This is a genomic window from Vibrio syngnathi (assembly GCF_002119525.1).
GTDB classification, from domain to species: Bacteria; Pseudomonadota; Gammaproteobacteria; order Enterobacterales; family Vibrionaceae; genus Vibrio; species Vibrio syngnathi.
On the sequence record NZ_CP017917.1, the window covers coordinates 1,498,408 to 1,556,078 of the forward strand.

Here is a 57,671-nt window from a genome sequence, read left to right on the forward strand (position 1 = left end):
CAATCAACTGCATCGCACGCAAGAAAGTGGTTTCAACCCCTTTCCAAGCCGGAGAGAAAGGAGCGCTGTCGGGTCGGCAGCGTAAACAAGGGCGATATCCCGCTTTTAAGGCTTGAGCTTGATGAGAAAAATACTCGACATTTTCTTCTTTAGGCGGGTTTGCTGGGCAAATTGGACGACAAAAAATCCCGGTGGTTTTCACCGCTGTGAAGAACATTCCATCAAAGCGAGCATCTCGCGCATATCGAGCCAAGTGGCACTGCTCGCTCGTTAACGCGCTGTTGTGATGAATATTCTTAGACATACCGTATCCTTCCCGTTAGCCATACTGTGATCCAATAACTAAAAGTTTACCGTGAACTGGTATTGTCGCTAGCCATTTTCGGAACTGAAGGTTAGATAAATCACAAAAAAGGGTTTTCTTTTCGCTCAATTCGACTAAATTTAACCTTGAGAAAGGATTATTCTCACAACGTCAACGAACGGTACTCAGCACATTAAGATGCAGAGACCTATCGAATAATAAGGAAAAGGCTATGGTTCTTCACACATGTCGTATTGTTTTATCAAACCAACAGGTTCTCACCAGTCAATCAGTCGAGCAGTCTCTCAGCTTTCTTGAAGACAAAGCAGACAACGGAATTTCTATGATTGAGATTGACGCAACGGATGGCAATCAAATCCATTCGTACATGTCTCGATCTCTTGAAGAGTCAATTGAAAATCTAATGAACTTATAGTGCCTTTAAACAAGGTAACACATACCAGGCTTACCCTATTTTATTTGGTTTAGAGCTTATTTTTGACTTGGAGACTATTTCTGATTTTAAAAAATGGGATTGTCTCGGATTTAAAATACAGTTATCTCTGGTTTCAAAACAAAAATGGCTCCTTAATAAGGAGCCATTTTTTTATATTGTGTGAAACATCATGAACTTGAAACTAAGCCTCTGGAGCTTGTTCTGCCGCTTGTTGCAGCGTATACGCCGTCGATGGATCAATCTCGTTAACCAATTGCTCAACCTGCATGATAGCGTCAACTGAGGTACTGCTTTTACGATAGCTCAAGTAAATTGGGCGATACCAGTCTTCAACCCCTTTCACTTTATGTAACTGACCCGAAACGATAAAAGGTTCAACCATAGAAACAGGTAAATACGCACTGCCACCTTTCTCTAAAATGAAATCGAGAGCAATACGAGCCGTAGAGGTACGTAAATACGGTGCTGGAACTTTAGGGTGACGTTCTGCGTGTTCTGAGCCGAAGCGCGTTCCCCAATCGACATACACATACTTATGTTGGAACACAGATTCCAGATCATCTGGTTGCGTTGATACCAACACCAAAACCAAATCAGCGACTTTTTTACAATTCAGCTCTTCCGCTTTAATCTGATCGAAGGCGAAAGCCATATCTAATGTTCGCTCTAGCAAATTACGGTTCAGTTGCTCGCGCCCCATTACCTCAGCCATGAAGCCATAACCACCAAAAGAATCGGTCACTGCGCTTAAACAGTTTTGCAGATACGCATCCCAAATATTTGGAGTGCCACCCAGTGTTAACTGCAACGCTTTTCCACTCTCCAACGACAACTCAAATTTGGCCTGCTGTAAGGTAGAAACCATCACTTTAGCATAACCAATCAAACGCTCACCGGAAGAGGTAAGCTTGATGTTATTGCGGTCACGAATGAAGAGTTGAGTATCAAAATAGCCTTCAAGCTGTTTGATCCGCGCACTCACTGCCGCTTGTGTTAAATACAAATTTTCAGCAGCACGCCCAAAGTGGCGCACCCTTGCAACCTCAAGAAAGGTTCTAAATACTTTCACATCCATCAAATACATCTCTGTAATAAATCTGCTAACTAGCCGATCTAGGATTGTTTATCGTAAAGGCAAAAATATTTTGTTTTCTATTTTAGCCTTTTAACAATATGTTCACGTTAGCGATAAACACTAATTTCTATCTAACCACATTACTGAGGCTGATATGTCTGAGACCGAATTCCGACACGGAAAAAAACGTTTTTATGACACCATTAAATTCCCACGAGGGTTCGCTAAGTCGGGTGATTTTACTCTGTCAGAAGAGGAAATCCTAACCTTGTTTGGTGACACTATGCTTGCACTTGAAACTGGTGAACTAGCACCAATCAATGCAGAAGAAAAACACTTCATTAAAGTGTTGTCTCACCCTCATAAGGCAAAGTCCAAGTTAGAGCGTGTTTGGTTGAAGTACATTCAACTAGCTCGTGGACGCCGTCGCTTTCATACCCTAAACGGCTGCAAACGCGGCGAAGTGCCTAGGGAAGAATACGAAAGTGAGTTAGTGTTAGAAGATTAGTAAAATTGCTCAAGGTGATACCTCATCACTTTGGGCTTTTTTTTTCCTTCAATGTTTACACTTCAAGCTCGCTTTTTCTTCTTAGTTGGTAAGTTTAGCTAACCTGTTCGGATTTACCAATATTTATAGATAATTCATAGCGATAGCGTGAATCAACATCTATTCTAGTCACCCTAAGTGTGTCTAACCCGACTAAATTCTTCGAACCTCGCTCAACAACTTCCTTTTATCACGATAGTGGCACATTGCCATCATTATTTTTCACGCCTCAACTATACTCTCAAAGCCAGTGAGTACGCTGCAGCTCTTTAATACGCCAAAGCTTATAAATCTGCAGAAACGCACAGACCCTTTCAGGCACTGAATCAAATCAACATTCCTGTATATGACAAGCGTATTAATCTTGTTTAACGCCACCAAATATCCATACAATAACTGTGCGATTTTGAGTGTTCTAGTCACAGATATGACGAAAAAGCAAAAACTTGACCTAAAACAATAGCGCAATCTGACAACTTATTTTATAATGCGAATTAATGTTTAAGAACACTATAAATTCTAATATCTAGGGGCAAATTAATGAGACTTATCCCGTTAAATCAAGCAGCGCAAGTAGGTAAATGGGCAGCAGCACACATCGTTAAACGCATTAACGATTTTAAACCAACTGCAGAGCGTCCTTTTGTACTTGGCCTACCAACTGGTGGTACGCCACTAGCTACTTACAAAGCACTTATCGAGCTACACAAAGCTGGTGAAGTTAGCTTCAAAAACGTAGTTACATTTAACATGGATGAGTACATTGGCATCCCTGCTGATCACCCAGAATCATACCGTACGTTCATGTACACTAACTTCTTCAACCACATCGACATTCAAGATGAGAACATCAATCTTCTAGATGGCAACGCGGAAAACAACGAAGTTGAGTGCAAGCGTTACGAAGACAAAATCAAGTCTTACGGTAAAATCAACCTATTCATGGGTGGCGTAGGCAACGACGGTCACATCGCTTTCAACGAGCCAGCTTCTTCTCTGTCTTCACGTACTCGCATCAAGACTCTGACAGAAGACACTCGCATCGCGAACTCTCGTTTCTTCGACGGTGACATCAACCAAGTTCCTAAGTACGCACTAACAATCGGTGTTGGTACTCTACTTGACTCTGAAGAAATCATGGTTCTAGTAACAGGCCACAACAAAGCGCTTGCTCTAGAAGCAGCTGTTGAAGGTTCTGTTAACCACCTATGGACGGTATCAGCTCTGCAACTTCACCCTAAATCAGTGATTGTTTGTGATGAGCCAGCAACTCAAGAACTTAAAGTGAAAACAGTTAAGTACTTCTCTGAGTTAGAAGCTGAGAACATCAAAAACGTATAGTTCTTAGTTCTTAAATAAAGAAAGCCACTTAATGTGGCTTTTTTGTGCTTGCTACTTTTTGACGCGCAGAAAGCCAAAATCCATCACAAATATTCTTACAAATCATGCCCATATAAGAGCTCACCAAGTGAGCGGTGTTTGGTGCAAACTGTTTTACCTTCAACTCAGCCCCATCTCCCACAAGCTCAAAGTGAGACTCCACAAAAAACATAGACCAGCGAACTGCAGTTGGCATTAGTAGATGTGATATGGTACTCGCCTGTGCTATCACATCATGTATCTCACCAAAACCCATCAGCGGATCACTCTGCTATTTGAGAAAAGACTATGTCAGACAAAATTTCCACATCCGCACTCGCTAAACAAAAAGGCATAGAAGCTAAAACTTTATTTAGCGATCTAAAAACAGCGGGTTATATCGTGCGTTCACAGGAGCGTTGGGTACTCACAGAACGAGGAGAAAGCTTTGGTGGGGAATATGTCGAACATAAGAAGTTCGGTGTCTTTATTGTCTGGCCAGAGAAACTGCTTATCGATTTGGATTCATTCTCAGGAAATACATTGACCGCCACTCAGCTCGGCGGTGCCTTTCAACTCAGCGCAAAGAAAATCAACTTATTGCTCAATGAGCTTGGCTGGATAACAAAAGAAGACGACGGCTGGCATGTCACCTCTACAGGCTTAAAAGCCGGTGGTGAACAAAGAGAAGATAAAGCGACTCAAAACTTATTCGTGGTATGGCACGACTCACTGGTTCGCAATAAACGTTTAAAGCAGTCCGTTGTTGAATTCTTAGGGCACGATGCTGAAAGCCACTCTACTGATGTGTCATTTTCGAGTTTTCGTCAGAAATTCGAAGCGAAGCACCGAAGCTTAGATGGGCATTATGTTCGTTCAAAGGGAGAGCTGATCATCGATAACTGGCTTTATATGGCGGGAGTGGTTCATGCCTATGAACGTCCGCTCCCGATATCAAAAGAAGTAATGAGCGATTTCTACCTGCCAAGCGGCAAGGTATACATTCAGTTCTGGGGAACAGATTCAGGCCCTATAGAAGAAGACAAACGAAATGCGACCAAAAAAGTTTACCAAGAGCACGGTTTTAGCTTGATTGAACTTAACCCTGAAGATATCCCAAACCTCGACAGTGTACTTCCCTCTTTATTACGCCAATATGGAATCAAAGCGTACTAACTGGCTGATTTTCGAAAACCAACACACATCCAGATCACACTAATCAAATCATTATGGATATTTTTCACCATAGTGATTTGATGTGTTCGCTATTTTTCCCAAGCCAATCTTCTATTATCTTACACCCATCGACTTGAGCTACCGCAGATACTCGATTTATTGGGGCATGTTCGATAGCCATTTAAGCGTTCAGTCTTTTAGAGGCTGACTGTTCTAGAAACGACTTCTATAGAGATATAGCCTAAATGCGTTATCCGTTTATTGTTGACGTTACCGAACATAAAACCCTACAACATTTATATTGATAGATATTAGGATTCAACATGACTCATCCAATCATTTCAGATCTAAACACTCGCTACACAGCTAAAAAATACGATGCAGAAAAGCGCATCTCTGCGGAAGACATGGAAGTAATCAAAGAAGCACTTCGTTTGTCAGCTTCTTCTATCAACTCTCAGCCTTGGAAATTCATCATCATTGAGAGTGACGCAGCAAAACAACGCTTCCACAATACTTTCGAGAACATGTTCCAGTTTAACCAACCGCATGCGAAAGAAGCGTCACACACGATCCTGTTTGCTCACGATCCTAAGTACACTAAAGAGAAATTCGCGAAGCGTGCTGACACAGAAGTAAGCTCTGGTCACCTACCCGCTGAAATGTACGAGCAGTTCTTAGGGGCTTACGCATTCGCAGAAATGAACACAGACGAAACAGGTTTCAACGGAAACTGGACTAAGTCTCAAGTGTACATCGCGCTAGGTAACACAATGCACACACTGGCTCGTCTTGGTATTGCTTCAACACCGATGGAAGGCGTAGATGCCGCTATGATCGGTGAAGAGTTTGCTGACGAACTAGACGGTCACGTTGTTGATGTAGCGCTAGCAATCGGCTACCACAAAGACGGCGAAGACTATAACCACGGTAAACCAAAAGCACGTCTAGCTCTTGATGAAATCGTGACGACGCTTTAACGCGTTAATTAAGATGACGAATGAATCAACAGCTATAACACGTTAAACAGTTACAACGCTTAACTGCTACAACGCTTTAATTTTTAAAACGCTTTTTCGTTTTACAAAATATAGTTTCAACAGCACTTCAGACTGTTAAATTACACTGCCTTGTTTTGGCCAGACACTCGTCTGGCCTTTTTTATTCCTGCAATTTAAGACCTTAATTCACTTTAAAATAACTGTTAGTCATAAAGACTCTTTGGATTCGTTTTGATTACACGAAATGCATAGTCAAAAAGACACGATAGAAAATCAAAACTAAAATAAAACCATTTAAACCAAACACTTAAAAACATGGCACAACTAGTGCAATGATGACCTTAGATATTTAAATAAGGTATTATCATTATGACTATTCACGTTAAATCAAATGTTCACTGGGTTGGCGTCCACGATTGGGAAACAGAACACTTCCATGGTAAGGAATACCACATGAACAAAGGTACCAGCTATAACTCGTACCTGATTCGTGAAGAGAAAACGGTGCTTGTTGATACCGTTGATCATCGCTTTACTGAACAATTCCTTGCAAACCTTGAGATGGAAATCGACATCAACGAGATCGACTACATCATTTGTCAGCATGCTGAAGAAGACCACTCAGGTGCCCTTTCAGCACTATTAGCCAAAATTCCAAACACACCCGTCTACTGCACAGAAGCTGGCGTTAACTCGATTGTTGGCCATCACCATCAGCCTGACTGGAACTTCCGAACCGTTAAAACAGGCGACACGCTCGATGTGGGTAACGGTAAGCAACTCATCTTTGTTGAGATGAAAATGCTGCACTGGCCAGACTCAATGGCAACATACCTCACAGGTGACGAGATCCTGTTCAGTAACGATGCGTTCGGTCAGCACTACTGTGATGAAAACCTATTTAACGATCAGCTAGACCAAGTAGAGCTGCACGACCAATGCCTGCGTTACTTCTCGAACATCCTGACGCCTTTCGCGCCTTTGGTGAAAGCGAAGATAGAAGAAGTGCTCAGCTTAGGCGTGCCAATCGATGTTATTGCTACTTCTCATGGCTGTATTTGGCGCGACAATGCGACGCAAATCGTTGAGCAATACTACGAGTGGTCTAAAGCCTACAAAGAAGATCGTATCACCATTGTCTACGACACCATGTCGAACAACACTCGCATGATGGCTGACGCAATCGCAAAAGGTATCCGTAAAGGCAGCCCAGAAACGGCAATCAAGGTCTTCAACATTTCAAAGCACGACAAGAATGACATCCTTGCCAATATCTTCCGTTCAAAAGGGGTTCTAGTCGGCTCATCGACCATGAACAATGTGATGATGCCACAAATCGCTGCACTACTAGAAGAGATCCACGGCCTGCGCTTTGCTGGTAAAAGAGCCGCAGCATTTGGCTCTTCAGGGTGGACTGGCGGCGCAGTAAAACGCATCGATGCTCGCTTACGTGAAGCCAACTTCGAAGTGAGCGCACCTCAGCATATTCACTGGAAACCAGATACAGACGCACTTCGCCAGTGTATTGATTACGGCATGACACTGGCCGAGGTTTGGCGTGTAGAAGCAGATGAAGTGAGCACACCGAAACAAGTATCACGTAATGTAACACCGCTTGAAGCCACACTAGCACCGGTAAACACCACAGCCGAGCTCAAAGACACAGCAGAGCTGAAGCCAGAAGAAGAGCAAGCTAAGCCAGTGCACAGTGCAGACTGCACTTGCTGGCGTTGCACAGTGTGTGAATGGGTGTACGACCCACAATTGGGCGAACCCTACCAAGGCGTCGAACCTGGAACTCCTTGGGCGCAAGTACCTGATGATTTCCTTTGCCCTGAATGCCATTTAGGCAAAGAAGTGTTTGTGGAGAAGTAGCATGTCGAACATTGTTATTGTGGGTGGCGGTTTCGCTGCCCTACAAACCATCAAGATGGTACGTAAGCTTGACCAAAATATTGCGATTACTATGATCACCGCCGATGCCGGGGTTGAGTACAGTAAGCCGAATCTTTCGCACGCGTTCAGTCAGGAACAAACGCCGGAAACACTGGCAGTACATAACGCTCAACAATTGGCAGAGCAGTACAACGTGGTCATCAAAACCAAAGCACTTGTGAGCGAGATAGATACTGAGCAGCAGTGTGTTTATGTTGATGGCCAAATCATCCACTATTCAAAGTTGGTATTAGCGACGGGCGCGACGCCTTTTATACCACCAGCGGAAGGGCTTAAACGCAGCGCAACCATTACGTTAAATAGTTTGGAAGAGTTCGATAAACACAAAGCTCAGATCGATGGCGCTCAACGCATCACTGTGATAGGTGGAGGCTTGATTGGGGTCGAGCTCGCATTCGACCTTCAAACTGCGGGTAAAGATGTCACGATTATCGAACCCGCAAGTTATCTATTGAATAACCTAGTGCCACCTTTCGTGTCCCTAGAGTTAGAAAGAGAGTTAAGAAAAGCAGGCGTCACCGTTGAAACTGATTCTGCGATTTGTCGAGCGACTTACCTCCACGATGGAGTCAGGCTACAAACTACCGCCTCTCGATTAATACGAGCAGATACCGTGATTGCCGCAGCAGGATTAAGGCCAAATACGGCTTTAGCCACGCAAGCGGGATTAGAGGTCAACAGAGGCATTGTGGTTGATGACACCCTGAAAACCAGCTCCAACAATGTGTATGCGATTGGTGACTGCGCCGAAATAGAGGGGCGCATGATGGCTTATCTTCAGCCCGCCATTTTGTCTGCAAATGTGTTGGCTAAGCAGCTGACTTTAGATAAAGGAGAGATCAAAGTGGGCGAAGGAAAGCTCAACTTGCCTCACATCATCACTAAGGTGAAAACACCGAGCTACCCGATTCAACTCGCAGGGCGCGATATTCAAACCGCTCAAAGTTGGGAAACGCGATTCGACCCGAAAGGCATTATCGCTAAAGGCTTCAATGAAGATGATCAGTTGGTTGGATTCATTGTCACGGGAGAACACACCAAAGCCGCGTTCCCTCTGCTTAAAGAACTACAAACCAGCTCACCGACATAAGATAAAATCTATAAGTTCGGTATACGTTAGACAATAAAAAAGCCAGTCAACAGACTGGCTTTCTTGTATTCATCTTAGTGCAATGAGTTCATCACATTTATGCAAAGTCGAACATTAACCGATAAACGAGATGTAACCTTGTAGGATAATCAAGTTCACGATATCAATGAAGAAGGCCCCCACGATTGGCACTACCATGAAAGCTTGTGGCGAAGGACCGAATCGGTTCACCAAAGAGCCCATATTCATTACCGCTGTTGGTGTTGCACCTAGGCCGAAACCACAGTGACCACCCGCCATAACCGCTGCGTCGTAGTTAGATCCCATTACTTTAAAAGTCACAAAGTAAGAGAAGATTCCCAACACCACAGCCTGAACCGCAAGGATAGCCAAGAACGGAATCGCAAGATCGAAGATGTTCCAAAGCTTAAGGCTCATTAGCGCCATCGCTAAGAACAGTGACAATGACACCGTACCAAGAATATCGACCGTTTCGCTGTCCGTCTTGTGCAGCTTAGTCACTTCGAACACGTTAGTGATGAACACACCGATAAACAACGCGTAAACGAAGTCAGGAATCATCAACCAAGAAATTTCAAAAGTCGCTACCCACTGCTCTAAATATTTCGCACCCGTAATACAGATAAGAAGAATGAACAATACTTCAATCACCTTCTTCGCCGTCACTTTGTCTTCTTCATACTCGTTGTAAGTAACAAGTTCAGGAAAACGTTCGTGGGTTTGCGTGCCCGTGCCGTACTCAGATTCAAGTTGATTTTTATCAATCAACTTTTGAGCGACTGGGCTACCGATAATACCACCGATAATCAAACCAAAGGTCGCTGAAGCCATCGCGATTTCTAGCGTATTCGCAATGCCAAACGTGTCTGCAAAGGTTTGAGACCAAGCTGCACCCGTACCGTGACCACCAGAAAGCGTGATAGAGCCAGCAATCAAACCCATTAAGGGTTCAAGGCCTAGAGCCGTCGCAAGTGTTACGCCCACACCGTTTTGAATAATGATGTAAACCGAAGCCACCCCTAAAAATAGGAATACTTTGGCACCACCTTTCATCAGCTGTGTGTAGTTCGCCGCAAGGCCAACCGTTGCAAAGAACATCAACATGAAAGTGTTCTGCAAGGGCAAAGAAAATTCAAGATCAAGGCCGTTAAAGTGCAGGGCTGTAATAGCAAAAGCGACAATCAAGCCGCCGACAATGGGCTCTGGGATATTGTACTTTTTGAGAACAGGAAGCTTTGCATTGACGAAATGACCTAGAAACAAAACACTAATCGCGATTAGGAAGGATTCTAGTGGTCCAATTGAAATTAATTGATTCATATAACCTCTATTTTTTACGTTCTCATCTTCCTTAACGAGTCTAGTTTTATCTGTAATTATCTGTGCTGCTCTACCTATATTTATACAAACTGGAGAGAAATTGTAGATTCGAAAAGCGAACACATTACTGCGTTCACTTGGTGCCATGTTAGTGGCACGTTAACTTTTACAGGAGATCAAAGGATTTGTGACAACAATCACCTCTAAAAAGTTGAAAACGGCGTGAGTATTCTTGCCGCTGACTCCGCTTTTTTAATACCTAAAAAAGCAAAAAGGAGCTATTGCTAGCTCCTCTTTCATCACCATCGCTGGTAATTAGAATTTTTTCGGTGCGTAACCAGTCATAACCTCAATACGAAGCTCTTTACCGATCTTGGTCATTGGGTGAACAATCACGAGTCCTTTAACAGACTTCTTAAGTTTACCCATATCCGCTTGCTCAGCCTTAGTAATCTCACGCTTAAATGGCATATCAACCAGAGACTTACGCTCTTGGTTTACATCAAAGCTTTCTTTATGTTTCAGCTGAGCGATTTTCTTGGTTAGCTTCTTAATCTCATCTTCAAATTGACGAACAACAGGACGATCATTACGAGTTTTAGCAGCCGCTAACTTGTTGCGACACTTGTCTAGACGGTTGTTAATTTGTTGAAGTTCGTTTTTAACACTCATAATAATTTCCTAAGATTTAACAAGCCAATTCGGATTGGGGCGCGGAGTATAGCACAAGGGTTCACTTGAACCGAAATTTATCTTAAACATCGCTACCTAAACAAATCATTTAAGACCAACACAATAGCTCCAAACACAGAAACGCCCTTATTCTTTCGTGTAAACAATAAGGGCGAATGAGCATTTCCTACGGAGCTGATTGACCCCATATTTTTTCGCGAAATTGAGGAATAAGTTGGCTAGCACCAAATTCATTCAGGTGATCGTCATCAACGTATGTTGGGTGATTGTTGATATCCCCTTGGCACTGCTGATCATCACAAAATATCGGTTCAGGGTCTATAAGAGTAACTCGACAGTTTTGGCTGATTTTTTCATAAGATTTCGTAATCAATGCGGTTCTTTGTCGGTACTCTTCAAGAGGAATAGAAACCGAAATATCAGATTGATTTAGAATCGAATACTTATACATAGTTTTAGGTACATCTTTCTTAAGCTCAGGGATTGGCTTGACCAAATAAACAGGGTTAGATTGACTAAGCTCGCACATGGTCTTTTCAAAACTGGATAAGATTGAGTTCAGGTACTCTTCAGATCTGGTCTGAAACCTTTTATCCCCTGCGATTAAACTGATCTTTTCTTGCTCGTTTTGCCATCCATCTTCATTCGAACCATATAGATAGCCACCCATTCTGTTAATAACAACCACAGGAACATTAGGGTAGTTGGTTTTCGCTTTTATTAGCGATGCTGAGACAAAATCCCCACACTCTTCTGATAACTCACCACTTGAAAGCACTCTTTTGATACCTGAAATCGTCGGACATGCGCTTCTCGTCCAGTCGATGACCGATGTATCGTTAGGTGCTGACGCTTCAACACTTCTCACTATCGATGCGCCATGACTATCGCCTAAAACAATAGCGGATACGGGTCCTGATCCATAGTGACACTCAGGAGATGCTCCAAATTCGACGTGGCACTCTCCGCTTCGTGGATTCCGTTCATAGACACTTTGTGCAATGACTAGCTGTGTTTTATCCAGGCGCCAAAGTAACCCTTCACTTTCATAAACAACCTGTCCGATCAGGGCAACAGGGATAGCAAGAACTACGGGATAATAAGCCACAAAAAAACTAGCGCCTTTACGTGCTTTTTTAGGTCGGTAACTTTCAATGAACTTAAAAGAAAGGATCCCCATCAATACCGATATCATTACTCCAACTATATTGTGAGTAATAGTGTTGCTCGTAAGGTTCTTAATGAAAACATTAATAGGCCAATGCCAGAGATAAATTGAGTAGGAACACAACCCAACCCCTTGTATCAGTCGTGATTTATGAAAGGTAAAATTGAGGTCCAAATTCAAAAGCAGAATTATCGCGGTAGCAATGACCGGAATAAGCGTCACATGACTCGGCCACAGTGTGCTGCTGTCTATCAAGACAGGTGAAATAAACAGTGAGGCAATAGCAACTAACAGCAATAACTGAACATTGGACTTTTTTAATTCAATGGGCTCTCTTTTCAAAGCAACCACCGAACCTACGAGCAGTTCCCATGCGCGGGACGGTAATGTGTAATAAGAAGCCGAGCTCCCTAAATACGCATAGTTATAAGCTAGACTTCCGATTAGAGTCGTTCCAATAGCAACGGCTGCACCTTTAGCTCCGAATAACTTGTAGGTCGCCATTAAAACAAGAGGATATAATACATAGAATTGCCATTCTACGGATAAAGACCAAGTGTGAAGTAACCACTTGCTTTGCGCGGCCACATCAAAGTATCCCGACTCTTTTAAATAGGTATGGTTAGAAACAAACCCGACACTGGTGAGAATATGCTTACCTAATTTTCTTAACGCCCAAGGGTCTAGGTAAATAATGCCAACGAGTAACACAACAAGGCACATAACCGCTAAGGCAGGAATAATGCGTTTTGCTCTCGCTAAATAAAAGTCCTTTAATGAGAAGGTATTAGTTTCCAAACTCGACATGATAATTTTTGTCATCAGGAAACCTGAAATGACAAAAAACACATCCACACCTAAAAAGCCGCCAATGATAAAACCCGGAAAAAAATGGAAAATGACGACGATTGAGACAGCTAATGCACGTAATGCATTGATGTCATACCTGAAATTTTTATTCATTATTTGTTCGTTATAACCTTAAATCAATAAACGCACTAAAACTACCCACAATGAAATTAGCGTAATACGCTGGTTTCATTACGCTTCTTTTCTCACTTGCAGTTTTAGTAGTACTCCAATAAACACAAAGTACATGACAGCTAAATCACCATTCCTGAAAGGTGAATCGAATAGACACATGAAAGAAAAATAAACGACCGGTAACAATACAATGGGCGATAGCTTGTAGCTTGAATTAAACAAAGGGTACATCAAGCTAAGCATGAGAAGGGCAATGCCTACCAAGCCAGATGACGCTGCTTTATCAATATAATTGTTATGAAGATGCGCATTAACGATAAATCTCTTACCCGAATTTGTTGGCGTGAATGAGAGTTTATCTAATTGCGCTTCTTTATCACCTCCAATGCCGAGCAAGGGGCTATCCACAAAGAAATCGAACCCTGCTTGATACATTTGTAATCTTAAGCCTATGGAAGTATCCATGTTGCCTTGTGATATCTCATGGTACTCATGCAAGCTATAGTCAATACGTTCACTTACCACGTCATATTTCGACATCAAAAACACAGAAAAAACGACCATGGCACTAATACCAAGCAGCGCCTTGTACTGACGATGCTGCATCATCATTTTGAATAGGACAACTAAACCAATAAAAATAACGGCTAGTAGAGGCCCTCTTGACCCCACCAAAAACATTGATAGAAAGCCTATAAATGCCAAGATAGCAATTGCTTTGGGTTTTTTCCCTTCATACGAAACACACCCAAGTGCGAGCAATAAAATGACAGAGAAGCCTTGAATTGAAGCTATAACAAGAGCATTAGACGGCAAGCTCCCCCGATCCCCAGAGAGAAAAAAGATATAGTAAGCAACAAGGACGGTTGTACTGACAACAGAAGTGAAACATAAGTTCTGTATACCTGATAACTTAACAAAGCCATTTCGATAAAAAAGGAAAAATACCAGAGCAATCAACGTTGCCCTCAATTCTTGACTACTGAAACCATGCAACTCGTAAGATATAGTGGAAAAAATAGAGAGCAAGAGCAGTATCCACACCCAGCCATCTTCAAACCAGTCATGCTTCTCCTTGTTTTTTCGGTACAAAAGAGCACAACAGGCCGCAATCAATAAAGTGATACCCGCAAGAGGCTTACTCCCCTGACCTAACCACACCTGAACGGTAACAATCCAAAACAAAGGCAGTGTAATGAGTATCTTTTGAATTAAATTCGTGTTGATTCTAACCATAACTAATCTAAAAATGCTGAGAAGAGTTGCACTCTAAAACAAACTTGCCACTGTCGCAAACGAACTGTCGTGACATACAGCGGAAAACAAAGAAACGCCCCCTCCCATGAACCATTTATCCCACGGTTTATATCTCCTAACTAAGCCAATCAAGCGGCTTTAGCATTTACAAAAAGAGCCACACCGAATTGATCGAACACCACCGACTCCGCGTATATGTTCTCAAATTACATTTGAACTAAGGAGTGCTATGTGCCGAATTCAGCTGAGAAGATCACACGGATAGAAACCGAATCAGAATCACCCGTACAGACTTCTCAAGAGCTTGCGGTGTTTCCTCTCCCGTTATTCATTTTGCCAAGGGGCAGACAAAGACTGCGTATTTTCGAACCCAAGTATTTGAAAATGGTCGCTCATGCTGCGCAAGGAGACGGCTTCATCATCGCGACTCAGGACGACACCAACTCCGAACGTCTGAGTTCTTGGGGGACAAAAGTGTCTATTGTCGATTTCAATATGTCCGATGATCAAATCTTGGAAATCGATGTTGAAGGCGAACAGTTGGTGCAGCTTCACTCGTCCTTCCGCGACACAGATGATTTAATAAAAAGTGATTTCCGCCCGTTGCCTCACTGGCCACAACACAGCTATAAGGTGCCGAACGTGGTGACTGCGTTTCTCGTCGAGTTGTTTAGAGAACACGATTCAATCAGAGCACTTTACCCCACTCCTGACTTTGAAAGCCCTCAATGGATCTGTGCTCGACTCCTCGAAATGATGCCTATCCCATTGGAAAAGAAAACCAAATTCACAGAACCCGCTAGTTTTCCGTCTTTAGTTCCCTTTTTGAATCAAATCATTACAGGGCAATAAGCACTTTATTCACTATAATTTTGTATAGTAGAAGTTAATTTAAATTAAAGTGATCCCTACTCTCACTCTCCACGTAGTGTCTATCAAATTCGCATGATGGTTAATTACTATGCAAGTGGAAAGCAGAAGAACAGGGAACGGCAAGGAGCATGTCATTATCCCCGACAACAAACTACCTACCGAAAGTAAGGTACCTACAGAGCTCTCAAGCTGGCTGATTTTGGTTGGTTCAGACAGAGATAAGCAAGCATTTACGTGTTTGTTTAAATTCTTTGCTCCCAAAATCAAGCGTTTTGGCATCAGTAAGTTGGGCGGTGAAGCCGCTGCCAACGAGCTAGTCCAAGACACCATGACCAACGTTTGGAAGAAAGCGCATCTCTACAATGAAGAGAAAGGCGCAGCGACTACTTGGGTTTATACCGTGATGCGAAATGCGGCCTTCGACATGTTACGAAAGGTGAAAGCAAAAGCAGAACAAACCATCGCTGACGACATTTGGCCAATAGATGCAATGGTCGCGGAATCTCAAAGCGATGAATTACCGTTTGGTGATCATTTGATGAGCCGCCATGTAATGACTCAAATAGAGAAGTTGCCTTTGGCTCAGAAAACGATTGTTAAAGGTGTCTATTTCCAGGAGCTATCTCAAGAGCAACTCGCTCAACAACTTGGCGTCCCACTTGGAACCGTGAAATCACGTCTAAGACTCGCTTTAGCCAAACTTAAGGTTCACATGGGGGAACAAGATCATGATTAAACATCACCCAAATACCGCAATTTTGAAAGATTTTGTCGATGGCACACTAGCAGACTCAGTTTCTTTGATTGTCTCTAGCCATGTTGAACTGTGTGAACACTGCCAACAACAAGTAAGCATGCTGACGGCGCAAGCTGCTGACTCAGTCTTTGAAAGTGATACCTCAGGGCTTCAACTTTCTGACAGCGAAATGGATGCGTTCCTATCCGATGATGGGGAGTTTGATTTTGATGCGATTGCTCAAATCACTGCTGATTCATCTCAAGCTATCGAAGTGACACCCGAAGTTCAGCAAGTTACGGTTGCAGACACCACATTCACTATTCCTCGCGCGTTGAACTCAGTGGCGAGAAAAGACTGGATGAACTTAGGCAAAATTTCACGCGCAAGACTCGATTTTGACGACGAAGCACACCACACCAGCTTGCTGCACATCGACAAAGATGGACAAGTGCCTTGCCACACCCACAAAGGCTTTGAGATTACGCTTCTCTTGGAAGGCAGTTTCGAAGACGAAATGGGCGTCTACAACAAAGGCGACTTCATCTGGTTAGACGGAAAACATACGCATCAACCCGTAACCAAAGAAGGTTGTGTCTGTCTCACCGTTTCTAGTGATGCGCTTTACTTCACAAAAGGTGTGAGTCAGTTATTCAATCCGCTAGGTAAGTATATCTATTAACTCAGTTGCACGCTATAAATATACAGGATGGCATGAAGCTATCCTGTATAATCGTCCGTAGATCTGGCTTAAAACATCAATGGTGTTGAGATTTCAAACACACCCGGCTCTGTAAGTACGATTAGCAATGTTGAAATATAATAAATAGCTCAAAGCAAGAGCAAAGGAGTTGGCCAATGGAAAAGAAAATTAAAATAGGTATCAGCGCTTGTGTTGCAGGACACAAAGTACGCTTCGATACAGGTCACAAACGCTCTCGTTTTTGTACAGATGACCTTGCAGATTATGTTGAACTGGAACCAGTATGCCCAGAGATGGCAGTGGGTCTTCCAACACCTCGCCCAACCATTCGCCAAGTTCGGCAGCTAGACAATATCATTCACGTTTCCCGACCTGACGGTTCTGGTGACGTGACCAATGATCTGATCGAGTTTGGGCAAAACTATTCAAAGAATAACCAACACATCGCAGGGTTCATTGTGTGTCAGAAAAGCCCAACCTGTGGCATGGAGCGAGTAAAGGTTTACCACCACCACGGGCGTGGTTCTGAATCGACAGGCGTTGGCTTGTTTACTCAACAAGTTATGCAAGGCAATCCTCTACTTCCAGTAGAAGAAAATGGTCGCCTCAACGATCCAATTCTGCGTGAAAACTTTATGACTCGTGTTTTCACTTACCAAAAATGGCTCGATCTTGTTGATGAAGGTGTCACCAAACACAAACTGATTCAATTCCACAGCGCTCACAAATACCTAGTGATGTGCCACCACATAGAAGGCTACAAGAGCTTAGGTAAACTTTTAGCGAGTAACGATTTAGAGATCGATGAGCTGGCAGAAAAGTACATAGAAGGTCTGATGACGGCGCTAATGCATCATGCAAATCGCGGCAGTCATGCTAATACTCTGCATCATTTGCAAGGTTACTTTAAGAAACAACTGAGCAGCGCTCACAAACAAGAGCTCACGAATCAGATTTCATCATTCAGAGAAGGGCTAGTTCCGCTGTTAGTGCCACTGACGCTGATTAACCACTATCTGATGGAATACCCAAACGAGTACCTAGAATCACAAGTTTATCTAAACCCGCACCCACAAGAACTTAAGCTGAGATACGGATATTGAGCGACATTCTATGGATAAGACGAGACCTGAGGATTCACGATAACCCAGCGCTCGTCTCTGCAGTTGAAAACGGCGTCTCTATCGCCGTTTTTATTTCAACCCCGCAGCAATGGCAACAACATCACCTGGCACCGATAAAAGCGGACTTCATTTATCGCCACCTGAAACAGTTCGAGTCACAACTCGCTGAATTCGGTATCACTCTGCTGCACCTCAAAGCCACAGACTTTAACGATCAAGCTATTCAACTCATCAACTTGTGCAAACAGGTCGATGCGACATGTGTGTATGCCAATTCAGAGCCGGAAGTGGATGAGCAGTTAAGAGACAAACGCTTAATCGCTACTGGTATAAAGCTGAAAATAACCGACTGCGATACGATTCTGCCATTAGGTAGCGTACTGAATAAACAAGGTGAGATGTTCAAGGTTTTCACACCTTTCAAAAACGCATGGTTAAAAGAAGTGCAAGCGAAAGGCATTATTTGCAGCCCAACTCCAGTGCATTCAACAGGATCAGCGCAAGCAGGTTCATCTGAAACGGATTCGCTTCAGAATCCATCACAACTGAAACAATCGTTAAGTGGTTTTTCTGGCGAGTACGATTTCGACTTTCCGCGTACCGATTCAGAGCGTTGGCCACTAAGCCAAGACGTCCTTGAGAGCGTGATCCCCAATTTCTTAGCCAATAAAGTTAATGACTATTCTCGCCTTAGGGATATTCCATCAGTAAAGGGGACATCAGGCCTATCTCCTTACCTGGCTATTGGTGCAGTCAGCCCTCGTTGGTTAGCGATTCAATTGATTCAACAACAGCCGGACTTGTTATTTGATACTCAGTTGCCAGCCTTTTCTTGGCTTAATGAATTGATTTGGCGAGATTTTTATAAGCATTTGATGTTCCATCATCCTATACTGGTTAAAGGTGCGAACTTTCAGCAGAAATACAACGGCTTAGATTGGTATCACGACAACCCTAGCTTCAAGGCGTGGTGCGAAGGAAGAACCGGATATCCATTGGTTGATGCAGCAATGCGTCAATTAGTTGAGACAGGCTGGATGCACAACAGGCTAAGAATGGTGGTGGCAAGCTTCCTAACCAAGCACCTGCTGATCGATTGGCGCTGGGGAGAGCGGTTTTTTATGTCGCACCTCATCGATGGCGATTTTAGTGCCAACAACGGTGGCTGGCAGTGGGCTTCGAGCACTGGTTGTGATGCTCAACCCTACTTTCGAATTTTCAATCCGATCACACAGAGTGAAAAGTTTGATCCAAAAGGAATTTTTATTCGTAAGTACATACCAGAGCTGCAAAATATTCCTGACAAGCATGTGCATTTTCCACATGATTACATTGCAAAAAACGGAATTAACAGCAAATACTGGCAACCCATCGTTGAACACAAAGAAGCACGATTGAGAGCCTTAGCCTTTTTCAAATAATTAGAGTAAATATTATGGATAACTCTCTATGGCTTGATAACTTTCTCAACATGTATCGAGAACTCGGAACCGACAATTTCGACGTGCTAAAGACGGTTTATCACCCTGATATCGAATTCCAAGACCCACTGCATCATGTCAGTGGGATTGTCGCGTTAACTCATTACTTCGAGAACCTCTACGCACAAGTGACTAGCTGTTACTTTCATATAGAACACACTTTCGAAGCGAACGACGAAGCTTCTGTTTACTGGACGATGCAGTTTGCTCACAAACAACTCAATGGGCAAAAGCCGATTGAAGTTCAAGGGCATAGCCATATCAAAATGTTGGACAATCAAGTGGTTTATCATCGCGATTATCTGGATGTGGGTTCTATGCTGTACGAGCACATCCCAGTATTAGGTTGCGCGATCAAATCCATAAAAAAAAGAGCGAGCCGATAATGCGTATTATGATCACAGGCGCGACCTCAGGCATCGGCCAATCACTCGCTATCGATTACGCTCAACAAGGGCATCAGGTGATTGCTTGCGGCCGTAATCAAGACAAACTGCAAGCCTTAGTTGATTCTCACGAGACAGACTTATCGCACTCGTCAATTGACCCACTCTGTTTTGATTTGACCGATTACCACAATTTCCCAGCACTCGACCAAGATAAGCCGCTCGACCTACTGATCTTGAACGCGGGTGATTGTGAGTACATCGATGATCCTGTCAATTTCGACGCAGAGTTATTCGAGCGCGTCATCAACATCAACCTAATTTCAATTGGCTACGCCCTTAAAGCTTGGCTAAAAAGCATCAAGCCCGGCGGCCGCTTGGTTTTGGTGAGTTCAAGCGCGAGCTTTCTACCACTGCCAAGAGCCGAAGCTTACGGCGCTTCAAAGGCCGCTCTCACCTACTTAGGTAGAACGCTCTCAGTTGATCTCGCCGAGTACAATATTCATGTCTCAATTGTGCACCCAGGCTTTGTTGAAACACCATTAACCGAGCGAAACTCCTTCGCTATGCCTATGATTATTAGTAGCGAGGCAGCCACTCAACGAATCGTAAATGGTATTGCTCAAGGAAAGAGCGAGATCGATTTCCCAAGACGATTCATATTAATAATGAAATTACTAAGAATGCTACCGACTCCAGTTTGGAAAAAACTCGCTTCAAGGATGGTATAACAATGAAAAAAATCGCCATTATAGGTTCAGGTATCTCTGGACTGACTTGCGCACATGTATTAGATAAGCACCACGACGTTACGGTATTCGAGAAAAATGACTACGTCGGCGGGCACACTGCTACGGTTGATATTGAACACCGAGGCAAGGCGTTTTCAATTGATACTGGCTTCATCGTATTCAACGACAGAACCTACCCAAACTTCAACCAACTGCTTGAGCAACTCGGTGTCGAAAGGCAACCGACCGAAATGAGCTTCAGCGTACACAACACCACAACTAAATTCGAATACAACGGCCATAGCATCAATTCGTTATTCGCTCAGAGGAGGAATATTTTCAAACCTCAGTTCTGGTCATTAGTGTCTGACATCCTCAAGTTCAACAAACTGTGTAAGGCTCAGTTTGAAAGCAATGAATTCACACCAGACGTTACCCTTGGCAGTTTCCTACGCGATAATCAATTTTCCGATTTTTTCAGCCAGCACTATATCCTTCCGATGGGCGCAGCAATTTGGTCGACAAGCTTAGAGGAAATGGAAGAATTTGAGCTTAAATTCTTCATTCAATTCTTCTACAACCACGGGCTACTCGACATCGCGAACCGTCCACAATGGTATGTAATTCCTAAAGGGTCGCGCTCTTACGTTGAAATCATCCTTTCACGCTTGAACAAATCCGTCGCTTTGAACACATCGATCAAACAAGTCACTCGCAATGAAGCGGGCGTCACGATTGAATTTGAAGATGGCGCTACACAAGACTTCGACGAAGTGATATTTGCTTGTCACTCAGACCAAGCGTTACGTCTGCTTGGCGATGCGACAGAGCAAGAGCAACAGGTACTGGGCGAGATCCCATACAGTCGTAATGAAGTGGTTCTGCACACTGATACCCGATTGTTACCAGACAGAAAGCTGGCATGGGCAAGTTGGAACTACATGTTGGATGGCGACAGTAAACGACCTGCCTGTGTGACTTACAACATGAACATTCTGCAAGGCATCGAAAGCCAAGACACCTTCTGTGTCACCTTGAATCAGAGCGAAGCCATCGACCCAGAAAAAATCATTCGCAGCTTTGTTTATCATCACCCGGTACTTAACTCGAACACGGTAGAAGCTCAGCACAAGCGCGAACAGATCTGTGGCAAAAAACAGACGCACTTCGCCGGCGCATACTGGTACAACGGCTTCCATGAAGACGGTGTCCACAGTGCACTCGATGTGACCAAACGCTTCGGTTTAGATTTGAGTAAGAATTCAGCGCTATGAACAGTCAAACCCTAACATCCGAAATGGAGATCGCATCCGAAAAGAGTGAAGAGCTCAGCGGGATCTATTGGGGCAACGTCAGACACCGCCGCTTTGGCGACATCACTCATGAGTTCAGCTATCAGCTGTATATGATGGGGTTAGATCTCGATGAACTGCACCAAACCACAGCTCGTAGTGTGCTGTTCGGAACTCGATGGTACAACCCGATTCGCTTCGTCGAATCGGATTATCTCGCTGAAAAAAAAGAAAATGCCACCACGGATGAACCAAAATCACTTAAACAACGTATAGCTTCCAAAGTGCAAAAACTTGGTGGGGTTTGGTCTGATTCAAACCGTGTGACGATGCTGGCTCAGTGCCGCTGTTTAGGTATCTATTTCAGCCCAATCAACTGTTTCTTCTGTTACGACGAAACAGGAGATTGTAAGTACATGTTGGCTGAAGTGAGTAACACGCCTTGGCGAGAAAGACACTACTATCTCATCGACATGCACCAAGAATTAAAGGTTAAGAAAGAGTTTCACGTTTCGCCGTTCATGGATTTGAATATGACTTATTTTTGGAAGATTAAGCCACCAGCGAAACGCACCTTGGTCCACATTGAAAGCCGCCGAGACGACAAGCTTTTCGATGCGACACTGGCCTTGACGAAACAGTCAGTAACCAAGACAAACATTAGACGAACGGTATTCAAGATTCCGACGATGACGATAAAAGTCGTGATGGGAATTTATTATCAGGCTCTCAAATTATTCCTGAAGAAAGTACCGTTTGTGGGGCACCCAGACTCAACATCTTAAGTGTCTTCACAGCAACTAAATAATAGAACTCGACCCAAGCTTGGGTTCGCTCCAACTAAGGGGCGCAACCCAGCTTAGTTGGCACAAAATATTAGAATGAGTTATCAGCGAGGTTTACATGGAACAGCTTGCCAAACAAAACAACAACATTGAACAACAAGCTAAAGCCGTTGCTGTTTCAAGCAACTGTAAATATCGAGCTTTAATCTTTAAGGTTCTAGAAAGCCTGCAATTCGCGACGCTTGAGATCATTGAGCGCGACCAACATTCGGTGTTCGGCGATCGAGAAGCAGACTTGAAAGGTAGAATCGTGATTCACGATGCAACATTTTTTAGAGATGTCGTGATTGACGGCAGTATTGGCGCATCTGAGGCCTACATTGATGGAAAATGGACAAGCCCAGATCTCACCAAAGTGATTCAAATCATGGCTCGAAATCAATCTCAACTCGACGAGCTTGATGACAAGACACAATGGATTTCTCGCATCAAAAACCTATTGCTGCGTCGTAAGAATGCCAACACAGAGCAAGGCTCTAAACGTAATATTCTTGCGCACTACGATATTGGCAATGAGTTGTATGAACGCTTCTTAGACAGCTCGATGCAATACTCTTCCGCTATCTACAGCGAAGAAGCAGAAACCCTATCCAAAGCTCAACAAAACAAAATGAAAACCATCTGTGAGCGATTAGAGTTGTCAGAGAACGATAACGTGGTCGAGATAGGCACAGGCTGGGGTGGCTTAGCTATATTCATGGCGCAACACTACGGATGCCATGTCACCACAACCACAATCTCAGATGCCCAACACGCGCTTGCAGAACAAAGAGTAAAAGCGCTTGGCTTAACCGACAAAATCACCCTGCTTAAAGAGGATTATCGTAACCTCACTGGTGAATATGACAAGTTGGTCTCTATCGAGATGATTGAGGCGGTCGGCCATGAATATCTACAGACCTTCTTTGAGAAATGTTCTTCACTGTTGAAACCATCAGGCAAAATGCTGATTCAAGCAATCACCATTGCCGACAGTCGTTATGACAAATACCGCAAAGGCGTCGACTTTATTCAGAAGTACATTTTCCCAGGCGGTTGCCTACCTTCGGTCTCAGTGATGACCCAACACCTTGCGACCAGTACAGACCTTGTTGTACAAGAAATTGATGACATTGGCCTGCACTACGCTCGAACGCTAAATGATTGGAACAACGCCTTTGAAAATAGTTGGGAAGAGTTAGAGTCTCTCGGCTATTCCGAAGAGTTTAAGCGCTTGTGGATCTTCTACTTCTGCTACTGTGAAGGTGCATTCAAAGAGCGCGTGATCAGTACTCATCACTTAGTTGCTAGAAAACCTCGTTACTTTGGAGCAAAAGATGAAACGGTTTTGGATTATTAATCTCGTTCTGTTTCAAGCGACCTGGGTTTGCAGCGCGTTCTTTACCGCGCAAGCCCCGTTCGTGGCGCCACTGATTGTGGCCGTTCACTTCCTTCTCTCCCCTACCCGCAGTAGCGATCTGAAAATACTCATTTTATTACCATTGGGGCTGTTGCTTGATAGCCTCTTACTTCACTTCGGCGTGTTTGCCGTCGACTCTGAAATTGCTAATCAATCGTGGTTCCCAGTGTGGCTCGTTTGCCTGTGGATCATGTTTTTAATCAGTTTTAACCACAGCCTAAATTGGCTTTTAAAATGCTCGAAAGTGATCTTGTTTGTCATAGGGTTCGTAGCAGGTACTAGTAGTTATTGGGGAGGCATCAAAGCAGGCGCCCTTCTTACTACTTGGCCAGACGCATCGGTGTTAGCTGCCCTTGCAATAAGTTGGGGGATTTTGTTGCCCTTACTGGTGGCCGCTTACTCCAACTTAATACAACCCAAAATGGCAACAACGAGGTGACTTATGGCTTTTCCACGCAACCCTACGCAAGCGTTCAAATCTGAGAGAGATGTTAGTCGCGTTCGTACTCAAACAAGCGAGCAATCAAGAAACCGACTATTTAGCTTAGTCACCCTAACCCTCATTTTCGCAGCACTCCTATTTACTGGGAATTCCAAAGCTTCTGCTGTCGATGATCTAAATAAACGCGGTCAAGGTGAAATGAGTTACCTGTTTTGGACTCTCTATTCAGCCGAATTCTACACCACACCTTCAAACTCTGAGCGAGCATTAAAGATTGAGTACTTTCGTTCGATTGATAGTAAAGATCTGGTAGACGCAACCAAAGATCAGTGGAGTAAGCTTGGTTACTCAAATAACAACATTCAACGTTGGTTGAAACCGTTGTACGCGATGTGGCCTAACGTGAAAGAAGGAAGCACACTCACGATTCGTGTCGCTGAAGATAACGTGAGTAGTTTTTATTTCGATGAGCAACCCATAGGCACCATCCAAGACAAGCAATTTGGTGAAGCCTTTCTCGCGATTTGGTTATCTGAGAACACATCTGAGCCCGGTCTACGCAAACAACTATTAGGTCTGAACAAATGAATCCAAAAACAACAATAATAAAATTTGCTTTGGCACTGTTTTCACTCACTTGGCTAGCGGGTTGTGGCTCTGCAAGTTTAGAAAACCACGTAGACACTACGCCAGAGCTTAAGCTTGAAACCTTTTTCAACGGTGAACTTAAAGCCTATGGCATGGTTCTCGACCGTTCGGGCGATTTACTGCGACGCTTTGATGTCAAGCTCGTCGCGACTTGGGACGGTGACAAAGGAGAAATCAAAGAGTGGTTCTCTTTTGCTGATGGCGAGCGTTCAACACGCGTTTGGAACCTGGTAAAAACCGGCGAAAACACCTATTCAGGCACCGCTAATGATGTAGTCGGTACCGCTTATGGTGAGACCCAAGGTTCTGCTCTGTATTGGAAATATGATCTCGAAATTGAAGTAGACGGCAGTACCTATGAAGTGGTACTTGATGACTGGATGTTCTTGATGGACGACAAACGCTTGTTCAACAAAACCGAGATGTCTAAGTTCGGTTTTAAAGTGGGCGAAGTGATCTTGTATATCGAGAAGATTTAATTTAATCGCTCTTTCTTGTTCCCATTGTCATTAACGGTAGCCGTTACCCCAAAAGACACTTTCAGCCCACCATATAATCTCAGCCCACAAACAATCTCGGCCCACAATGCAATCTCAACCCACAACAAAAAATTGTGGGTTGTTCTGTTTAATCCCTCGAATAGCATACCTGTATGCTCAAGCCTTTGTGCTAAGATGCGCCACCAGCATACAAATGGGCTAAACTCAGTTGAGCGGATGTGATACACAGTTCCACCAATTAAGAGCACTTCCCCATTGTTTCGCTAAGCGTAGATTCCCTACCATGAATAATTGAAAAGGCTTTAAAGCATGAGCAAGTTGACCTCAGCGGAGCGTAAAGCTCGCGACAATGAACGTTTCTCACAACGCGTAAACGACCGCAGAGAAAAAGGCGAAGACGTAGTTGCTTACGCATTGACCAACAAAAAAGCTGTAAAATTCCTGACTAAGTCAGAGAAAAAACGTTTCAACGAAACGAGAGCAACACTTCAAGAAGAGAAACGAGTTAAAGAACAAGAAGAACTGAACCGAATCGAAGACGCGTTCACGACCAAGCAGTTCGACGACGAATAATCACTTCCGCTCACTCAATAACTCTGGCTCTGCTTAGCAAACCTAAGTAAACGTGATTGTAAATTATTATGTCCGTGTGAGCACGAAAGTGTGCGACAATGCTCGGCGTAAATTCATATTCAAGGTTTATTATGAAACTTCTAGTTCGTAACCTATCGCGCTCTACTGCAGAGCAAGACATCCGTGTTCTATTTTCTGAGTTCGGCTCAGTAAAAGAGTGCAGCCTAGTTTTAGACCAAGAAACTGGCGAATCTAAAGGCTTTGCTTTTGTTGAAATGCCAGAGCACGAAGAAGCTAAAGCAGCACTAAACAAGCTGAACTTGTCAAAGCTTGGCAAAAACACGATTCGTGTAAAAGTAGCTAACTCTTAATAAGAACTAGCGCTATACAAGAACAGGCAATTGAACTGCCTCGTGATCTAGCTTCACAGTAAGCACAGATGATAAAGCCCGTAACGATATGACGTTTTTCAGCGTAATATCGTTACGGGCTTTTTGCTGCTCGCAATTCTCTTTTCACACGATTCGAATACGCCTACAGCCCTTCATATTCATCAATGGCACGCCTTGCTTCTGCCATTGAGCATCCAGATTCCATCACCAGCTGAGCCACCGTTATTGAGGGTGTCGCGGCCAACAGCGAAGCCAAACACACCACAGGTTTAGGCAGCACTTTGTCGATTGCGATTGCTATCCAATCGTCTTTTTCGTGAGTTAACATCGTTTTAAATTCAACGAGTTGATGCTCTTGAGCGACCAAAAGCCAATTACGCGAACGACGAACTCGTTTCAACTGACATCCACATTCTGCAGCATGCGCCATCACTTGGCTTTTATCACTCACACGATGTAAAAAACTATTCAGTGGGACGCTAAACATAACTCTCTGCTAACCAATATCTACCCATCATTTAAGTGCTCCCTAACTACCACTCAACAACTCAAAATTCTCTATCAATAACTCAATGAAATCATGCTTAGGATTACACAGACACAAAAAAACCGCCAGTGATGCACTAAGCAGCCTCGCGGTTTTTGGATGTTAACGTGTGTGGTTTACGCTTTAGTTTCTACCACAATGTCCGTTTTTACCGAGTTCGCGATAAAGCAGTTTTTGTGTGCCAAGTGATGTAACTTATCAAGCTGCGCACTGCTTGGAACCTTACTGCCTACAAATTCAATCCTAGGTCTTAGTGTCACTACAGTAACCGACGAACGGCCTGATTCATCTTCCTCAAGCACACCAATCGCATCATCGACATAAGAGTCGATCACATACTTCTGCTTTGACGCAATGCCCAAAAAAGTCAGCATATGACAGCTAGAGAGCGCAGCAATAAAGGCCTCTTCTGGGTCAACATTCGCTTCCACTGAAAATGGGAGTGGCACCACATGAGGAGAAGATGAAGCTGACACAGTAACTCCGCCATCAAATTCCCACGTATGACCGCGGCTGTATTGATTATCACTAAAGGCTTCATCTTCCGCTTTTTGCCAGCGAATGACCGCTCCATATTCAGACATAATTAATTCCTTTTATATTATGTAACGACTTAGCGGTCAGCAGGGTGATTAACGCCATCGTTGGTCACCACATCACCAATATCAAAAGGGTTTACCCCTTCCAAACAACCGATGTTAAAGCCATATTCATTCGGGCTAGAACGGCGTTGATGATGGGTATAGATACCGCAGTTCGAGCAGAAGTAATGCTTCGCGGTGTTGGTATTAAACTGATAAAGCTTAAGATGCTCAGCACCTTTCAGGATCTTAATCCCATCTAACGCCACAGAGCCAACTATCGCGCCTCTACGACGACAGATAGAGCAATCGCAGCGACGTGGCTTTTCTATCCCGTTAGGTAGGCTGAGCTCTAATTCCACCGCACCGCAGTGACAGCTTGCCTTGTGAAAAGGTTGGATAATCGTATTGCCAACTACTTTCATTTTTCTCTCCAGTCACGTCCTTGTATTCGAACTATTTTAACGAGAACCATTTACGTTGTCCGCAATGAAGCTTTAGATTTTGCACTTTCAGAACAATCAACTGATCGAAAAAATCCATCAACAATTCTCAGTATTTCAACGACATCGCCCTACATTAATAATCGTTAATCTAAGCACAATCCGCCCTTAATCCTTGTGCAAGTAAGCTTCCAGTATTAATCGAAATATAGAGAGAATGAACAGTGAATATACTCGGATACTTACAAAAAATAGGTAAAGCACTGATGGTGCCGATCGCGGTGCTGCCAGCCGGTGGTTTAATGTTGGGATTAGGTTATGCCATTGACCCAACAGGCTGGGGAGCCAACAGCCCGTTGGCAACCATTTTGGTTTATGGCGGTAAAGGCATCATGGATAACCAAGCGTGGTTATTTGCCGTTGGTGTCGCTTATGGTTTAGCAAAAGATAACAACGGTGCCGCAGCACTCTCCGGCTTATTAGGTCTGTTGATCATTGAGATGATTGTCGGTGATGTGAATGTTATTTCACAAATTACAGGCGTGCCTGTTGCTGACATGGGTGCACCTGAGCTTATCGCATCGAAAGCAGCTGTCAGTGCCTTTACTGGTATCGTGATGGGTATAGTTGCAGCCTCACTTTATAACCGCTTCCACACCATTAAGCTGCCCGCCGTTCTTGGTTTCTTTGGTGGTAAACGATTCGTTCCGATAGTGACGTCAATCGCCGCTATCGGTATCAGTTTGGTCATGGTTTATGTGTGGCCTGTTGTTTATGGTGCACTTGTTAACTTTGGTATCGCAATTTCTGAAATGGGTGCGGTGGGAGCTGGGCTTTATGGCTTCTTTAACCGACTTCTAATTCCTGTCGGTTTGCACCATGCTTTAAACCAAGTATTCATCTTTGATTTAGTCGGTATTAACGATATTTCGAAGTTCTGGTCAGGTACGGGTGAGCTCGGCGTGACGGGTATCTATCAAGGTGGTTTCTTCCCCGTAATGGGCTATGGATTACCTGCCGCTTGTTTAGCGATGTACCACTGTGCAAAACCAGAAAACAAAAAGAAAGTTGGCGGTATTCTAGGTGCTTCAGCACTAACCGCTATCTTAACGGGCGTAACAGAACCTATTGAGTTCGCCTTCATGTTTGTGGCACCGGTGCTTTACGTTATTCATGCGTTCTTGGCCGCTATCTCACTTTACCTTGCAGCAAGCATGCAGTGGATCGCAGGCTTCACCTTCAGTGGTGGTTTGATTGATTTCGTGTTGTCTTACAACCTACCACTCGCCGTTAAACCATACATGCTTGTACTCCAAGGCTTATGTTTTGCTGCGATTTACTACTCAATTTTCCGATTCGCTATCCTAAAATTCGATTTAAAAACACCAGGCCGCGAAGATGCTGAAATCGCAGAAGTAAACCAAGCGTCATCGAATGAAAAAGCCGCTCAATACTTAAAAGCGCTTGGTGGTCATGCCAACCTAACCAGTATCGATTCATGCATCACACGATTACGCCTAACACTTGAAGACATCAGCCTTGTTGAAGAAGCGACACTGAAAGCGATTGGCGCAATGGGCGTTGTTAAGATTGGTTCAAACAACCTACAAGTCATCATCGGGACAGAAGCAGAAGAAATTGCGCACGCAATGAAGCAGATTCCTGAAAGCCAAGATCTAACATCGGTCCCACTTCCGGGTTAAATCCTGCATAGCTAAAACACAGCACACGTTACTGTGCACATTAATACACTCAGGCCAAAGCGATTCGCTTTGGCCTTTTTTGTACTCGCAGCACAAAGAGAACGACCAACAACTTTTAAGACTTCCAAAGGCCATTTCAGTGTGATAACGAGCCTTATGTAGGCGGTAATGTGTGCTTGCACGGTTACTCACTTAAAATTTAGGATGACTATAGATTATGTGCATAGCATTCAGTTGGTTATAAACAATAATCTTGATATGTTAGACGGATAGATTCGTGCTTGCGCGATATTAAAAAGTTATGTGTTACTCAGAGTGTAAGGATATATCGATGAATTCATTTCCAAGAATGAGACAACCAGAAGGAAGTTTAGTGTGTGGTCCATATTGTCTTGTTGCATGTTTGCAGGCATTGGAACTGTTACCTTTAGAGTCACCAATTGAGCTCAATAAATACAATAAGCTGGGTAAAAAGTTTAATGGTGATGTTGTTACTTTAAGTCACAAGCATAACTTATTAGAGCTCGCTTCTGAACTTTATAAAATTACTGGAATTATCACTCCTGGGCAAAATCCAGATTATATTGAACACTCTGGGTATAACTCCTTAGGTGCAATGCTTTACGTGCTTGGGAAGTTGGGTTTGAATAGTGAAGTTGTTATAAAAAACAATAGAGCCTTGATGGAATTAAATTGTGCATTTCCAATTGAATTTGAGTTAATTAACGCACTAAATATTCCAATTTGTATTCTTAACGAACAAGAATCTACTCCTAGTGGAACAATGTTAATGTCTGTAATATCAGCCAATGATTCACTTCACTACGTTATAAATAACAGTCTTGGTGAGTGGCTTGATACAGATATAGAAAATGGTAATACTAATTGGGACTTCATTGAAAATTGGAATTCTACTAATAACAAACGTGATGATGCTACTTGGGTTGGAGTGTCCATCAGAGTTTCGCAATAAACACATAACGAATAAGGATGAAGGTGTTAGGCAACCAACAAAGTCCACTAAAATTAACGCTCAAAATAGAGGCGCGCTCTTAACCCTGGGGTGTTGTCTCTTAAGATAAGGTGAGCATGGTGACGCTTTACTACGGCATCAACCAGAGACAATCCAAGTCCATTGCCAAGCTCAGTGCGGCTTTTGTCAGCACGGAACATAGGGCGACAAACATTCATCTTATCGCTGTCTGAAATTCCAATGCCATTGTCTGCCACCGTGACACCAAAATAATCAACCACCACTTCAATTTCTCCCTTTTCAGGCGTGTACTTCACTGCATTTTCAACCAAGTTGAAAACAGCCCTGAACAGTAGACTTTTATCGCCTAATACTTCGCACTCTTGGTCTAGACGACAAACCAATTTTTGCTGTTTCATCTCAGCGATGGGGCTAATAAATTCGATGGCATCTTGGGCTATTTTCCCAAGGCCCACGCGCTCTGTGGCAATCGGCGTTTGGCCGCTATTTAACTTGGTGATCTCTAACATGCTGTTGAACAGAGATAAGATAAGCTCAAGCTCGTCGTGACAAGCAGAAAACTGGTCTTGATGTGCTTCGGTGAGCGTTGGGTCTGAAAGCACCTCTTCCAATCGCAATTTCAGTCGAGCCATAGGAGTGCGCATGTCATGTGCCATGCCGACCGTTAATGATTTTAAAGACTCTTCATTTTTGGCCATCTGCTCAATCATGAAATTGAGATGGATCGCCAGAATATCGAATTCATCATCTTGCTTAGATACTGGGATTTTTACGCGTTGTTCGCCACACAACACTCGATTCATCGCTTGGTTGACTATTTCCAAGCGCTTTAAGATAAGTACAGTGAAAAACAGAGCCGCAATCAACATCACAGCGATCGGTAATACGATTCCAGAGAAGACAATGGGAATCAGGGTGTTGCGGTATTCTTCTACCGCCCTTTGATCAATACCGATAACAAGACGATGCGTGTTTCCGACTGGAATGTCAGCCGTCTCTGATACGACAGAACTCACAGGGTAAATAGGAAGAGTGGCAGGGGTATTTGAGCGCTCTACCAAATGATAGTAAAAGTTGGTGTCAGAGGTCTGTTTAGCGGCTAGTAGCTTCTCAACATCGGCTTTGCTCTGTTTTGCGACATAGCTAAATTCAGAAGATTCATCTTGCAGTTGCTTGACCAATTGTTCTCGATGAAAAGCCTCGGAGTCTTTGTATACCTGCCTAATCACGATGACATTAATCACCGTCACCAACACAAACAACCCAACTAAGGTTTTAAATACCGAGGAACGAGTGAGGGAGTAATCATCGACGAAGGACATAACCTGCCCCTCTCACCGTATGAAGTAGATCCGGGCATCCAGCTTCCTCAAGCTTCCTTCTCAGGTTCGCAACATGAACATCGATGACATTGGTTTTCGGATCGAAGTGGTAACTCCAAATCGCCTCAAACAAGCGCATTCTTGATACCACTTGCTCGCTGTGCTCCACGAAATACTGAATCAATTGAAACTCTTTAGGCTGAAGTTGAAGCTCTTGATTCATGCACATCACACGGTGTGCTCGTAAATCTATTTTTAGGCAATCGTACGCGAGGCCGTTATCGCTAGAGCTTTGACGTTTAGTTCGATTGATAATGATATCAACCCTTGCGATAAGCTCGGCGAGCGCAAAAGGCTTTATCAGATAATCATCACTTCCCGCTTGTAGGCCATTCACGCGATCTTCCACACTGTCCATGGCACTTAAAATCAAAACCGGTAAGTTTTCTTCTGTGGCTTTAATGGCAGAAAGCACCTTCATGCCATCCAAGTAAGGCAGCATGCGATCAAGAACAACCAGTTGATATTCCGAGCTCAGCGCCATCATCAAGCCTTTCTTGCCATCTTCCGCTTGGTCGACCGCATAGCCATGCTCTTCAAGGCCTTTGGCAATAAATTCTCTGGTGGTGGTGTCATCTTCGATGATTAGTATTTTCACTGGTAGCCCTCTTTATCGAAGATAAATTCTATCGCAAACAAAATATTTATCGTCAGAAAAAAGAAAGGCTCGCGTGACTAATGCGAGCCAGATGCAGTTTAGGGGGTAAACGGCAATTCGGTAACTTGATAAATTGATAAATTGGTAAATTGGTAAATTGGTAACAAAGCTTTATTTCATCAATAAAGCTTCAATGACAATATAAATCCATCGGCATTGAGGTTTGATTTCCAATAGATTAACAATAATTAATCTCTGCCAGGTTTCTCGATCAAGCCACTAAACCTTTCGAACAGAAAGTCCAAAAACAATCGGATACGTTTTGGCTGATACTTCTTGCTGATGTACACCACATTCAAATCGGCACTGGACACCGACATCGCGGTATTGAAGTTCTTCATGTAGCCGTTAAGTAACGTCACGAGGCGCTGGTTATTGATATCGTCTTGCACATCCAACACTGATTTAAGCGCAATACCCTCGCCTTTTAATGCCCAGTATCGAATCACTTCGCCATCATCCGAGAACCGCTTAGGAACGACCGTGACAGCTTTCTTCATATCATGATCTTGGAAGTGCCAAGTTTTGAGTTCTTCATTGCTGCGGAGCATGGCCAAACAGTCATGTTCTGCTAAGTCTTGTGGCTTTAAAGGCGTTCCATGCTTGGCAAGGTATTCCGGTGAGGCACACAACACTCGTCGGCTTGGCGATAAGCGTCTGGAGATAAGGCTGCTGTCCACTAAGTCTCCATAGCGGATCACAATGTCCAAACCCGATTCGGCAATGTTCGATAAGTGATCGTCCAAATATAAGTAAGGGATAACATCTGGGTATTGCTGACAGAATTCAGACAAGATCGGAAGAATGTACTGCTTACCAATATCCTTCGGCGCCGCTATTTTTAGAGGGCCTTTGACCTCTTTGACACCGTTTTGAATCAGGTTTTCAGCTTCACTGACGTTATCTAATATCTCCAGACACGCTTTGTGGTACAGCTCCCCCGAATCGGTCAAAGACACATGACGCGTGCTTCTATTCAACAACTTCACACCATATCGCTCTTCCAGCGCCTGAAGCCTTGCTGTCATGGTTGCAGGGGAGAGACCCAGTTCGCGCCCTGCAGCGGCTAAACCTTGATGCTTCACGATGCTTACGAACATCGCCATGTCTGAAAACTTATCCATACTCTTCGCGCTTCCGCCCCTTCGTCTTAGTGCTCGATCTTAATGCCTAGCCACATTATTCAGATTAACCGAATAATGAATTCATATTTTAACCAATTATCAAATTTAGTCGAATAAATATAATAACAACCATCAGCAGAACAATGCAGGAATTCAGAACATGAAAAAAGAACTTACAAACCAGAATCTTATAAAACAAGAGAAGAGCACATTCGTCATCATTGGTGGCACGTCAGGTATCGGTAAAGCATTGGCGATGCAATTGAGAAACGAAGACAACACAGTACACATTGCCAGCCGACACACAGGCGTAGATATCAATAATGAAAAGTCGATTTGTGAATACTTTGAATCCATCGGTGTGTTTGATCACCTAGTGGTGACTGCAGGCTCTTTCGCTCCAGCAGGCAAAGTCACAGATGTTGCCGTTGAAGATGCAAAATCAGCCTTTGACACCAAGTTTTGGGGAAGCCTAAACGTTGCGAAACATGCTGCGCGCTACATGACATCAAATGGCTCAATCACTTTCACCACTGGCATGTTGTCACGCAAAGTCGTTGCAGGCACTTACGTTAAAACCGCGATTAACGCCGCGCTAGAAAGCGTCACAAAAGTGTTAGCAAAAGAACTGTCACCGATTCGAGTCAACGCAGTGAGCCCCGGCTTAACCATGACAGAAGCGTATAAAAACATGGACGATTCCGCTCGTACAAACATGTACGACAACGCCAAAAACAACCTACCCGCAGGCAAGGTTGGCGAACCTTCAGAGATAGCCATGGGTTACCTGTTCGCGATTAATAACCCGTACGTAACTGGGTCAATCATCGACATCGACGGCGGCGCTCTACTCAATTAAGCCCTCATCACTAAGCCCATCAGAAACAGTAATACACATTAAAGCGAGGGCGCCCAACATCGCGCCCTGTGCTGCCAAAGTTTGAAAATAGGTACATCGTCATGAAACAAGAAACCGTCCATAAAGAAAAGATGCCATTCCAAGTTTGGATACTGACACTCGCAGCGTTTGCAATCGGCACGGCTGAGTTTGTTATCGCAGGCATTCTTCCACAAATCGCCACATCACTTTCGATCACCGAAGGTCAAGCCGGATACCTAATCAGTGCCTACGCGTTGGCTATCGTTATCGGCGGTCCGATCTTAACCATCTACCTTGCGCGCTTTAACAAGAAGATGGTGCTGATTGGCTTAATGGCACTGTTCATCATCGGTAACGTGTTGTCGGCCTTAGCGCCAAGCTACCCATTGCTGCTGGCAAGTCGCGTTATCGCAGGCTTAGTTCAAGGTCCTTTCTATGGCATAGGTGCAGTTGTTGCAACCAACTTAGTGTCTGAAAAAATGGCAGGTAGGGCCGTTGGCCAGATGTTCGCGGGCTTAACACTCGCTAACGTTCTTGGCGTTCCAGCTGGTACATGGGTCAGCTTGCAATTCGGCTGGCACACCACTTTCTTTACCGTGGCAGCACTTGGCACTATCGCGATGCTTGCCATTCTGACTTCGATTAAATCGGCCGGTCACAGTGAAGCGAAAGACATCAAAACTCAGCTTCTAGCGTTCAAAAATCCAATGTTACTGATCAGCTTAGCAATCACCGCTTTTGCTTGGTCTGGCTTCATGACGCTTTACGGCTACCTTGCGCCAATTGCCATGCACATCACAGGTTACAGTCAAGAATCTGTAACTTGGATCTTAGTGATTGTGGGTGTTGGCTTAATCATCGGTAACACCTTGGGCGGGCGTTCTTCAGATAAAAACCTAGGCAAAGCTTCAATGTTTTGGGCTGTCGCGATGATCATTTCATTGGTGGTGGTTGGCCTTGTGGTAGACAACAAAATCCTCTTCGTTGCCGCTGCATTTGTCTTTGGTATTGCGTCATTTGCGAACGTTCCTGCCATGCAGCTTCGAGTAATGAACCACGGTGGCGAAGGGCAAGAGCTAGCAGCAACCGCGAATATCTCAGCGTTTAACTTAGCCAATGCCTTTGGTGGATTCCTTGGCGGCATGGTACTCGACAGCCAACTAGGCGCAGGAATGATTCCGTTCGCAGCCATTGTGGTTCCTATCGTCGGCTTGTTCTTAATCGCTAAAGCTAACCGAAACGAGAAACCACAAAGCAACTCAATATTTGCACCAACAGAAGCTAAATAATTTAAGAATTCCGTAACTTCAAAGTGCCAATTCATTATCAAACTGGAATTGGCACAGCACTAAAAAATTCATAAAGGTAGAGACCATGAACAAGTTATTCGAAACATCAGAACTGAAAGGCCTAGAGCTGCAAAACCGCGTGGTTATGGCACCCATGACTCGCGCTCGCACTAGCCAACCTGGAAACGTGCCAAACGACATGATGGCGACTTATTACCAACAACGAGCAAGTGCAGGGCTAATCATCACTGAAGCCACACAGATTTCAGATGACTCTCAAGGTTACTCATTCACACCCGGCGTTTATACCGATGCTCAAATCGAAGGTTGGAAATCAGTAACAACAGCAGCAAAAGAGCAAGGTGCCGCGATATTCTGCCAACTATGGCACGTGGGTCGGGTGTCTCACCCTACCTTTCAAAAAGGCGAGTTGCCGATTGCACCTTCAGCACTGGCACCTATAGAAACGCAGGTTTGGATCTCTGATGAGAATGGAAACGGCAACATGGTGGATTGCATCCAACCAAGAGAGATGACCCAAGCCGATATCGACCGTGTGGTTCAAGATTTTGCGAACTCAGCGAAGAAAGCCGTCGAGGCAGGGTTCAACGGAGTGGAGATCCACGGCGGCAATGGTTACCTCATCGACCAGTTCCTAAGAACCAATTCGAACAAGCGCACCGACAACTATGGCGGCAGCCGCGAGAGCCGACTTCGCTTTCTAATCGAAGTGGTGGACGCAGTCATTGAGGCAATTGGTGCCGACAAAGTGGGCGTACGTTTAGCTCCCTTCATCACCTTCAAAGACATGAACTGCCCAGACATCGTGCCAACGATTTTAGAAGCGTCAAAGGCGCTACAAGCGCGTGACATCGCTTATCTGCACCTATCAGAAGCCGATTGGGATGACGCACCTGTTATCCCTGAAAGCTTCCGTGTGGAGTTAAGAGAATTGTTCTCTAACACCATCATCGTTGCTGGCAGCTACACACCAGAACGCGCCGAAGAAGTGTTAAGCAAAGGCTACGCCGATCTCGTCGCATTTGGCCGCCCATTCGTTGCTAACCCAGACCTAGTTTCACGCCTACAAAATGGCAGCGAACTATCCGATCTTGATGGCGCAACGCTATTCGGCGGAAACGAAAAGGGCTATATCGATTACCCAGCGTTGTAACGAGTAAGTACCAAAACAAACATTAAGCCTGCATGACTCCTGCAGGCTTGACTGTCTAGAAACGTGACCGATTCGATACCTTTTCACACTCAAAAATCTACTTGCATATTTTGACTTAAACCACTGTTATATTTGAACTTTACATAAAATTTAAATTATAAAAATATCAATAATAATTAAAATTTAAACAGATAAATGAGGACTCTCCATTGTTCAACGTAGGACAGGTTTACAATCGACGCTCAGATATACACGCTCATTACAAAGGTCAGCAATATGGTGGTATCGCTACGCCTGCAGCCCACCCATATGTATTTATCTTCACTAGCGATGCTGGTGAAGAATTTGGCTACTCTGATGGTTTTAGTGCAGACGGCACTTTCCGATATACGGGAGAAGGGCAAGAAGGTGATATGCAGATGGTTAAAGGAAACTTGGCCATCTTTGAACACCAAAACAACCTCAAAGAGATTCTCTTATTTGAATCTGTCTCAACTGGTTTTGTTAGATTCGTCGGAGTCTGCAACTACATCTGTCATCATATTGAGCAACGCCCCGACAAGAACGACCAACTTCGTGATGCAATAGTTTTCCATCTAGATATCGTCCCACAAAGTGTCGGCAATACCATTCAAACACCAAAAGCTTCATACCTAACGAAGCCAACTAAAAGTAAATCCTTGAAGCAATTACGAGACATCGCTTTAGCTTCAACGCCACTTCAAGCTGACCCTAAAGAGCAACTCACGCACGTGAAGTATCGTAGTGAAGCCATTAAGCTTTACGCAAAAAAGAGGGCAAATGGTATCTGTGAAGGTTGTGGAGTACCCTCACCTTTTGAGACCAAGTCAGGCCCTTACCTAGAAGTACATCACCTGACACGGTTAGCTGATGGCGGCGCTGATTGCCCCGAAAATGTGATTGCACTTTGTCCGACTTGTCATCGTGAAGCGCACTACTCGGTGGGAGCTGCAGATTTCAATGCAAAACTCATCGAGAAAGCACTAAAGATTGAAGAGCAACTGTTGTAAAAATTTCCGACAGGCAAAAGAAAGGCTCGCGTGACTAGTGCGAGCCTTATGCAGTTTAGGGGGTAAACCACAATCTGATATTAATTTGGGATAATTATTTAACTTATGAGCCAGTATGCACCTGTGCGCATTGATGTACTATTTTTATATGATTCATCGCGATAAATCAATCGATAAAAGTTAGAGTTTGGTCAATTTAAACCATACAGATTGAAATAATTTAGCGATCTAGATCTCGAAAATCATCATAAAACCCATAAAAATCAGATCTATAGGCTTCTCATTTGCCAGTAGCCTTCACCATTGGTCGAGAGTTGGCTGTGTAAATAATCAAGCGTATCTGCGACCGTTCCTGCTATGCCTTGTGGTGGGTTAAATAACAACAAACCGCTGCCGATGAGGCGATCATCCCCTTTCGGGTCTCGAAGGCGAAGCTCCGACTTCATCGGACTTGGCAGCAAACCATCTTTCACGGCTGTCACACAGTGGTTCAAAATCAGTGAGCTCTTGTCATCTGTATAAAGCGGATACCAAATCAGGGCTGATACTTTTTCAGATTGCTGATACGCCTTAACCAAAGCATCAATCACCGCAAGATATTCAGCATCGGTTTCATAGGGAGGGTCGATAACAATCAGGTGGTGGTTTTCGTGCTTAGCTACGTCATCAGGCAACGCTTTGAGCCCGTCACCTGCGGTAATGGTGAGCTTGCTTGAAACATCAAGGTCACGTTGTAACTTCTCAATATTGGTTTGCAGTAAATCAGCTTCGTCTTGCTGAATATCTGAAAAATAGAAGCTATCTTGGCTGCGGCCTTGTTGATATGTAATGGCGGCAGAACCGGGATACAAAGAGATAAGTTGATTCGGATTGTAGCATTCCAGCACCGACATAAAAGAAGCGAATGACTCTGGAAGGTAAGCCTTATTGCGCCACAAGTACCCAACCCCTTCAGCGAACTCGCCTGCATGATTGCTTGGTGCTGTGGTGAGGTCATAACACCCTGTACCTGAGTGCGTGTCGATAACATTGAGACGTGAATGCTGCTGCATTAATGACTGAACCAGAGCACTCAAAACTGGATGCTTTAACGCATCACCGTGATCGCCTACATGACATTGATGTCGATATTCCATTCCCTTGCCTCATTTCTACTAACGTCATATAAACATACTTCATATCATGTGTGCTTGCTTGTTCAATCCATTGTTTTTTGAAATAGCCTCTCTTTTAACTAACTGACTGACTCTTATAAAAAATAAAGCCCTTCGTCTTGCTACAAACGAAAGGCTTTGCTGAACTCACTCGTTAGTCAATGAGGACTAAGGCTGAGCGCTATCTAATTAGAAAACTTAAGCAATCAGGAAACTAAGGATACTCACCCTCAACTTCGATTACTGGTTTCACCTGATAGTGACAAGGCTGCAATCCAAGTAATTTAGGTAGGGTGATGCCTACTGAAATAGAGGACCACGTACCGCTGACAATACCAACAACGAGTGCAATAGCGAAACCTTGCAGTGCCGCACCACCAAGTAGCCAAAGCGCAGATACGGTGATCAGCGTCGTTCCTGACGTCACCATGGTGCGTGAGAAGGTCGCTTTAACTGATCCGTTAAGCAGGTTGTCAGTATCACCGTTTGGATTGCCACGAAGCATTTCACGGACACGGTCGGCAATGATGATCGAGTCATTCAATGAATAACCGAGAATCGCTAACACGGCCGCCAATACGGTCAGATTGAACTCAAACTGAGTAAAGGCGAACAAACCTAAGATAAGCGTCACGTCGTAAATGATTGCAGCAATAGCACCAAGTGCCAAACGCCATTCAAATCGTACACTCAGGTACAGCATGATCATTAGGAAACACACCAATACCGCCAAGCCACCTTGGTCAACCATGTCTTGACCCACCTGAGGGCCAACCACGCTGCTGTTCAGCACTTTTACTTGGTCACTTACAGAAGACAAAGCATCCACTAAGTTTGGCTGTGGCGCGTCTGTCAGTTGGCTGTAACGAATCGTCCAGCGATCCTGCTCTGCCATACCAACCACTTGTACGTCTTGTTGGAAAGCCGTATCAAGTTTGGTTTTTAACGCATCTTTGGTTACTTGATCAGAGAGTTGAACTTCAGCAACTACACCGCCAGTAAAGTCCAAGCCCCAGTTAAAACCTTTCACTGCCACCAGCATCACAGAGCTCATGAACAGCACAATAGAAATCACAGACATCACCTTACGAAGGCGAGTCATATTGCTGTCTGAAATATAGCGGTCTGAAATAGTCATATTTGAAGTACTCATGTTTAAATCCTTACATCGTGGCGTTGGTCACGCCCCCAAACCAAATTGATGATCGCTCGTGAAGCAAAAATGCCCGTAAACATACTGGTTAGAAGACCCAAGCCCAGTGTCAGAGCGAAGCCCTGAATCGGTCCATTACCAATGGTATATAGAGCCACAGCAACAATCATGGTGGTGACGTTAGCATCAAAAATAGACGAGAATGCGCTATCGAAACCACGGTCGATAGAGCTCGCAAAGCTGCGTCCCTCTTTCATCTTGTCTCGAATACGTTCGAAGATAAGCACGTTAGTATCCACCGCCATACCGACGGTCAGTACTAAACCAGCAATACCCGGCAGAGTTAATACCGCACCCGGTAGCAGCGCAATCAAACCAAACAATGTGGTCATGTTAACCACCAACGCGCAGTTCGCGACCCAACCAAGACGGCGATACCATAGCGCCATAAACGTTAGCGTAAGGCCAAGGCCAAGTGCCAAAGCAGCAAAGCCGTTAGTTACGTTTTCGGCACCCAGAGATGGGCCAATAGTACGTTCTTCAATGATGGTCACTGGCGCAGTCAATGAACCCGCACGCAGCAGTAACGCCAGCTCTTGCGCTTCAGCCAAGCTGCCAGCACCAGTAATTCTAAAACGGCTACCCAGTTGAGACTGGATGTTTGCCACACTGATCACTTCACTGTCTTGCTTGCTGTTGCCCGCTCTATCACGGCTGTATTCGCTGTACACCGTTGCCATTGGCTTACCGATGTTATGACGTGAGAACTCAGACATCTTCTTACCACCAGAAGAATCTAGGGTAATGTTTACTTCTGCGCTGCCCATCTCACCAATACCACTGCGAGCATCGATAATGTGCTCACCGCTCAATACCGCTTTACGTGCGACAACGACACGGTTGCCGTCTGAATCTTTTAGCGTTTGAGTATTGCGAGTTGCATTGTCGTACACAGAATAGAATGCTAATGAAGCCGTAGCACCAATCACGTCTTTCGCCGCTGCAGGGTCTTGTACACCTGGCAATTCGATACGAATACGGCTTTCACCTTGGCGTTGAATCGATGCTTCTGTGATGCCTAATTCTTCAATACGGCTGCGCATGATTTGCAGGTTTTGTTGAACCGTAAGGTTGCGTAGCGTTCTTTGTTCTTCTTCAGACTGAGTTAACGTTAGCGACTTGTCTGAGCGGTTACGTAGCCATTGTGGGAACTCTTGACGAATCAGGTTCTGTGCTTTTTCGAAATCGGCGTCGGTACGGAAATCAAACTGAACTTGGTTGTTGACCACTTTACCGCGTGCATAACGCACCTCGCTGGTGATCTCGTCGACCATCGCTTGAGCTTGCGCGTGATAAACCGGCTCCATATCTACTTCTAATAAGAACTGCACGCCACCACGTAAATCAAGGCCTAACTGAATCGGCGCAAAACCCATGTCAGTCAGCCATTTTGGCGCTGCTGGCTCCATAGCAAGAGCAACCGTCGCGTTGTCGAGGAAGCGCTCATTAAGCACCTCTTTGGCTTTCGCTTGTTGCTCGGCATCTTCTAAGATCACCACTAAACGTTTGTCTTTTTGAAATGCAGATTTGGCTTGAATGCCCTCACTAGCAAGGTATTGCGTCACTTGAGTAGCGTCGATTGTCTGCTCAGAGCGATTGCTGATTTGAACCGATGCATTCTCGCCATACCAAGAAGGTAAGGCACTTAGAATCATGATGATGATGGTGGCGATAAGCACCACGTATTTCCACTTTGAGTAGTGGTTAATTTGTTTTCTTGGAATGCGTTTTTTCACAGTCAAGATCTCTTCTTTTTACCAATCACCGTAAACACAAGCTCAAAAATTGCGCTGAAAAAAAGCAGTGATCGAGCGTTTTAACCAGCTAGGATGGCCAGTTATTTACTACGATTGGTATGTCTAATGTTTTGCGAACACGAACGTCAACTAGTCACAACCAGAACAAGCTAATTGAGTAATAGTGTGGCTAATAATTGTGTGTCGCTATATTTGGTTAATTGGCGAGATCAACGGACACAAGGCGACCATCGATACGACCAATTTAGGGTCAAATGATTAGCTAAGAAGCTCTCGGAAATGCGAGTATTGGATGTTGCCCTCTTTCCACCCCGAAAGCCGGGAGGACGGAGAACTCACAATACTGGTCCAGTGCTGCTTGGAATCCAACAATGGTGTGTTGAAAAGCAGAGAAGCCAGTAATGAAGGGGGAGAGAAGTCGATCAATAAGTGGTAAGCAGGCTCTAGGTCAGCCACGCTTTCTTGCTCATTACTGAGTATGCGTCTGAAGTTTGCAGCTTGGAGGCTCGACTCGGTGTCATGATAGTTGGAACTGTCACCATAAGGCACGGCACCAAACTGAACTTTGTCGCACTCTAAGTAACTAGACGCGTTATCCGTAGTGGCTTGTTTACACTGTTTTTTCGAGGAAGATTGTTCACTCTGCGAAGATTGCTCTTGAGCCGAGTATATTTGAAACGGCTTAGAAGGAAACGAATAGCCGTTAGAATTCACTAAGCCAAAGCTCAGTAAAAACAACATTAAGACTAATCGGGTACCTAGTTTAAGCAATTAACAACAATCCTGAATGGTAAACACTGCGACAATATATAACAGCCATGAAAGTTACAATTGATTTAGAAACACAACCGAACACATTTGACACTACGCTGACAATTTCTGACCTCCTAGCGCTGTATTCACGCATCCACAATCGCCAGAAAACAAAAAGCCAAGCAGTGGCTGCTTGGCTTTAGTTTGGTCGCGTTAACAACGATTTAAACTGTCTTTTTCACGTTCTACTCTAGGCTTTAGGCTTTAGGCTTTAGGCTTTAGGCTTTAGGCTTTAGGCTTTAGGCTTTAGGCTTTAGGCTTTAGGACGCATGATGTTCTTAACCTTACGGCTGTTCTCACCAAAAACACGCTGTATTCGATCATTCATATCTTCAGTGGATATCGATCTCGCCACGCGCTCAACTTGAGACAAAGCTTCGATATCGTAACCATGAAGTAGATAACGAGACACATACCACGCTTGGTCAATAGAGCTCATCTCGAGAGGCGTGAAGTCAGCTTCAAACTGTTTCACAACCGCTCGCATTTCCTCTTCAGAAACGCCTTGCAGAAGGTCAGTAATCACCTTATCGATCGCCACTTCGACTTTATCAACGTTCTCTGGCGCTATCATCGCACCGATAACCCACTCATCACTCAACTCACTATCTGCAGACGCTGAATACGTATAAGGCGAGTAATCTAAGCTTAACTCTTCACGAATATAAGTATCTAAACGAGCCGCCAGCAAGCGTTGCAGTAAGTCTTCCATGAAAACATCTTTTGCCGACACTTTAACTTCAATACTAGGCTCAGAGATAACTCTTAGGATGTACTCTGCGCTATTCACGTTGTTGATGGCTAGATCAATGCGAGACTCTGATGATGGTTTGTAAGCCACCTTAAAGTCAGGCACTACCGCTTTTTCCAATGGAATCGAAGCCAAATATTGCTGAACCAAAGGCTTGAGTACGCTTGGGTCAATATCACCAACGATCACCAATTGGTTATGCCTCATTTGACCAAACAGTTGCTGATGAAGATGACTGATATCTTCCACAGAAACGGCTTCAACACGCTCTTTATCAACAAAGAGGTGACGACCGTCAAGATGATAGAGATTCTGGTTTATCGCGCGTTCAAACTGTCCAACAGAACTGCTCAAGAAAGACTCTCGACCTTGTACAAACTCTTGCTTCACCGCCTCTAACTGCTCGGGATTAATTTTAGGCGCAGTTATGAAAGTATAAAGTGCAGCAAACGTATCTTTAAGCCCATCTTTTTGGATATTAAATTCAATACCGTGACGAGTGCTGCCTATAAAAGAGTCGGCTTGAATATTTTCACGGTCAAAGTACGCGTGAAGTTCAGAGCCGGTCAATTCCCCCACACCACTTCGCGCGAAAGTAGGTAGTGCTATCTCAACTGCTGGGTATAAGCTTGGATCCAAAGCGGCCTTTCCACCCAAGCTCATGTACATCACGCCAACATCATCATTCGCCTGTGAATCGCGCAGGTACCACATATCAATACCATTACTTAGCGTCCATTTTTGAATGTATGGATCGATAGATATCTGTTCAACCAGCACAATATCGCCTTGCGAACTCGGCACAGCAAAAGCACTCCCCGCCGATGCAACCAACGGCGCTGTACCCGTTTCGCTATAAGTGGCTTTCAAGCTATCTAAAGAGTTATTGATAGCTGCTCTGTTTTCAGTCTCATTCATGCCAATGATCATGAAATAATCACCAGAAAGTATGCTTTTTATGTTGTCATTAATAGCTTCAAGACTGACGTTGGAAATGAAAGCTTCCATACTTGCCTGAAAATCTTTCTGTGATTGAACGATTCGACCCGTCACTAAGGCACTTGCCTTATTGTTCGCGTGATCGACACCGTCCTCTTTATCCCAATCATGCTCAATATTATCGAGCAAGTTTTGGTAGTAGTGCTGTTCACCAACAATCTCCGCTTCCGAGACACCGTAATCACGCAATGATGCCAACGTCGAGAGCATCTTTTGCTGAGTCACTTCACGGCTTCCAACAGGGAATCCAATACTGGTTGATGAGTAAAGCAGAGCACCCATTTCAAGACTGTCTGACGCTATCCATTGAGTCGGCAAAGCCGCATCATTAAATACCGCCTCAAGTCGTTGTTGAATCAATAACTGAGAGGTTTCATCCAACCAACGTTGATGCTGTTGATCGTGAGTTTCAATGATGTTTGAGCCTCGGTTAAACGTCAGTGAGATACTTGGGGCTTCTCTCTTCGTATACTCAACATAGTCACCTTCGTTGAAAGTGGTGATTTTCTGTTTGACTGGTTTCGGTGTTTCACCACGCTGCCAACTAGAAAACTTCGCTTCGATTAATGGGATCACAGTTTCGATATCCACATCACCAGAAACAACGAGCTCTGCGATTTGAGGTTGATACCAAGTCTGGTAAAAGTCGGTTAGGGTTTGAGAAGTAGCATTTACAACCGATTCTTTGGTTCCCAATGCATCTTGAGATTCATACGGGCTACCTTCAATAAAGTGGTCATAAAACACTTCAGGGAATGATTTATCGTCAAGGCGAGCCATACGAAACTCCCCAAGAACCACACCTTTTTCTTTTTCAACTTCTGAACTGGCGAGATCCAACCCATCACCAATGTCACGCATCCACTTCAAGGCAGACTGTAATTGGACATTATCGGGTAAATCTAGCTGGTATACCGTCTCTTCATAAGAAGTGTAGGCATTAATATCAGCCCCAAAACTAGCACCTGCATCTTCAAATAGGCGAATCACGTCGTTTTGAGAGAAGTTCTTACTGCCATTGAATGCCATGTGCTCGACGAAGTGTGCATAACCTTCTTGTTGGCGAGTTTCTTGAATCGAGCCTGCATGTACGACTAAACGAACAGACACCGGCGCTTCATGATCAGGGTAAACATGGTAGGTAAAGCCATTCTCTAGCTGGCCTGAAGTCCAAGCCGGATCTGGTTGGATGAAGGTTTCCGTCGTTTTCGATGTAGAACTACAGCCAACTAAGGTAAGGCATAATGCCGTCGCTAAATAATTTGTTTTCATAACAACCTCTTAATGTCATCTGTCGACAATATACATGCAGAGTTAATGATTATTATTTAATACTGAACCGAATGAGTATCTTTGTGATCTAGATCTTTATTTTATAAATTATAACTAGATTATATAAGATTCGAATTACTAGCATTTAAAAGTCACTACCTAGTTTAAAAGTCAGTCACTAGTTTAAAAGTAGCAAGCTTGAAAGTGATAAATTAAAAAGTGACAAGCTTGAAAGACTAACCCTAACCCAAATAAAAAAGCCAAATGACTGTGCATTTGGCTTAGATTCGACATCATATATTCAGGGTGCAAGCGACTTTTCTAAAAAGTCACTTTACTCAATCAGCTTAACTTTGTGGCCTTAACAAATTCTTCAACTGATAGCTGTTATCTCCAAAAATTTCTTTAGCATACTCAGTCATATCTTCACTAGAAATTGAATCTGTCGTTCCCTGTAAGTCAAACAGCGCCTCAACACCATAGTCATGAATTATGTAACGTGAAATAAACCAAGCTTGTTGCGTGGGCTTATATTGAAGTGGCGTGAGGTCGGCCATTAACTGCTTAGCTGCCGTTCTAGTCTCGTCTTCAGAGATCCCTTTAACGGCTTCAGCAATAACTTTATCAATCGCCTGTTCAACCTGATCTAAGTTTTCAGGGGCTGTTAAGGAGCCCACAAACCAGTCATAACTTGGCTCACTATCTTGAGCGACCGAATACACATAAGGTGCATAATCCAAACCTAACTCTTCACGAACGTAAGCCGTTAGGCGACTCGACAATACGCGCTGCAGCATATCATCCATAAACACATCTTTTGCTGTTTTATCCCGAGCTTGCTGGGAAATAATACGCAATAAGTACTGGCTGCTGTCTTCATTGTTGATCGATACATCAATTCGCTCTTCTGAATCCGTTTTATAAGCTACCTCATAATCAGGAGATTCAACCGCTTCTAGTGGCAATGAAGCAACATATTGGCGTAGGAGAGGCTTAATTTCAGAGGGCTTAATATCAGCAACGATGACAAGCGTATTGTCTCTTAACTTCTGAAAGAGTTGATGCTGTAGGTCAAGTATATCTTGAGGTTTAACCGCTTCAATATCTTCACTTTCCAGCATGATATGACGACTACTTGGCTGGTAGCTGTTGCGATTCACCATCTGGGTAAACTGCCCCATTGGCGTTTCTAGATAGGCAGTACGACCTTGTGCAAATTCAGATTTCACAGCCTCAAGCTGATCGCTGTCAATTTTAGGTTCGGTCACAATGGTATACAGTGCAGCCAAGCCTTCTGCGAGCGTCTTCTTCTTAGTGTTTATCTCCAACCCGTGATGAGTAAAGTTAATGAAAGGGTAAATTTGAATGTCTTTGCGTTTCAAATGGGCATTTAATTCCGAGCCACTGAATTTACCAACTCCACTGCGATTCGAAGCTGGAATAGCCACCTCTAGCGCAGGATATAAAGAAGAATCAAGGGCAGCTTTGCCACCTTCACTCGCATAATAAACACCAACATTGTTGCCCGCCTCAGGGTTTCGTAAATACCAAACTTCGATGCCGTTACTCAATGTCCATTGCTGTAAGTTAGGCTCCTCACTCACCTGAACTTGTTTCACAATTTCGCCTTGAGACGCTGGCACGCTAAAGGCAGAACTGGCGGTTACGAGCAGTGGTTTATTACCCGTCTTTTTATAGGCTTTTCTAACATCTTTTAGCTCGTTATCCATTGCTAACATGTCTTCCTTAGAAGATAAACCTAACCCCAAAATATAAGGGCTAGAAAGCAAATCATCTAAGTTATCATTCACGGCCTCGAGATCCGTATTCGCAAGAAACGCTTTCAAGCTCGACTTATAATCGAGCTGTGATTGAACGGGTTGGTTAATCACCAATGCCGTCGACTTACCGTCAGCATGAGTTACGGCATCCATTTGATCCCAGTTAACTTGAATATCATCAAGGTTCGCTTGGTATTGCTGTAGCACACTCGCCAACTCATATTCGCTTACGCCATAATCACGCAAAGAGGCGAGAGTAGAAACAAACTGCTGCTGACTTTGATCTCGGCTATCAACAGGAAAACCGACGGTAGTAATCGAATACCTTTGGTACTCTAATAAGTAGGGAGTTGAAGCAACCCATTGCACGGGCAACGCAGCGTCAACAAAATCAGAGTTCAATCTTTGTTGGATAAGTTGTTGAGCAATATCATCTAACCAAAGCTGATGTTGTTGCTCATGGCTCTGTGTCACTCTTTCCCCACGATCAATCACTATCCCGATGCTCGGTGGCTCGACCCCAGATCCATACGCCACAAAATCTTGAGTATTGTAATCCGTTGATGTGTTCTTCACGGGAACCGGTGTTGCGCCTCTTTGCCAGCCAGAGAAACGTTCTTCAATCAAAGGGATCACTTCTGCCAGTGTGATATCGCCAGAGACAATCACTTCGGTTAACTGAGGTTGATACCAGGTTTGGTAAAAATTCTTTAATTCTTGAACATTCGCATTGGAAACGGATTCTTTATTACCAATGGGATCGTTACTTTGGTAAGTCGTCCCTTCAACCAGATGATCGTAGAACTTAAACGAGAGAGGTTTATCTTCAACTCGCGTGTATCGAAACTCTCCAAGTATCACACCTTTCTCTTTTTCGATTTCAGCTTCGGACAGCAATAAACCATCGCCAATGTCTCTAAACCAAGCCAGCGCTTTGTCTAGGTTCTTATTGTCGGGTAGATCTAACTTATAGAGGGTTTCTTGGTAAGAGGTGTAAGCATTTAAGTCAGCACCAAAGCTGGCACCAGATTGCTCAAATAGCTCGACCACATCATTTCCAGAAAAGTTCTTGCTGCCATTAAACGCCATATGCTCAACAAAATGGGCGTACCCTTTCTGTTGTTCGCTCTCTTGCAAAGATCCGGCATGCACAAGTAAGCGTACCGAAACCGGTTGTTCTTGGTCAGGGTAAACATGGTAGGTTAATCCGTTATCTAACTCTCCTTTGACCCAGTACGGATCGGATTTCAATAACGTTTGTTGCTGAGGAGTAGAGCTGCAACCTAGCAATGTGGAGCTCAATACGACGACTAAATAGTATGCTTTCATAACGATCTCTTTGAAGGGCTTCCCTCCAATATATCTGATCGTCAAAGTGTAATAATTTCATATAAATTCAGTTATTTAAATTTTGAGAGACAATCTAAACATGCGTGAAACTGTCAACTTTATAAATTACACAAGCTGAGCGTCATAGGTTGTAGATCGAGGTATCAGGTCCTCTTAGATTCACTTCATCTCCAAGCTTATGATTAGATTCTTTTAAACTAATTTATTGGATTCCTTTAAACAGGTTTCTCACATCCCTTTAAAAAGAGCTTGCGAGGCGCGACTGATCGGTAGCTTCTCACCTGACACATAAGCCGACATCTGACCGGAGAGCCCTTTCTTCACCTTATCAATGGCAGACACTTTAACCACCACCGAGCGGTGGATCTGCCAAAACTCATCTGGGTTAAGCTGCGCAATCAACTCTTTTAGCGACACGCGAAGAATAAATTCCTCTAGCAAACTGCCTTGGCCTTTTTTGAATATCGAGACGTACTTGTCTTCCGCTTTGAAGTAAGCGACATCATCGACGGCGATAAGGTGGATGTCTTCCCCAACACTGGCTTTGAGCCAAGTAAGATGTTTCTTCTGCTGTTGATAAAGGGGCTGAGATTGAGAAGGAGACTGCATTTGCTGTGACGTCGATTGTGATAACTGTTGAAGCTGAGCCATTAACTCCGTGATATCCGGTTGTTCTGGCGTAATACCTGATTGCGCTTGGTTGCTCGACAGACGAGCTTGCACCTTCTGACAGGTGGCGAGTAAGCGCTCTTCATTGATCGGTTTAAGTAGGTAATCCATCGCATTGTGCTCAAACGCTTTAACTGCGTATTCATCATAAGCGGTAATGAAAACCACCAAGGGCGGCGAATCTAGCTTGTTCAATTGTTTAGCCAGCGAGATACCATCCAGCTCCGGCATACGAATATCAAGAAAGACCACATCAGGCTCAAACTGCTGAATACTCTGCATCGCCTCCAATCCATTTGTTGCCTTGCTGACAATCTCTAGCTCAGGCCAAACCTCAGCAAGGCTCTTGTCGAGATGGTGTCTTAACAGTGCTTCATCGTCTGCGATAATTGCCGTTACGTTCGGCTTTACTGCTGGGTTAATCATTATTATTCCTTTAAATTCACACTGTAAATCGTCTGTTTGTAGTCACTGTTCTTAGAGTTTCGGCTCATCGTTCTCGGAGCCAGTTTCACTGATGAGCGGTAATAAGATAGTTGATACCACCCCGCCCTCAGCTTGTTCAGTAATCGTGAGGCTAGCCTTATCACCATAAAGGGTTTCGATTCTCTGACGAATATTGCTTAACCCAACACCATGCCCCGTATTCGCAGAAGGCGTTTTCAGCCCCGCGCCATTATCTGAAACTTCAATTTTTAGCTGTTGTGCCTGTTGAGCAATGTGGATATTCACTTGGCCACCCGCGGCTTTAGGCTCAATACCGTGAGTTAATGCGTTCTCGACCAAGGGTTGAATCAAGAACGGTGGAATCACCTGCAAATCACTAATCTCGTGTGTTTCAATCGAGAACGTTAAGCGCTCTCCCAAGCGTATCTTTTGGATATTAAGATAAGCGTCTAACAAGTCGACCTCTTGTGCGATGGTCGATTGCTCGTTGCGGCTGTTTTTCAAAGTCACACGCAATAAGTCAGTCAGTTTTTCGAGCATCAACTTGGCTTTCGCGCTGTCACTCTCAATCAATACATTGATGGTCGCAAGCGTGTTGAACAGGAAGTGCGGCTCAATTTGGCTCTGCAGTTGCTTAAGCTGACTCAGCACCACCACCTTTTCTTGATCAGCTTGGCGACGCTTGGCCACTTCTAATTCATTGTCGGCACGTAACTGCTGCTCTCGTGTGTAGAAATAGTAATAGCAAACCGAACAGAAGATCACACCGAGCAAGACTACAGATTTAAGGTCCGAGATATTGGCCCCAAAATATCCGTTCAACCAATAGTGCGCGTTCAAGGTACCAAAGGTCATCGCGATCACCATTGAGATACCCACATCAAACACCTTTGATTTCCTCTTAAACACCTCAACCAAGATAAAAGAGGATCCCACCGCGCTGTAACCAAAACCAAAGCTTATCGCGAGATTGACCACAAGACCGCCGCCCCAAATTGTCTGTGTGGTGACGGCAATGATAAAACAAAACAAGGTCGTCAGCGTGAAGCTCTTAATCCATGAAAACTGACTGTTTGAAGAAGTGTTCATTAAAATCGTCCTTTGATATTTAAAAGAATCATATGACTATCGGGTAAGTTGGCGTAAGCAGAATCACTTTTACCGCCTAGAAAGCGTGCAGCAAGTTCCAAATCCAACGATGAATTGCCATTATCTAAAGCCTGATAGTTGAGCCACTGCGTTGCAATGAAACCACCGTCTTGAGGAGACAACATGACGTCGAATGTCGGCGTGATATCTTCAAGCCAGCCATGTGTCGAATCCAAAGACCAGTGAAACATGATGTTGTGTTGAACCAAATTGGCGTGTTGATAACCTTGCGCGTAAGAACCTGCCAATGATGCTGTCATCGGATTAACCGACAAAGACTCAGCACTCCCTATTGCGCTTTGCCACTCAGAGTTACTCCACGCTCGGCTATCAAACCAGTATTCCAGAACGACATTATGGCCAGTGTCATTCGCCCATGTTAAGCCGGCTAACGCTTGATAGGCCTCGCCCTGTTCTTCGAGATAAACAGGTTTAAGCATTGAATTAGGCTGGCTGTAGCCTAAGCTTTGTCTTTGATAGACCGCTGAGCCATGAAACTCCCAAGCGAGATTGAGCACCGATACTAAACTCGCTCCAAGCAAGCCATGGCGCACATCGTCATAATAAGCGACCCATTGAACTTCGTGATCGCCCACTAGGTTGTAACGACGTAAGCCAATCCCTTGTTGTTGGTTCTGCTTTTCGAATTTATTCACGTTTTGGGAAGTCCACGAAGAATCGCTATAAAGCAGCGTCCACTCGCCCGTCATATCGAACAGTGACGCCGACACAATACCCGCGCCCTCTTCTGCGACAATACCGACTGGATTCTGGCGATAAGGCTTGATTATGTCTAAAGGTCGGTAGCCATAACCCACGCCCCAATCAAGGCGAACCTTACCGAGCGTGACATCGAGGTAGTGGTCACCGATTAACGAATTCGACAGCTCAACACCACCTTGCCAAAACAACTCACGCACAATGAATTCCGATTCAAAGCTCGCCTCATTCCCCTGTGGGTCGTTGCTCAAAATATCGTTGGCTTTCACGGCAAACAGACCAAGCCAATTGTTATAACCAATCTCAAGATCCAGCAAGCCATTCAACGACTGACGCTGATCTGATGCCAAAGGAGTGAATGGCGACTCTCTCGATTCAACCGCTTCTGCACTCAGTTGCCAATCCCACGCTAAGCTCAGGTCGTTCGCTTGAATCGTGTTACTCACACAAGACAAGGCAAGCAAAGTAGCGATTGAAGACTTGATGTGGAATAGGCGATTGGGCACTCTCATAAGCTCACCTACAGCCCAGACACGCTGTTACGCGATAGGTAGGCAGGGTTGTAGTATTTGTCTTCCAAGCTTTGTTCAATCACTTCGCGGTACTCAATCACGGTTTTCTTACTCGGCTGAATCTTATCAAGCAAGGTCATCGACACCACTGTTGGTAATCCATCTCGCACGCCTTCAGTAAACCACGCTTGTTTCGCCAGTTTTCCAGAACGCAGATACAGATCCGCTTTAACTGGGAATGCACGGTCTGCTGTTAACCACAGATCAATCGACTGGTAACTCGCCCCCTTGGTTTTCGCCGCGAGCTTTAAGTGATGGGTATCGAGTATTTCGCCAGTCGGCATCTCAACTTGTTGCTCGGCAACCCACTCCCCTTGGTAGTCTTCGCTCCACGTCAGCGTCGAGATGTCCCCAACCGAGGCTTCACCCAATAGTTTTTGCATCGGTGTAATACGAATTGGTCGACGAGATTTCGGCATCAACAACCAATAGTTATCTTCTATCATCAGCATCTTTTGACCTGCCTCAACGGCTGATTTAAAGACCACTAATGACTCTCGATTTGGTCTTGTGTAGACGTTGTATTTACGGGTTTTGTCCAGTTGCTCGTCTTGATATAGCGCCACCAGAGAAACCACTTTAGACGCCTGTTCGCTGTTCAAACGATAGCTGTCAGCCTTGGCGATCATCTCTGTGACTTGTTGTGAATCGACTGCCCAGCTTGGCGCCGATGCTAGAAGCGAAGCCAAAACAGAGCCCAACGCGAAAGCCAAACCCAAGGTATTGAATGAACGAGTTAATCTAGACATAAACCAGTGCCTCCGTGATTGGCTTATTCACGCCTTTGCGAGCAGAGAAATAAGCAGCCAGCAAACATATCGTCAGCACACCCAAAGTGGCGTAACCAACCAATTCCAATGAGAAGTAAATGTTGAGTGGGTAGCCCTCGGTTCGACCCGGAGGTGGTGGCATTTGTATATCAACCACCAGCAATAACACCGACACTAAGCCACTCACTAACGCACCGATCGCACTGCCAATCACCGCCAGCAATCCCGCCTCTTTTAAAAAGCCTGCGACAATTTCAGAGGGGTAACTACCCAGTGCCGACAAGGTGCCGATTTCACGAGTACGTTCTGTCACCGACATGGTCATGGTGTTAAACAAAGACACGAACACCACCAATGCCATAACAGCACCCATGATGCCGAAGATCCGGTCGTAAAGATCTTTAACCTTGGTGTAGAAAAACGCGCGATCTTGCCACGGAGTGATCTCGATCTCTGTGCCTTGATCGTTTTGGCTAGCGCTATTTCGATCTAAAGCAGTTTGAATACGCTGTTGAACAGTCGAGGTCTTGTTGGTTTCAAATAGGAACACCGACAAGGTACTGACTTTGTCTGAGGCCAAAAGTTCTTGAGCAGTGGTGATATGAACATAGAGCTGACGCTTATCCAGCTCAGGAACACCCGTCGAGTAAATACCCTGCACCTTAAAATCAAAGGCATTCAAAGCGCCATCACTGGTGGTGGCTAGCAGCGTTACCCAATCACCAACCGCAACTTTGAGGTTACGAGCCAGATCAGTTCCCAGCATCACTTGTGGCTCTTGGCTGTCGTATCTTGGGGATTTTACATCCGAGAGCGTTTGCCCGCTGCGTACATCTAAGAAAGGACCTTTCATGTCAAACTCGCGCTCATTAACGCCCGTTCCCATAAAAATGGTCGACTTACTGCCATTAGAAACCAAGCCACTAAAATAGACTCGCGGTTGCACACCACGCACGTCATTGTCACCAATAATGCTCTTGGTTAGCGTTTGCACGTTATCCAGACCATTGCTCAGCGGCATGTCTTCATCTTGTTCAAAATATCCCGGCGAGCTCAACGTGAGATGGCCAGTATCACGCGCGGTCGACTCACGTAGAGACTCATAAGTATAAAGCCCGTAGCCTCCTGCCGACGTCAACGCAAATACCGCAATCGCGATAATCAACACCGAAAGCAGGCTGCGTCGACCGTTTCTTAATAAATTAAGCCACGCTAAACGCACCGAAGTTGGAAATAAAAACGTGCTCATTCTTTGTGTTAACTTGCCCATGAGCTCGCCTCCGTGGTTGTATCTTGTGGCGCCAGTTGACCGTCGATAAGTTCAATGACTCGATCGCAGCGCTGTGCCATTCTTGGGTCGTGCGTTGCGACAATAAAAGTCGTGCCCATTTCGTGGCCGAGCTCTTTCATAATGTCGATCACAAGGTTGGCAGTGTGACTGTCTAGGCTCGCGGTCGGCTCATCGGCAATCACCAAGCTTGGGTTGTGAATCAACGCTCTGGCTATCGCGACACGTTGCTGTTGGCCTCCAGAAAGATTATCTGGGCGATGATGAACATAATCCCCCAATCCAACACGCTCCAGCATATGTTGTGCTCTGGTCTGCTGTTCTTGTTTCGAACATTGGTTCAACATCAATGGATAAGCGACGTTCTCAAGCGCGGTCATCACAGGAACCAGATTGAAGCGTTGAAACACAAAACCCAACGACTGACGACGAAAGCGCGCAGCGGTGATCTGCTCTGTTGGATACGGTTGGTCATCAATATTGATTTGCCCTCGATAATCCATATCCAACAAACCAAGAACATTCAAAAGTGTACTTTTTCCAGACCCAGACGGCCCACACAAGGCCACCATTTCACCGCGTTGGATGCGTCCATCGACCCCGTTTAATGCATCAACCCGTTGACCGCCAGTCACATACGCTTTGCCGATACCTTTAAATTCAATCATTTCGTTGTCCTTTGATTACCCATCATTCTTAAGCGTTCGCAGTTGTTAATGAGCTTTAGTAAAACGTTATTTGGCTTTCGCTATTAGGGCCTTCGCAGTCATAGTTTCGATATTGCCAGCATCGGCAGTTTCCATTTGTTCTAGCCACGCTTTTGCTTGCTTTAGATCTTCAGCACGAATCGACGCCGTGATTGCGTAACGGTAAATCCACGAGGTTGCAGCGAAGTGTTGTTGCTGGAAATCATCTTCCGCAAGTAACGAGAGGAACAGGTCATAACCACGATCGAAATGGTTAAACATGTCTGGCAGAGAAGTGTAAGTCACCGCAGCCATGGCGCGAGTTAGGTAAGAATCTGGCAGCCCTTGAACACGAGGTTGCTCATGAATCGGTTGGTCTTCGTCTTTAAGCAGCACCAGTGATTTATCAATGGTTGATAAGCCTTTCTCCACATACTTCATCTTGTTCCAAGGTAAGAACGCATCACGCCCCATCAGGGTTTCTGTGCTTCCGAGGTAAACCAAAGTCAGTGGCGTAGCGCCGTCTTGTTGCAGCGTATCGTTAAGGCGTTCGTAAGCCACCTCAACCAGATCTTCATTGCCTTGCGCGGCTTGATTATAGATATCAAGAACGTCTGAACTTGGGTTAGCCTGCGCCAAAGTGGGTGCGAATGAAACAAGTGCAACCAGTAATGAACGCTTAAGCACAGAAGTGGTAGAGCCTGAATTAAATGAGTGTGAAGTAGTCATGATTTCTAATCCCTTTCAAATGTTGACGTTGAAAGGTTAACTAGAATTTGTCATGCCGTTTTATCAATGCGACGAATGGTAGTAACGAGGAGTGAATGGTTTAGATAGGGTGTGAGTGGTGGGAGCTGCAAACAAAAAGCACGAGTAGGAAAGGATAAAATGAGTGGGCAAAAACGTATCTGACATTTCCCACTTCAGGCCTTGATCTGAGCTGACTCATTTCTGCCCCATTCTGAGTCAGTGCTGGAATTTATTCACATCCTATCAATGCTAGTTTACCCTACTAAAAGTTATCCGATTGACAGGTCTTAGGCACAGAGGAAAAAATGGAACTAAAGCAGGTAAATATAAACCAGCTTCATCAATTGATCAGTACTGCAAGTATCGGTATGGAACTTGAGTTCTGTGTTGGATCAATTCCACCTAAGCATGTACTTTATCGTTCTGTTCAACACGCTCAAAGCGCAAGAGCTGAGATATGGTCACTGCCTTACATGATGTTAAACCAAAACCATGTTGTTGGTTTTTGTGGTTTTAAAGGTGAACCTAAAGCTGGTGAGATTGAAATTGGGTATAATGTTGCAGAGCAGCAACAAGGTCGTGGGTTAGCAAAGTCCGCGGTCAATAAACTTTGCAAAGTAGCGTTTAACTCGGGTTTGGTCGAAAACGTAGTTGCATTGATTTCATCAACTAACGTAGCTTCACTCAGTGTTGTAAAAGCGAACAATTTCGTGTTTCTAGGGGAAGTTGTTGATGACGATAACGAAGAACTAGAAAAATGGGTTCTAAATCTAATTTCGGTAAAGATGACTTAAAAAAAAGTTGAAAACTAATTAATCGATTTATCAGATACGTAACGCGTTGCACTTCGCATCGTGAAAGTATTTGCAACGGTCACGTGCGGTCTAGCTGCGCGTGTTAACCCAATACATTAGCTAATCGGAGAGCCCATAGACTTGCAAATTTGCTAGCTCGGAATTGTCCACAACTTGGATAGACCGATTTTTAGCTCGTGGCACCTTATGACTCAAAGTGCCCTAAACGAGTTCATAATAGATAGCTCATCAAGATAAATACTTCTATAGCCTGATAAATTCATCCCAATAAAGTATCCATTTTTTAGTACGCTGATTTGTTTATATAATAATCAGCGACCTTGATGATCGATTTTTTTACCTGAGCAATTTGTTTTGAATGTGGACACCAAAGGGA

The 57,671-nt window shown here is 44.3% G+C and carries 54 protein-coding genes and 1 pseudogene (2 of these 55 only partly in view); 29 read left to right on the forward strand and 26 right to left on the reverse strand.

What is annotated here, in order from left to right; genetic code table 11:
• Window positions 1-304: pseudogene (locus tag K08M4_RS21475) on the reverse strand (bifunctional transcriptional activator/DNA repair enzyme AdaA) (its annotated part extends 734 nt beyond the left edge of the window); the annotation flags it as partial.
• Window positions 305-536: 232 nt separating this feature from the next.
• On the opposite strand from K08M4_RS21475, the gene K08M4_RS21480 reads away from it, so the two are divergent.
• Window positions 537-740 (forward strand): hypothetical protein, encoded by a 204-nt coding sequence (locus K08M4_RS21480; RefSeq protein ID WP_017072361.1) that lies wholly within the window; start codon window positions 537-539, stop codon window positions 738-740.
• 202 nt (window positions 741-942) lie between these two features.
• On the opposite strand, the gene K08M4_RS21485 is transcribed toward K08M4_RS21480, so the two are convergent.
• Window positions 943-1,836: a LysR family transcriptional regulator gene (locus K08M4_RS21485; protein ID WP_086051414.1), complete on the reverse strand. Its 894-nt coding sequence runs from the start codon at window positions 1,834-1,836 to the stop codon at window positions 943-945.
• A gap of 154 nt (window positions 1,837-1,990) precedes the next feature.
• Between K08M4_RS21485 and K08M4_RS21490 the strand changes: the two genes are divergently transcribed.
• The 6 genes from K08M4_RS21490 (at window position 1,991) to norW (ending at window position 8,965) form a co-directional block, all read left to right on the forward strand.
• Window positions 1,991-2,344 (forward strand): MaoP family protein, encoded by a 354-nt coding sequence (locus tag K08M4_RS21490; RefSeq protein ID WP_019819999.1) that lies wholly within the window; start codon window positions 1,991-1,993, stop codon window positions 2,342-2,344.
• A gap of 579 nt (window positions 2,345-2,923) precedes the next feature.
• On the forward strand, window positions 2,924-3,724 hold the full coding sequence (nagB, locus tag K08M4_RS21495) for a glucosamine-6-phosphate deaminase (RefSeq protein WP_086051415.1): 801 nt from the start codon (window positions 2,924-2,926) through the stop codon (window positions 3,722-3,724).
• Window positions 3,725-4,051: 327 nt separating this feature from the next.
• Window positions 4,052-4,918, forward strand: a complete 867-nt coding sequence (locus K08M4_RS21505; protein ID WP_086051417.1) for a glycerol kinase — start codon at window positions 4,052-4,054, stop codon at window positions 4,916-4,918.
• A gap of 323 nt (window positions 4,919-5,241) precedes the next feature.
• Window positions 5,242-5,898 (forward strand): NAD(P)H-dependent oxidoreductase, encoded by a 657-nt coding sequence (locus K08M4_RS21510; protein WP_009846099.1) that lies wholly within the window; start codon window positions 5,242-5,244, stop codon window positions 5,896-5,898.
• Window positions 5,899-6,288: 390 nt separating this feature from the next.
• Complete coding sequence (gene norV / locus K08M4_RS21515; protein ID WP_086051418.1) at window positions 6,289-7,794, forward strand: anaerobic nitric oxide reductase flavorubredoxin; 1,506 nt, start codon at window positions 6,289-6,291, stop codon at window positions 7,792-7,794.
• 1 nt (window position 7,795) lies between these two features.
• Window positions 7,796-8,965: an NADH:flavorubredoxin reductase NorW gene (norW, locus tag K08M4_RS21520; RefSeq protein WP_086051419.1), complete on the forward strand. Its 1,170-nt coding sequence runs from the start codon at window positions 7,796-7,798 to the stop codon at window positions 8,963-8,965.
• A 114-nt stretch (window positions 8,966-9,079) separates the two neighbouring features.
• On the opposite strand, the gene gltS is transcribed toward norW, so the two are convergent.
• From gltS to K08M4_RS21540, 4 genes are all read right to left on the reverse strand, one after another.
• On the reverse strand, window positions 9,080-10,306 hold the full coding sequence (gene gltS / locus K08M4_RS21525) for a sodium/glutamate symporter (protein ID WP_048660602.1): 1,227 nt from the start codon (window positions 10,304-10,306) through the stop codon (window positions 9,080-9,082).
• A 315-nt stretch (window positions 10,307-10,621) separates the two neighbouring features.
• Window positions 10,622-10,978 (reverse strand): YibL family ribosome-associated protein, encoded by a 357-nt coding sequence (locus K08M4_RS21530; RefSeq protein WP_086051420.1) that lies wholly within the window; start codon window positions 10,976-10,978, stop codon window positions 10,622-10,624.
• Between the two features lie 187 nt (window positions 10,979-11,165).
• Complete coding sequence (locus K08M4_RS21535; RefSeq protein ID WP_086051421.1) at window positions 11,166-13,130, reverse strand: acyltransferase family protein; 1,965 nt, start codon at window positions 13,128-13,130, stop codon at window positions 11,166-11,168.
• 78 nt (window positions 13,131-13,208) lie between these two features.
• Window positions 13,209-14,387: an O-antigen ligase family protein gene (locus tag K08M4_RS21540; RefSeq protein ID WP_086051422.1), complete on the reverse strand. Its 1,179-nt coding sequence runs from the start codon at window positions 14,385-14,387 to the stop codon at window positions 13,209-13,211.
• A gap of 252 nt (window positions 14,388-14,639) precedes the next feature.
• On the opposite strand from K08M4_RS21540, the gene K08M4_RS21545 reads away from it, so the two are divergent.
• From K08M4_RS21545 to K08M4_RS21615, 15 genes are all read left to right on the forward strand, one after another.
• Window positions 14,640-15,260: an LON peptidase substrate-binding domain-containing protein gene (locus K08M4_RS21545; RefSeq protein WP_086051423.1), complete on the forward strand. Its 621-nt coding sequence runs from the start codon at window positions 14,640-14,642 to the stop codon at window positions 15,258-15,260.
• A 109-nt stretch (window positions 15,261-15,369) separates the two neighbouring features.
• Complete coding sequence (locus K08M4_RS21550; RefSeq protein WP_086051424.1) at window positions 15,370-16,017, forward strand: sigma-70 family RNA polymerase sigma factor; 648 nt, start codon at window positions 15,370-15,372, stop codon at window positions 16,015-16,017.
• The gene (locus K08M4_RS21555; protein WP_086051425.1) at window positions 16,010-16,699 is read left to right on the forward strand and encodes a ChrR family anti-sigma-E factor; all 690 of its coding nucleotides are present in this window, start codon (window positions 16,010-16,012) and stop codon (window positions 16,697-16,699) included. Before K08M4_RS21550 ends, K08M4_RS21555 begins: the two co-directional genes overlap by 8 nt.
• Before the next feature lie 176 nt (window positions 16,700-16,875).
• A complete protein-coding gene (locus K08M4_RS21560; RefSeq protein WP_086051426.1) occupies window positions 16,876-17,823 on the forward strand; it encodes a YbgA family protein in 948 nt (315 codons plus the stop codon).
• Window positions 17,820-19,265 carry a deoxyribodipyrimidine photo-lyase gene (gene phrB, locus K08M4_RS21565; RefSeq protein WP_086051427.1) on the forward strand — a complete coding sequence of 482 codons (1,446 nt, stop codon included), beginning with the start codon at window positions 17,820-17,822 and terminating at the stop codon, window positions 19,263-19,265. Before K08M4_RS21560 ends, phrB begins: the two co-directional genes overlap by 4 nt.
• Window positions 19,266-19,279: 14 nt before the next feature.
• Window positions 19,280-19,711 (forward strand): nuclear transport factor 2 family protein, encoded by a 432-nt coding sequence (locus K08M4_RS21570; RefSeq protein WP_086051428.1) that lies wholly within the window; start codon window positions 19,280-19,282, stop codon window positions 19,709-19,711.
• A complete protein-coding gene (locus K08M4_RS21575; protein ID WP_086051429.1) occupies window positions 19,711-20,442 on the forward strand; it encodes an SDR family NAD(P)-dependent oxidoreductase in 732 nt (243 codons plus the stop codon). The genes K08M4_RS21570 and K08M4_RS21575 overlap by 1 nt, the downstream gene beginning before the upstream one ends.
• A 2-nt stretch (window positions 20,443-20,444) precedes the next feature.
• Window positions 20,445-21,716 carry an NAD(P)/FAD-dependent oxidoreductase gene (locus tag K08M4_RS21580; RefSeq protein WP_086051430.1) on the forward strand — a complete coding sequence of 424 codons (1,272 nt, stop codon included), beginning with the start codon at window positions 20,445-20,447 and terminating at the stop codon, window positions 21,714-21,716.
• A complete protein-coding gene (locus K08M4_RS21585; RefSeq protein WP_086051431.1) occupies window positions 21,713-22,519 on the forward strand; it encodes a DUF1365 domain-containing protein in 807 nt (268 codons plus the stop codon). The genes K08M4_RS21580 and K08M4_RS21585 overlap by 4 nt, the downstream gene beginning before the upstream one ends.
• Before the next feature lie 118 nt (window positions 22,520-22,637).
• A complete protein-coding gene (locus tag K08M4_RS21590) occupies window positions 22,638-23,918 on the forward strand; it encodes an SAM-dependent methyltransferase (protein ID WP_086051432.1) in 1,281 nt (426 codons plus the stop codon).
• Window positions 23,896-24,417: a DUF2878 domain-containing protein gene (locus K08M4_RS21595; RefSeq protein ID WP_017098843.1), complete on the forward strand. Its 522-nt coding sequence runs from the start codon at window positions 23,896-23,898 to the stop codon at window positions 24,415-24,417. The genes K08M4_RS21590 and K08M4_RS21595 overlap by 23 nt, the downstream gene beginning before the upstream one ends.
• Before the next feature lie 3 nt (window positions 24,418-24,420).
• On the forward strand, window positions 24,421-25,008 hold the full coding sequence (locus K08M4_RS21600; protein ID WP_086051433.1) for a chalcone isomerase family protein: 588 nt from the start codon (window positions 24,421-24,423) through the stop codon (window positions 25,006-25,008).
• On the forward strand, window positions 25,005-25,547 hold the full coding sequence (locus K08M4_RS21605) for a DUF3833 domain-containing protein (protein WP_086051434.1): 543 nt from the start codon (window positions 25,005-25,007) through the stop codon (window positions 25,545-25,547). The genes K08M4_RS21600 and K08M4_RS21605 overlap by 4 nt, the downstream gene beginning before the upstream one ends.
• A 330-nt stretch (window positions 25,548-25,877) precedes the next feature.
• On the forward strand, window positions 25,878-26,141 hold the full coding sequence (locus K08M4_RS21610) for a DNA polymerase III subunit epsilon (protein ID WP_086051435.1): 264 nt from the start codon (window positions 25,878-25,880) through the stop codon (window positions 26,139-26,141).
• 131 nt (window positions 26,142-26,272) lie between these two features.
• Window positions 26,273-26,512: an RNA recognition motif domain-containing protein gene (locus K08M4_RS21615; protein WP_004732698.1), complete on the forward strand. Its 240-nt coding sequence runs from the start codon at window positions 26,273-26,275 to the stop codon at window positions 26,510-26,512.
• A 163-nt stretch (window positions 26,513-26,675) separates the two neighbouring features.
• On the opposite strand, the gene K08M4_RS21620 is transcribed toward K08M4_RS21615, so the two are convergent.
• From K08M4_RS21620 to K08M4_RS21630, 3 genes are all read right to left on the reverse strand, one after another.
• Complete coding sequence (locus tag K08M4_RS21620) at window positions 26,676-27,020, reverse strand: ribosome recycling factor family protein (RefSeq protein WP_086051436.1); 345 nt, start codon at window positions 27,018-27,020, stop codon at window positions 26,676-26,678.
• 176 nt (window positions 27,021-27,196) lie between these two features.
• The gene (locus K08M4_RS21625; RefSeq protein ID WP_086051437.1) at window positions 27,197-27,664 is read right to left on the reverse strand and encodes an OsmC family protein; all 468 of its coding nucleotides are present in this window, start codon (window positions 27,662-27,664) and stop codon (window positions 27,197-27,199) included.
• A gap of 29 nt (window positions 27,665-27,693) precedes the next feature.
• Window positions 27,694-28,086: a GFA family protein gene (locus K08M4_RS21630; protein ID WP_086051438.1), complete on the reverse strand. Its 393-nt coding sequence runs from the start codon at window positions 28,084-28,086 to the stop codon at window positions 27,694-27,696.
• A gap of 242 nt (window positions 28,087-28,328) precedes the next feature.
• Between K08M4_RS21630 and nagE the strand changes: the two genes are divergently transcribed.
• Window positions 28,329-29,807, forward strand: coding sequence for an N-acetylglucosamine-specific PTS transporter subunit IIBC (gene nagE, locus K08M4_RS21635; protein ID WP_086051439.1), 1,479 nt, complete (start codon window positions 28,329-28,331; stop codon window positions 29,805-29,807).
• Between the two features lie 331 nt (window positions 29,808-30,138).
• Complete coding sequence (locus K08M4_RS21640) at window positions 30,139-30,780, forward strand: T3SS effector IpaJ family cysteine protease (protein WP_086051440.1); 642 nt, start codon at window positions 30,139-30,141, stop codon at window positions 30,778-30,780.
• 53 nt (window positions 30,781-30,833) lie between these two features.
• On the opposite strand, the gene K08M4_RS21645 is transcribed toward K08M4_RS21640, so the two are convergent.
• The 3 genes from K08M4_RS21645 to K08M4_RS21655 all read right to left on the reverse strand — a co-directional run bounded on the left by K08M4_RS21645 (window position 30,834) and on the right by K08M4_RS21655 (window position 33,965).
• A complete protein-coding gene (locus K08M4_RS21645; RefSeq protein WP_086051441.1) occupies window positions 30,834-32,123 on the reverse strand; it encodes a sensor histidine kinase in 1,290 nt (429 codons plus the stop codon).
• Window positions 32,107-32,781, reverse strand: coding sequence for a response regulator transcription factor (locus tag K08M4_RS21650; RefSeq protein ID WP_076674670.1), 675 nt, complete (start codon window positions 32,779-32,781; stop codon window positions 32,107-32,109). Before K08M4_RS21650 ends, K08M4_RS21645 begins: the two co-directional genes overlap by 17 nt.
• Before the next feature lie 248 nt (window positions 32,782-33,029).
• A complete protein-coding gene (locus tag K08M4_RS21655; RefSeq protein ID WP_086051442.1) occupies window positions 33,030-33,965 on the reverse strand; it encodes a LysR family transcriptional regulator in 936 nt (311 codons plus the stop codon).
• 160 nt (window positions 33,966-34,125) lie between these two features.
• On the opposite strand from K08M4_RS21655, the gene K08M4_RS21660 reads away from it, so the two are divergent.
• The 4 genes from K08M4_RS21660 (at window position 34,126) to K08M4_RS21675 (ending at window position 38,339) form a co-directional block, all read left to right on the forward strand.
• Entirely contained in the window at window positions 34,126-34,824 is a 699-nt protein-coding gene (locus K08M4_RS21660) for an SDR family oxidoreductase (RefSeq protein ID WP_086051443.1), read from the forward strand.
• Between the two features lie 101 nt (window positions 34,825-34,925).
• Window positions 34,926-36,134, forward strand: coding sequence for an MFS transporter (locus tag K08M4_RS21665; protein ID WP_086051444.1), 1,209 nt, complete (start codon window positions 34,926-34,928; stop codon window positions 36,132-36,134).
• An 85-nt stretch (window positions 36,135-36,219) separates the two neighbouring features.
• Entirely contained in the window at window positions 36,220-37,308 is a 1,089-nt protein-coding gene (locus K08M4_RS21670; RefSeq protein ID WP_086051445.1) for an alkene reductase, read from the forward strand.
• Between the two features lie 209 nt (window positions 37,309-37,517).
• Entirely contained in the window at window positions 37,518-38,339 is an 822-nt protein-coding gene (locus K08M4_RS21675) for an HNH endonuclease (protein WP_086051446.1), read from the forward strand.
• 269 nt (window positions 38,340-38,608) lie between these two features.
• Here K08M4_RS21675 and rlmJ read toward each other — a convergent pair whose 3' ends face one another.
• The 13 genes from rlmJ to K08M4_RS21740 all read right to left on the reverse strand — a co-directional run bounded on the left by rlmJ (window position 38,609) and on the right by K08M4_RS21740 (window position 56,459).
• Entirely contained in the window at window positions 38,609-39,475 is an 867-nt protein-coding gene (rlmJ, locus tag K08M4_RS21680; protein ID WP_086051447.1) for a 23S rRNA (adenine(2030)-N(6))-methyltransferase RlmJ, read from the reverse strand.
• A gap of 232 nt (window positions 39,476-39,707) precedes the next feature.
• Window positions 39,708-40,646, reverse strand: coding sequence for a protein translocase subunit SecF (secF, locus tag K08M4_RS21685; RefSeq protein WP_086051448.1), 939 nt, complete (start codon window positions 40,644-40,646; stop codon window positions 39,708-39,710).
• 2 nt (window positions 40,647-40,648) lie between these two features.
• On the reverse strand, window positions 40,649-42,448 hold the full coding sequence (secD, locus tag K08M4_RS21690) for a protein translocase subunit SecD (RefSeq protein WP_086051449.1): 1,800 nt from the start codon (window positions 42,446-42,448) through the stop codon (window positions 40,649-40,651).
• A gap of 273 nt (window positions 42,449-42,721) precedes the next feature.
• On the reverse strand, window positions 42,722-43,204 hold the full coding sequence (locus K08M4_RS21695; RefSeq protein ID WP_086051450.1) for a hypothetical protein: 483 nt from the start codon (window positions 43,202-43,204) through the stop codon (window positions 42,722-42,724).
• Window positions 43,205-43,529: 325 nt separating this feature from the next.
• Window positions 43,530-46,298: a M16 family metallopeptidase gene (locus tag K08M4_RS21700; protein WP_086051451.1), complete on the reverse strand. Its 2,769-nt coding sequence runs from the start codon at window positions 46,296-46,298 to the stop codon at window positions 43,530-43,532.
• Between the two features lie 347 nt (window positions 46,299-46,645).
• Entirely contained in the window at window positions 46,646-49,408 is a 2,763-nt protein-coding gene (locus K08M4_RS21705) for a M16 family metallopeptidase (RefSeq protein ID WP_086051452.1), read from the reverse strand.
• Window positions 49,409-49,657: 249 nt separating this feature from the next.
• Window positions 49,658-50,524, reverse strand: a complete 867-nt coding sequence (locus K08M4_RS21710; protein WP_086051453.1) for a LytR/AlgR family response regulator transcription factor — start codon at window positions 50,522-50,524, stop codon at window positions 49,658-49,660.
• A 51-nt stretch (window positions 50,525-50,575) separates the two neighbouring features.
• Window positions 50,576-51,634 carry a sensor histidine kinase gene (locus K08M4_RS21715; RefSeq protein WP_086051454.1) on the reverse strand — a complete coding sequence of 353 codons (1,059 nt, stop codon included), beginning with the start codon at window positions 51,632-51,634 and terminating at the stop codon, window positions 50,576-50,578.
• Window positions 51,634-52,926, reverse strand: coding sequence for a hypothetical protein (locus K08M4_RS21720; protein WP_086051455.1), 1,293 nt, complete (start codon window positions 52,924-52,926; stop codon window positions 51,634-51,636). The genes K08M4_RS21715 and K08M4_RS21720 overlap by 1 nt, the downstream gene beginning before the upstream one ends.
• A gap of 8 nt (window positions 52,927-52,934) precedes the next feature.
• The gene (locus tag K08M4_RS21725; protein WP_086051456.1) at window positions 52,935-53,735 is read right to left on the reverse strand and encodes an outer membrane lipoprotein-sorting protein; all 801 of its coding nucleotides are present in this window, start codon (window positions 53,733-53,735) and stop codon (window positions 52,935-52,937) included.
• Complete coding sequence (locus tag K08M4_RS21730) at window positions 53,728-55,026, reverse strand: ABC transporter permease (protein WP_086051457.1); 1,299 nt, start codon at window positions 55,024-55,026, stop codon at window positions 53,728-53,730. The genes K08M4_RS21725 and K08M4_RS21730 overlap by 8 nt, the downstream gene beginning before the upstream one ends.
• Window positions 55,014-55,712 (reverse strand): ABC transporter ATP-binding protein, encoded by a 699-nt coding sequence (locus K08M4_RS21735; protein ID WP_086051458.1) that lies wholly within the window; start codon window positions 55,710-55,712, stop codon window positions 55,014-55,016. The genes K08M4_RS21730 and K08M4_RS21735 overlap by 13 nt, the downstream gene beginning before the upstream one ends.
• 66 nt (window positions 55,713-55,778) lie before the next feature.
• Entirely contained in the window at window positions 55,779-56,459 is a 681-nt protein-coding gene (locus K08M4_RS21740; protein ID WP_086051459.1) for a hypothetical protein, read from the reverse strand.
• 326 nt (window positions 56,460-56,785) lie between these two features.
• On the opposite strand from K08M4_RS21740, the gene K08M4_RS21745 reads away from it, so the two are divergent.
• Window positions 56,786-57,274: a GNAT family N-acetyltransferase gene (locus K08M4_RS21745; protein ID WP_086051460.1), complete on the forward strand. Its 489-nt coding sequence runs from the start codon at window positions 56,786-56,788 to the stop codon at window positions 57,272-57,274.
• 304 nt (window positions 57,275-57,578) lie between these two features.
• Here K08M4_RS21745 and K08M4_RS21750 read toward each other — a convergent pair whose 3' ends face one another.
• A protein-coding gene (locus K08M4_RS21750) for a LysR family transcriptional regulator (RefSeq protein WP_086051461.1) crosses the window boundary here: on the reverse strand, window positions 57,579-57,671 show its end. 807 nt of this gene lie beyond the right edge of the window; the window shows 93 of its 900 coding nt (coding positions 808-900); its start codon lies beyond the right edge, outside the window — the gene reads right to left on this strand; it ends in the stop codon at window positions 57,579-57,581.

Excerpts from the sequence above, each read along its gene's own strand:
- K08M4_RS21480 (WP_017072361.1), top strand. The coding sequence starts at position 537 with ATGGTTCTTCACACATGTCGTATTGTTTTATCAAACCAACAGGTTCTC.
- K08M4_RS21485 (WP_086051414.1), bottom strand. The coding sequence starts at position 1,836 with ATGGATGTGAAAGTATTTAGAACCTTTCTTGAGGTTGCAAGGGTGCGC.
- K08M4_RS21490 (WP_019819999.1), top strand. The coding sequence starts at position 1,991 with ATGTCTGAGACCGAATTCCGACACGGAAAAAAACGTTTTTATGACACC.
- nagB (WP_086051415.1), top strand. The coding sequence starts at position 2,924 with ATGAGACTTATCCCGTTAAATCAAGCAGCGCAAGTAGGTAAATGGGCA.
- K08M4_RS21505 (WP_086051417.1), top strand. The coding sequence starts at position 4,052 with ATGTCAGACAAAATTTCCACATCCGCACTCGCTAAACAAAAAGGCATA.
- K08M4_RS21510 (WP_009846099.1), top strand. The coding sequence starts at position 5,242 with ATGACTCATCCAATCATTTCAGATCTAAACACTCGCTACACAGCTAAA.
- norV (WP_086051418.1), top strand. The coding sequence starts at position 6,289 with ATGACTATTCACGTTAAATCAAATGTTCACTGGGTTGGCGTCCACGAT.
- norW (WP_086051419.1), top strand. The coding sequence starts at position 7,796 with ATGTCGAACATTGTTATTGTGGGTGGCGGTTTCGCTGCCCTACAAACC.
- gltS (WP_048660602.1), bottom strand. The coding sequence starts at position 10,306 with ATGAATCAATTAATTTCAATTGGACCACTAGAATCCTTCCTAATCGCG.
- K08M4_RS21530 (WP_086051420.1), bottom strand. The coding sequence starts at position 10,978 with ATGAGTGTTAAAAACGAACTTCAACAAATTAACAACCGTCTAGACAAG.
- K08M4_RS21535 (WP_086051421.1), bottom strand. The coding sequence starts at position 13,130 with ATGAATAAAAATTTCAGGTATGACATCAATGCATTACGTGCATTAGCT.
- K08M4_RS21540 (WP_086051422.1), bottom strand. The coding sequence starts at position 14,387 with ATGGTTAGAATCAACACGAATTTAATTCAAAAGATACTCATTACACTG.
- K08M4_RS21550 (WP_086051424.1), top strand. The coding sequence starts at position 15,370 with ATGCAAGTGGAAAGCAGAAGAACAGGGAACGGCAAGGAGCATGTCATT.
- K08M4_RS21555 (WP_086051425.1), top strand. The coding sequence starts at position 16,010 with ATGATTAAACATCACCCAAATACCGCAATTTTGAAAGATTTTGTCGAT.
- K08M4_RS21560 (WP_086051426.1), top strand. The coding sequence starts at position 16,876 with ATGGAAAAGAAAATTAAAATAGGTATCAGCGCTTGTGTTGCAGGACAC.
- K08M4_RS21570 (WP_086051428.1), top strand. The coding sequence starts at position 19,280 with ATGGATAACTCTCTATGGCTTGATAACTTTCTCAACATGTATCGAGAA.
- K08M4_RS21575 (WP_086051429.1), top strand. The coding sequence starts at position 19,711 with ATGCGTATTATGATCACAGGCGCGACCTCAGGCATCGGCCAATCACTC.
- K08M4_RS21580 (WP_086051430.1), top strand. The coding sequence starts at position 20,445 with ATGAAAAAAATCGCCATTATAGGTTCAGGTATCTCTGGACTGACTTGC.
- K08M4_RS21585 (WP_086051431.1), top strand. The coding sequence starts at position 21,713 with ATGAACAGTCAAACCCTAACATCCGAAATGGAGATCGCATCCGAAAAG.
- K08M4_RS21590 (WP_086051432.1), top strand. The coding sequence starts at position 22,638 with ATGGAACAGCTTGCCAAACAAAACAACAACATTGAACAACAAGCTAAA.
- K08M4_RS21595 (WP_017098843.1), top strand. The coding sequence starts at position 23,896 with ATGAAACGGTTTTGGATTATTAATCTCGTTCTGTTTCAAGCGACCTGG.
- K08M4_RS21600 (WP_086051433.1), top strand. The coding sequence starts at position 24,421 with ATGGCTTTTCCACGCAACCCTACGCAAGCGTTCAAATCTGAGAGAGAT.
- K08M4_RS21605 (WP_086051434.1), top strand. The coding sequence starts at position 25,005 with ATGAATCCAAAAACAACAATAATAAAATTTGCTTTGGCACTGTTTTCA.
- K08M4_RS21610 (WP_086051435.1), top strand. The coding sequence starts at position 25,878 with ATGAGCAAGTTGACCTCAGCGGAGCGTAAAGCTCGCGACAATGAACGT.
- K08M4_RS21615 (WP_004732698.1), top strand. The coding sequence starts at position 26,273 with ATGAAACTTCTAGTTCGTAACCTATCGCGCTCTACTGCAGAGCAAGAC.
- K08M4_RS21620 (WP_086051436.1), bottom strand. The coding sequence starts at position 27,020 with ATGTTTAGCGTCCCACTGAATAGTTTTTTACATCGTGTGAGTGATAAA.
- K08M4_RS21625 (WP_086051437.1), bottom strand. The coding sequence starts at position 27,664 with ATGTCTGAATATGGAGCGGTCATTCGCTGGCAAAAAGCGGAAGATGAA.
- K08M4_RS21630 (WP_086051438.1), bottom strand. The coding sequence starts at position 28,086 with ATGAAAGTAGTTGGCAATACGATTATCCAACCTTTTCACAAGGCAAGC.
- K08M4_RS21640 (WP_086051440.1), top strand. The coding sequence starts at position 30,139 with ATGAATTCATTTCCAAGAATGAGACAACCAGAAGGAAGTTTAGTGTGT.
- K08M4_RS21645 (WP_086051441.1), bottom strand. The coding sequence starts at position 32,123 with ATGTCCTTCGTCGATGATTACTCCCTCACTCGTTCCTCGGTATTTAAA.
- K08M4_RS21655 (WP_086051442.1), bottom strand. The coding sequence starts at position 33,965 with ATGGATAAGTTTTCAGACATGGCGATGTTCGTAAGCATCGTGAAGCAT.
- K08M4_RS21660 (WP_086051443.1), top strand. The coding sequence starts at position 34,126 with ATGAAAAAAGAACTTACAAACCAGAATCTTATAAAACAAGAGAAGAGC.
- K08M4_RS21665 (WP_086051444.1), top strand. The coding sequence starts at position 34,926 with ATGAAACAAGAAACCGTCCATAAAGAAAAGATGCCATTCCAAGTTTGG.
- K08M4_RS21670 (WP_086051445.1), top strand. The coding sequence starts at position 36,220 with ATGAACAAGTTATTCGAAACATCAGAACTGAAAGGCCTAGAGCTGCAA.
- rlmJ (WP_086051447.1), bottom strand. The coding sequence starts at position 39,475 with ATGGAATATCGACATCAATGTCATGTAGGCGATCACGGTGATGCGTTA.
- secF (WP_086051448.1), bottom strand. The coding sequence starts at position 40,646 with ATGAGTACTTCAAATATGACTATTTCAGACCGCTATATTTCAGACAGC.
- K08M4_RS21695 (WP_086051450.1), bottom strand. The coding sequence starts at position 43,204 with ATGTTGTTTTTACTGAGCTTTGGCTTAGTGAATTCTAACGGCTATTCG.
- K08M4_RS21700 (WP_086051451.1), bottom strand. The coding sequence starts at position 46,298 with ATGAAAACAAATTATTTAGCGACGGCATTATGCCTTACCTTAGTTGGC.
- K08M4_RS21705 (WP_086051452.1), bottom strand. The coding sequence starts at position 49,408 with ATGAAAGCATACTATTTAGTCGTCGTATTGAGCTCCACATTGCTAGGT.
- K08M4_RS21710 (WP_086051453.1), bottom strand. The coding sequence starts at position 50,524 with ATGATTAACCCAGCAGTAAAGCCGAACGTAACGGCAATTATCGCAGAC.
- K08M4_RS21715 (WP_086051454.1), bottom strand. The coding sequence starts at position 51,634 with ATGAACACTTCTTCAAACAGTCAGTTTTCATGGATTAAGAGCTTCACG.
- K08M4_RS21720 (WP_086051455.1), bottom strand. The coding sequence starts at position 52,926 with ATGAGAGTGCCCAATCGCCTATTCCACATCAAGTCTTCAATCGCTACT.
- K08M4_RS21725 (WP_086051456.1), bottom strand. The coding sequence starts at position 53,735 with ATGTCTAGATTAACTCGTTCATTCAATACCTTGGGTTTGGCTTTCGCG.
- K08M4_RS21730 (WP_086051457.1), bottom strand. The coding sequence starts at position 55,026 with ATGGGCAAGTTAACACAAAGAATGAGCACGTTTTTATTTCCAACTTCG.
- K08M4_RS21735 (WP_086051458.1), bottom strand. The coding sequence starts at position 55,712 with ATGATTGAATTTAAAGGTATCGGCAAAGCGTATGTGACTGGCGGTCAA.
- K08M4_RS21740 (WP_086051459.1), bottom strand. The coding sequence starts at position 56,459 with ATGACTACTTCACACTCATTTAATTCAGGCTCTACCACTTCTGTGCTT.
- K08M4_RS21745 (WP_086051460.1), top strand. The coding sequence starts at position 56,786 with ATGGAACTAAAGCAGGTAAATATAAACCAGCTTCATCAATTGATCAGT.